The sequence below is a fragment of the Streptomyces sp. NPDC048643 genome (assembly GCF_040650615.1).
Classification (GTDB): domain Bacteria; phylum Actinomycetota; class Actinomycetes; order Streptomycetales; family Streptomycetaceae; genus Streptomyces.
This window is the reverse complement of the sequence record NZ_JBEZHO010000060.1, coordinates 1-55,856: the sequence shown is the minus strand read 5'-3', so window position 1 is coordinate 55,856 and position 55,856 is coordinate 1. Positions and strand designations below refer to the sequence as shown.

Here is a 55,856-nt window from a genome sequence, read left to right as displayed (position 1 = left end):
CGCGGCCACGGCGCTGCTTCCGGAGGCGGCGAGGAGCAGCGCGGCGGCGACGGCGGGTACGGCGAGGACGGGTCGGATACGCATCGGTGGTGTTCCCCCTGCTGTGGTCACGTGCGGGTGCGGGTGCGCCCCGACCGGCCGGTGGGCCGGTCGGGGCGGTGCCTGCCCAGTGTGACCTTCGGCGGGTACGAGAGGTTGTACCCGATGCGTCCGTGTCGGGCCCGGTGTCCGAGTGGGTCGGTCGTCAAGTCCAGGGGAGGCGTCTGGGCCGTTCGGGGCGTCGCGGACCGTGCGAGGGGGCCGCCGGCGCCGTCCCCGCCCGCACGGCGCCGCCGGGCGTCAGTCGTCCGTGTCCTCCGGGCCGCAGGAACTGCCGCTGTCCGGCAGCGAGCCGTACAGCAGGTAGTCGTCGACCTTCTGGTGCACGCACTTCGAGGAGGCGTATCCGGTGTGCCCCTCGCCCTTGTTGTCGAGCACGACCGCCGCCGAGCCGAGCCGCTTGGCGGTCTCCTCCGTCCAGCGGTACGGGGTCGCCGGGTCCCCGCGGGTGCCGACGAGCAGCATCTTCGAGGTGTTCACGTCGCGGACGTCGTCGCGGATGTAGTCGGTGCCCTTGGCCCGGCCGTAACACATCAGCACCTGGGTGAGGCGGTACTGCCCGAAGACCGGGGACGCCTCCTCGTAGGCCGCGCGCAGCTTGCCCATGTCGCGGGTGATCTCGTCGGCGCCGGGGCGGTCGGGGTCGTCGGCGCAGTTGATCGCCATCAGGGCGGCCGGGAGGTTGTCGAGCGGGACTTCCTCGTCGTCCACGAGTCCGCCGTGCTTCTGCTTGTCCCGGGCGTTCTCCCTGCGGCCGTCCTTCTCCCGCTTCCCGTCCTTCTCCCGCTTCCCGTCCTTCTCCCGAACGGGCGCCGACACGTCGGGCAGCGAGGCGCCCCCGGAGAGCTGCGTGAGTCCGTGCGTGTCGCCGTCCTGGACCAGCAGGCTCAGTGCCTGTTCGAGGGAGGGCCACATCTCCTTGCTGTACAGGGCCTGGCTGATCGACCCCACCAGGTCCTGCCCGGAGAACTCCTGGCCGTAGTCCGACGGTACGGGCTCGTCGTCGAGCGAGTCGACGAGCTGGACCACCTGCTCGCGGGCGCTGCGCGCGTCCTGTCCGAAGGGGCAGGCCATGTTCTGCGTGCACCAGGTGATGAAGTCGTCGAGCGCCGTCTGCTGTCCCTCGGCGCCGGTCAGTCCCTGCTCGGCGATCGGCTCGGTGAGGGTGTCGACGCCGTCGAGCACCATTCGGCCCGTCTTCTTGGGGAACTGGGCCGCGTACACCGCTCCGAGCCGGGTCCCGTACGAGAAGCCGAGGTAGTTGAGCTTCTTGTCGCCGAGGGCCTGACGCATGATGTCCATGTCCCGGGAGGCGTTGACCGTGCCGATGTGGGGGAGGACCGGACCCGAGTGCTGTGCGCACTCCTCGGCGGCCTTCTTCACCGCCTTGAGCGCCGAGCGCACCGAGGCGCTGTCGGTGCCCTCCGCGCTGTCGTCAGTGGCCTGGGATATGTCGTCGACCCCCTCGCCGCAGCTGACCGGCGAGGACCGGCCGACCCCGCGCGGGTCGAACGTCACCACGTCGTAGCCGTTGGTCAGTCCCATGAACTCCTTGCCGCCCAGTGCGAGTTGGGGGATGCCGGCGCCACCGGGACCGCCGAAGTTCAGCAGCACCGATCCGCGCGAGGAACCCGTCGCCCGGTAGCGGGCCAGTGCCAGGTCCAGGGTCCCGCCGTCCGGCTTGTCGTAGTCGAGGGGCACGGTGACCTTGCCGCACTGCAGATCCTTGGGCATGCCCTCGCCCTCGCAGGCCGCCCAGGTGACCTTCTGCCGGTAGAACCGGGACAGGTCGGGATCCTCGGCGGTCGCCGTCGTCGGCAGACCCGCCGCCAGCAGCGTCAGCGTCGCGGTCGCGGTTCCCACGACCGCGCAGCGTTGGTGCATGGACAGCATGCAAGCCTCCAGGGTCGCCCTGCGGTGGACCGGCGTACCCCCTGGATCACGATAGGCGCGGGTGTGGAGGCACGCCTCCGGGCGGACTCGTCCGGCCCACCGGGCGAGCGGGACCGTTCCCCGTGTCCTACTCTGCGTGACTCGGTAACTCGTACGGGTAACGGTGGCAGTTCGATATGTCTGACGCTCGATGGGGTGAAAGACCGTTTAGCCATAACTCGGATGGGTCTTGTGCGTTTTAGGCAGTGCGGGTGAGTGCCCGTGACCTTGTCTGGAAGGCAGTGAACCTATGAAACGGGTGACCCGAAATGGTTTGATCGCCGCGGCCGCCGCCTCGGGCGCGCTGGCCGCGACCATGCCGGCCCACGCCGACTCGGCGGCGGACGGCACCTCGGCGGGATCGCCCGGGGTGATCTCCGGCAACACCGTCCAGCTCCCGGTCCACGTTCCGGTGAACGTGTGCGGGAACACGGTGAACGTCGTCGGTCTGCTCAACCCGGCCGCCGGCAACCGCTGCGCCAACCAGAGTGACGGCGGGGCGGCGACCCGCTCCTCCGGCAGTCGGCGGAGCGTCCCACCGGTCGCGCACGGTGACGTCGACGGGCGCCACGCGGGTGGGGCCGTCGGTGGGAACCAGGGCGGCGCGGTCGCCCACGGCGGTGCGAAGGACTCGCCGGGCCTGCTCTCCGGCAACGGTCTGCAGCTGCCGGTGCAGCTCCCCGTGAACGTGAGTGGCAACTCCGTGACGGTGGTCGGCCTCGGCAACGCCTCCGTGGGGAACGAGTCCACCAACACCTCGGGCGAGCGGCCCGAGCCCTCGCGGCCCGTGAACCCGGCTCCGAGGCCGTCCGTCGCCCCGCCCGTCGAGCACCCCGGGCACCCCGAGCGCGCCGTGCCCGGCGAGCTGCGGACGATGGGTGACTCCGAGGCCACCCTCGCCCACACCGGTGCGGACGGGACGCTGCCCGCCATCGCGGCGAGCGCGGCCATGCTGCTGGGCGGCGCGGTCATGTTCCGCCGGTTCCGCCCCGCCGCGGTGCGCTGACCCGGGGGATCACGGACAGGAGGCCCCACCGGACGGGTGACCGGCGGGGCCTCTCCCTTGTCTCCGTCCGTCTTCTCCACCGATTGCTCCGTCCGCGTCCTCCCCCGGGTGCTCCGCCGCCGTCCCGGCGGCGCCTTCCCGCACGTCCTTCGGGCTGGCCGAATCCCGTCCCGTGCGAGCGGCTCGTCGCTGCCATCGGCACGGAGATCGGCAAGGATGCTGCGCGTGCGTCCGGCGGGCGTACTCCGTGACCCCCACGCATTGGAGCGCCTCCATGACCTCTCCGGGACCCGACGGCCTCGTCGTCGCCCAGGCCTCACCCGCCGACTGGACGGTGGTCACCGGCTGGGCGGCGGACGAGGGATGGAATCCGGGGCTGTCCGACAGTGCGAGCTTCTTCGCCCAGGACCCCGAGGGGTTCTTCGTCGGGCGGGTCGACGGGGAGACGGTCTCGGCCATCTCGGTCGTCAACTACGGCGCGGACTACGCCTTCCTGGGCTTCTACCTCGTCCGCCCCGATCTGCGCGGCCGCGGCTACGGCCTCGCGACCTGGAAGGCCGCCCTCGCGCACGCCGGCGGACGCACCGTCGGCCTCGACGGAGTGGTCGCACAGCAGGAGAACTACCGCAGGTCCGGTTTCGAACTCGCCCACCGCACCGTCCGGTTCGGCGGTGTGGTGCCGGCCGGTGAGGAGTCGCCGGGAGTACGGCCGGCCGGGCCCGCCGACCACGCCGCGATCGTCGCGTACGACCGGGCGTGCACCCCCGCCGACCGGCCGGCGTTCCTGGGGTCGTGGCTGACCACACCCGGTCACCGCACCTTCGTCCGGCGCGCCGACGACGGCCGGCCGACCGGCTACGCCGTGCTCCGTCCGGCACGTGACGCGCTGCGCGTCGGCCCCTTGTTCGCGGACACCGCCGACGACGCCCGAGCCCTCTTCGCCGCGCTGGCCGCCGACGCCGACGGCAGGACGCTCGCCATCGACGTGCCCGAGACCAACGCCCCGGCCGTCGCCCTCGTGGAGAAGCTCGGCCTCGCCCTCTCGTTCGAGACGGCCCGCATGTACACCGGCCCGGTGCGGCCCTTCGCGGCGGAACGCGTCCACGGGGTCACCACGTTGGAACTCGGATAGCGGCCCCTCGCTCGGAACGGACCCCGACAGAACGCGGAGTCGCGGGGCCGGGTCGGGCGCGGCCGGTCAGCCGGCGAGTTCCCGCGCGCGCCGGGCCGCCTCACCGACCGGGCCGCGGTGCACGGGCCCGTGCCCCGGCAGCAGGACGTCGGCGTCCAGTCGCTCGATGTGCCGCAGCGAGTCGAGTGCGGCGGCGCGTTCGGTGTCGAACATCTCGTGCAGCAACTGCGGTCCCGGGGTCCGCGACGTCGGATGACCGCTGACCAGCGCGTCGCCGGAGATCAGGACACCCGCGTCCGGCAGGTGGTAGACGCAGTGGCCGGCGGTGTGTCCGGGCGTGTGCACCGGAACGGGGCGGCCGGGCAGATCGAGCGGCCCCGTCCCGGGGAACGCCTCCGGCTTCGCCATGCGGACGTCCGCCTTCCCGCCGGAGCGCAGCGCGCGCACCGCCCAGGGCAGTACACCGGGACGCCACGCCTGCCGCATCACCTCGCCGATGCTCACCTGATGGAGGAAATCGCGCCGCGCGTGCGGCACTTCCTCCTCGTGCAGCAGGACGGGTGTCCCGAACGTGCCGCTCAGGAACTCGGCGGAACCGAGGTGGTCGGTGTGCGCGTGCGTGACGAGGACGGCGGTCACGGCCTCCGGCCGGTGACCGAGGGCCGCCAGCGACGCCAGCAGCTCCTGGCGGTCGCCGGGGTACCCCGTGTCGATCAGGGTGACCGACTCTCCCTCGCTCAGCACCACCCAGTTCGTGTCGCTGCCGTGCACCAGATGCACTCCGGCGGCTGCCTCGACGATCGCTTCCTCGCGCATGACCATCCCGACGTTGACGACGTGCCGCCCGACCGGAGGGCCGGGCCGGGTCGAACGTATCGCGAGGCCCCGGACCCGAGCGGACCCGGCCCGACGGGTCGAGCATGAACGAGGGCTCCGCGCGCCGCACTTGAGGCGGCACGCCGGAGACCGGTGACGGTGGAGTGCGGGCGGACACGAGGCCCGGTGCGCCGGCCGGCGATCCGGACAGGCAGGGCCGTACCAGGAAATCGTGGTGCGTGGCGGTGTCCCAACTCCCTACACTCGCCACGGAATCACGCGCCGCCCTGCTGGCGCCGCGTGTCGTGACCGACGAGGGGAGACGGGCCATGCGTTACCGCACCGCTGTCGTCGTTCCCCGGTCACAGTTCGAGGTGATCCTCGTGTCTCCGGGAGCCCGGAACCGGCTGCGCGGCCGGGACCGGACGCCCGTGACGACCTTCTGACCTCCGCCCGCACGGCGGCGACCGCACGCGCAGTCGCCGCACCGCTGCCGGCCGGGGGCCCTCAACCGCCTGGTCACAGGCATGTCGTACGGGAATCGCGCCGACCCGCTCCGGATCGTCCGAAAGGCCAAGGGCCGTGCGTACCCAGCAGCACCGACACCTCACCGACTCCCTGACCGCCGTCCGCAACCTGGGCATCCTCGCCCACGTCGACGCCGGGAAGACCACCGTCACCGAACGGATCCTCTATGCCACCGGGACCACCCACCAACGCGGCGAGGTCCACGACGGCACCACCGTCACCGACTTCGACCCCCAGGAACGCGACCGCGGCATCACCATCTTCGCCGCGGCCGTCAGCTGTGCCTGGAACGGCCACCGGATCAACCTGATCGACACCCCGGGCCACGTCGACTTCTCCGACGAGGTGGAGCGCTCGCTCCGCGTCCTCGACGGCGCCGTCGCGGTGTTCGACGCCGTCGCCGGTGTGGAACCGCAGAGCGAGTCGGTGTGGCGGCGGGCCGACCGGCACGGCGTTCCGAGGATCGCCTTCGTGAACAAGCTGGACCGTGCCGGGGCCGACCTCGACACGGCGGTCGCGTCGATCCGCGAACGGCTCCACCCGGCGCCGCTGGTCGTCCAGTTGCCGATCGGCACCGAGGACGCCTTCACCGGCGTGGTGGACCTGCTGCGGATGCGGGCCCACGTGTGGGCCGACGGCGCCGAGACGGCCGAGGAGGGGCCGGTGCCCGGGGCGCTGACCGAGGAGGCGCACCGACGCCGCCGGCTCCTGGAGGAGGCCGTGGCGGACCTCCACCCGGCGGCTCTGGAGGAGTTCTGCACCCGGTCCACGGTCTCCGCCGCGACCCTGGCCGCCGCGCTGCGCGACCTGACCCGGACCGGTGAGGGTGTCGTCGTGCTGTGCGGCTCGGCGTACCGCAACCGGGGGATCGAACCCCTGCTGGAAGCGGTGGTGGCGTACCTGCCCTCGCCGCTCGACGTGCCGGCCGTACGCGGCACGCACGGCGGCGTGGAGCAGGAACGGGCGGCGGACCCCGAAGCCCCGTTCGCCGGGCTGGTGTTCAAGGTGAACGCCACGGCGACCGGACGGATGACGTACCTGCGGGTCTACGCGGGCACGGTGGAGAAGGGACAGGCGGTGACGGACGTGGGCACGGGACGCACCGAGCGCGTCGGACGGATCCTGCGGGTCCGCGCCGACCGCTACGCGGAACTGGAGCGCGCGGTGGCCGGTGACATCGTCGCGGTGATCGGGCCGAAGTCCGCCCGCGCCGGGGCGACACTCTGCGATCCGGCGGCGCCGCTGCTCCTCGAACCGCCCGCGGTCGCGGAACCCGTCGTGTCCGTGGCGGTCGAGGCGCGCAGGAACACCGAGACCGGCCGTCTGGTGGCGGCCCTGACCCGGCTGGTCGAGGAGGACCCCTCGCTGGTCGTCCGCACCGACGCGGAAACCGGTCAGACACTGCTGTCGGGCATGGGCGAACTGCACCTGGAGGTCGCGGTGGAGAAGGTCCGGCGCTCTCACGGGCTGGACGTCGCCGTCGGGCGGCCGCGCGTCTCCTACCGCGAGACGGTGGCCCGAGGGGTGTCCGGTCTGGTGTACCGGCACGTCAAACAGGACGGCGGCGCGGGGCAGTTCGCCCAGGTCGTGCTCGATGTCGAGCCGCTCGGGACCACTGCCGCGGACGGCGCCGAAGGGAGCGGGGCGTGCTTCGTGTTCCGTTCCGCCGTGGTCGGTGGACGGGTGCCGCAGGAGTACGTCCGTGCGGTGGAGGCCGGCTGCCGGGACGCGCTCGCCGAGGGTCCCCTCGGCGGTCACCCGGTGACCGGACTGCGCGTCACGCTCACCGACGGGGCGACCCATGCCAAGGACTCGTCGGAGATGGCGTTCCGTACGGCAGGCCGGCTCGGACTCCGTGAGGCACTGCGCGCCTGTGCAATGCAGCTGCTGGAACCGGTGGTCGAGGTCACGGTCACCGTGCCCGAGGACGCGGTCGGCGGAGTTCTCGGCGACCTCGCAGCGCGCCGCGGCCGGGTCACGGGCTCGCTCACCCGCGGAGGCACGGCGGTGCTCACCGCCACCGTGCCGCTGGCCGAACTCTTCGGCTACGCGACCCGGTTGCGCAGCCGGACCCAGGGCCGGGGGGTCTTCACGACCCGGCCCACGGGTCTGGCGCCGGCGCCGGGTCCGGTGCCCTCGACGGGGGTCGCGGCCCGGTGAGTGAAAGCGGGGGCGTCGCGCAGGCGACGCCCCCGCCCTGAAGAGCAGTTCGCCCATGACTGGCTCATGCCAACCGAACGACAGATGAAGGGGGTTGAGGGCCGGAGCCCGTCGCGCATCCGCGGGCGGACAACCGCTCAGCGCCGCCTGCGGGTTCGCTCGGCGCGTGGAGCGCTGACGAACTGCAGCTCCAGCGCGGCCGGCGGCTCGGCCATCCCGGGTCCGCCCGCGGCCGCCCAGGCCAGCAGGTCGTCCGTACAGCCGTCGTCCGTGGCGAAGCCCACCCAGGTCGGGCGGCCACCGCCACGACGTCCCGCCGACGAGGGCTGCACCACGACGACGTTCGCCTGGTCGCAGGGGCCGAGGCAGTCCGTCGTGCGCACGGTGAACCGCCCACCCGAGGCCTCCGCTCCGGCCCGCAGCCGTGCGAGCTGCCGGGCGTGGTCGATGTCCGGGAACTTGCGCGGGTCGCCGCAGCAGCACCCCCGGCAGACGACGAGGGTGCACGGCCGTGAGCGGGCGGCACCGACCGCCGTCGTACGAGAGAGTCCGCGCGGGGGGTCGACCGGCACCAGGGGAGGCCTTTCGCGAGAGGGAGCGGACGGTCCCGCCCGTGAACGCTCGCGGGCGGGTGTCCGGCGACCGTCCGGACCTGTCGCCCGAGGCCGCCGACAGCCACCGTACGAGACGTTTGCGCTGCTCAGTGGAGCGGGTCCGGCCGCGGAACGCGCGGCCCATCCGGCCCTCGTCCGAGAGGTGTTCGGCGGTCCGGCCGGTCTCGGTGAACGTGCGGGTCACCTCGCAGTCGACCACCACCTCCGCCTCGCCGTCGAGGAGCATCACGGGCACGGACGGCCGGAGTGCCCGCAGTGCGGGGGCTCCGGCCATCCGCCGTGTCCGGGCGGGACCGTCGGAAGTCGCGGCCCGGGTGCCGGGTGCCGGGTGCCGGGTGCCGGGTGAGGCATGTCGGCAACATGCCGAACAAAATTGTTGACAATCTTGTTGGTCTAGATTTACGTTCGACAGGCACTCACTCAGGGAGGGCGCAATGCAGAAGGAAGCCCGTCCAGGCACCGGCGAGCAGGCCAAGCAGCACGCGTTGGTGCAGCTGCGGCAGGCGATTCTGCGCGGAGAGATGGCACCGGCCCAGCGGCTGGTGGAGAACGAACTCGCCGAGCAGTTCGGCGTCACCCGGGCCAGCACCCGGGCGGCGTTGATCGAGCTGGAGTCGGAGGGACTGGTCGAGCGCATCCGCAACCGCGGATCGCGGGTCCGGGTCGTGACCGTCGAGGAGGCGGTCGCCATCACCGAATGCCGGATGGCACTCGAGGGACTCTGCGCGGCCAAGGCGGCCGTCGCGGCGACCGACGACCAGCTGGCCGAACTGGCCGAGCTGGGCGCGGCGATGTCCAAGGCGGTCGCCGACGGCGAACCCGTGACCTACTCCGAGCTGAACCACGAAGTACACGCCCGGATCAGGGAGTTCTCCGGCCAGCGGACGGCCGTCGAGCTCTTGGAGCGGCTCAACGCCCAACTGGTGCGCCATCGCTTCCAGTTGGCGCTGCGTCCCGGACGCGCGCAGCAGTCCCTGAGTGAGCACCTGGCCATGATCGAGGCGATCAGCGCCAGGGACCCGCAGGCGGCCGAAGCGGCCGTCCGCGCCCACCTCGGCAGCGTGATCGAAGCGCTGCGCGACTGACGTCCCGCGCGGCGACGCGCGGCACGACGGACATCCGAGGCGGGCACGCACCTGTCCACCAAGGAGATCTCTGCCATGACGCACGGCGACGCGCCCGCCTCCCCCGAACCCTCGGCCCCACCCGGTCGCGGGGCACCCCCCGCACGGTCGACCCTGGTCGTCACCGCGCACGCCGGAGACTTCGTCTGGCGGGCCGGCGGCGCCGTCGCGCTGGCCGGCTCCCGGGGCGAGAAGGTCACCATCGCCTGCCTGACCTTCGGCGAGCGCGGTGAGTCCGCCAAGGCGTGGCGCGCCGGCAAGAAGCTCGACGAGATCAAGGCGATACGCCGCGAAGAGGCGGAGAAGGCCGCCGCCACCCTCGGCGCCGAGGTCCGCTTCTTCGACGCGGGCGACTATCCGCTGACCCCGACCGCCGAACTCACCGACCGTCTGGTGGCGGTCTACCGCGCGACCCAGCCGGACGTCGTGCTCACCCACCCCACCGAGGACCCGTACAACGGCGACCACCCGGCGGCCAACCGCATGGCGCTGGAGGCGCGCGTCCTCGCCCAGGCCATCGGGTACCCCGGCGAGGGCGAGATCATCGGCGCACCGCCCGTCTTCTACTTCGAACCCCACCAGCCCGAGATGAGCGGCTTCCGCCCCGAAGTGCTGCTCGACATCACCGAGGTGTGGGAGACCAAGCGGCGGGCGATGGAGTGCCTCGGCGCGCAGCAGCACCTGTGGGAGTACTACACCGACCTCGCGGTACGCCGGGGGGTGCAGCTCAAGCGCAACGCCGGCCCCAACCTGGGCCTCGCCCACCGGACCATGGCCGAGGCGTACATGCGTCCCTACCCGCAGATCGCGAAGGAGCTGGCATGAGCGGCGTGATCGTCACCGGCCCACCGAAGGCGGATCCGAAGGACGTCGGGGCGATCGCCGCGTACGGTACCGCCACCGTGCACGAGGCGATGGGTCGCACCGGCCTGCTCGGCACCCGGCTGCGCCCCGTCCAGCAGGGCACCCGCATCGCCGGCACAGCGGTCACCGTGCTCTCGTGGCCCGGCGACAACCTCATGATCCACGCAGCGGTGGAGCAGTGCGGCGAGGGCGATGTCCTCGTCGTCACCACCACGTCCCCCTCCACGGACGGCATGTTCGGCGAACTGTTCGCCACCGCGCTCCAACGGCGCGGCGTACGCGGCCTGGTCATCGACGCCGGCGTCCGCGACACCGGGGAACTGCGCGCGATGGGCTTCCCCGTCTGGGCCGCCGCGGTCAGCCCGCAGGGCACGGTGAAGGCGACCGGCGGATCCGTCAACGTCCCGGTCGTCCTCGGCGGTCAGGTCGTCAGGCCCGGCGACGTGATCCTCGCCGACGACGACGGCGTGGTGTGCGTACCCCGTGCGGACGCCCGCCGTACCGCCGAGGCCTCCGAGGCCCGCGAACGCAAGGAGGCACTGGCCCGCGCCGCCTTCCAGGAAGGCGAACTCGGCCTGGACCGGTACGGGTTGCGCGACACCCTGGCCCGCCTCGGCGTCACCTACACGTCCTACGACGCGTACGTCCGGGACGGAGCCGCGCCGTGAGCGGACCCGAGGAACTGCGCTGCATGCTCCTGCGCGGCGGCACCTCCAAGGGCGCCTACTTCCTGGCCGGGGACCTCCCCGCGGAACCGGCGGAGCGCGACGACCTGCTGCTGCGCGTGATGGGCAGCCCCGACCCGCGCCAGATCGACGGCCTCGGCGGCGCGCACCCGCTGACCAGCAAGGTGGCCGTCGTCTCGGTGTCCGCCGACCCCGCCGCCGACATCGACTACCTGTTCCTCCAAGTAGGCGTCGAACGGGCGGAGGTGTCGGACCGTCAGAACTGTGGCAACCTCCTCGCGGGCGTCGGACCCTTCGCCGTCGAGCGCGGACTCGTCGAACCGGGGGAGGAGGGGCGCACCTCCGTCCGGATCCGCATGCTCAACTCCGGTGACCTGGCGGTCGTGAGCTTCCCCACCGAGGACGGGCGCGTCCTCTACACGGGCTCGGCCGAGATCTCCGGGGTGCCGGGGACCGCAGCCCCTGTGATCGTCGAATTCCCGCGGGGGAGCGGCCCGTTGCTGCCCACCGGACACGCCCGCGACACCGTCGCCGGGATCGCCGTGACCTGTGTGGACAACGGGATGCCCACCGTGCTGGTCACCGCCTCCTCGCTGGACGTCACCGGGTACGAGACCCCCAAGGACCTGGAGGAGGATCTCGCCCTGGCCGACCGGCTCCGCGAGATCCGCCTGGAGGCGGGCAAGCTGATGGGCCTCGGGGACGTCGAGAACGCCACCGTGCCCAAGGTGACGCTGCTGGCGCCGCCGCGCGCCGGGGGAGCCGTCACCACCCGCACCTTCATCCCGGTGCGCTGCCACACCTCCATCGGCGTCCTCGGTGCCGCGAGCGTCGCCGCGGGCCTGCGCGTGGAGGGCGGGGTCGGCGAAACCGTGGCCCGGCTGCCCGAGCACGGGGACCGGCTGCGGATCGAGCACCCGACCGGATACCTCGACATCGAGTCCGGACTCGCGTACGGCCCCGGAGGTGTCCCCGAGGCCCGGCGCACCGCGGTCGTCCGCACCGCACGCAAGATCTTCGACGGCACGGTCTTCCCCCGGCCTGCCGGAGCCGCACACCAACCCTGAGGAGGCCCCATGGCCCCGCCGCTCGGCGACATCGCCCACCTCGGGCACGTTGAACTGCTCACCCCCGACCTGGACGCCAGCGTCCGGTTCTTCACCGACTACCTCGGCCTGACCGAGAACGGCCGCTCCGGCGACTCCGTCCATCTGCGGACCTGGGACGACTACGAGCACCACAGTCTGACCCTCACCGCCCACTCCACCTCGGGCATCCGCCGCACCGCCCTGCGCGCCTCCAGCGAGGAGGCCCTCCAGCGCCGGGTCAAGGAGATCGAGAGCACCGGGCGCGGGGGCCGCTGGACCGATGACGAACCGGGCATCGGCCCCGTCTACGTCACCACCGACCCCGACGGCCACGAACTCGCCCTGTACTGGGAGAGCGAGTGGTACCGCGCGCCGGACCATCTGAAGCCGGGGCTGAAGAACCAGCCCCAGGCCAAGCCCGGCCACGGGGTCGGCGTGCGACGCCTGGACCACGTCAACTTCCTCGCCGCCGACGTGGCGGCCAGCGGCGACTTCGTGCGGGACGCGCTCGGAGCCCGACCGACCGAACAGATCCAGCTCGACAGCGGCAGGATCGCCGCACAGTGGCTGACGTTCAGCAACAAGTCGTACGACGTCGTCTACACGGAGGACTGGACGGGCTCGAACGGCCGGCTGCACCACATCGCCTTCGCCACCGACACCCGCGAGGACATCCTGCGCGCCGCCGATCTCGCCCTCGACACCGGCGTGTTCATCGAGACGGGCCCGCACAAGCACGCCATCCAGCAGACGTTCTTCCTCTACGTGTACGAACCCGGCGGCAACCGCGTCGAGTTGTGCAACCCGCTCACCCGTCTCGTCCTCGCCCCCGACTGGCCGCTGGTCACCTGGACCGAGAACGAGCGGAAGAAGGGCCAGGCCTGGGGGCTGAAGACCATCGAGTCCTTCCACACCCACGGAACGCCGCCCATCGGCTGATCGCGGCCCGCCCGCACCGGCGGTCGTCCACTGACCGGTGATCACGCGCGGCTCGGTGATCGTCCATGGCCCGGCTCGGGGCAGCCGGGCGCCGACCGATCGTTTGAGCGACCAGAACAAGCCAGTACGGGCGTACGGGCGGCACCGAACCGTGTGCCGCCCGTGCCCTTTTCATCTGCCCCTCAGCTCGTCATGGCACCGTCACGGCGGTGGCCTGATTCCCGCGTGGATTGTTGACAAAAGCGTTGACACTCTGGGGTCCACTCCCTAGCGTCTAGCGCATCGCCGGGTCAGCCGCACGAGCCGCGCCGACCCGCATCCCCGATCCCCTTCCAGGGCCCACACCTCCTGGACGAGAGGAAACAACGATGTCCTCCTCCCTCGCCCTGCCCGCGCGCGGCGGCAGCAGAATGGCCGCACTGGTCGTCGGCCTCTGCTGGCTGGTCGTCCTCTTCGACGGCCTCGACATGTTCATCTACGGCTCCGTGCTGCCGCACATGCTGGAGACGAAGGCGCTCGGCATCGACCCCGGCAAGGCCGGCGACGTCGGCTCCTACGCCACCTTCGGCATGCTGATCGGCGCCCTGTCCTCCGGCACCGTCAGCGACTGGGTCGGCCGCAAGAAGACGATCGTCGCGTCGACCGCGGTGTTCTCCCTGGCCTCCGCCGTCTGCGCCTCGGCGTCCGGCCTGGGCGTCTTCAGCCTGGGCCGCTTCCTCGCCGGTCTCGGCCTCGGCGGCCTGCTGCCCAGCGCGATCACCATGGTCACCGAGTACGCCCCGCGAGGTCACCGCGCCCTGATCGTGGGCTCCCTGATGACGGCCCACCAGGCAGGCGGCATCGTCGCCGGATTCGTCGCGCTCGGGACGGGCGACTGGCGGGTCTCGTTCTGGATCTGTGTGATACCGCTGTTCGTCGGCGTCCCGTTGGCCGTCAGGTTCCTGCCCGAGTCGATGGCCTTCCTCCAGGCCAAGGGCCGCACCGAGGAGGCCCGCGCGCTCGCCGACCGCTACGGCGTCGACCTCGCCGCCCGCGACAGCCAACGCCAGGCCACCGCCGACCGCTTCAGCGCCCTCACCGCCCTCTTCCGCGGCGGCCAGTGGGTCGAGACCCTGTTCTTCTGGCTCGCCTCCTTCGGCGGCCTCCTCCTCGTCTACGGCGTCTCGCAGTGGCTGCCCTCCCTGATGAAGGCCAACGGCTACAACCTCGGCTCCTCCATCGGCTTCGTCATCGTCATCAACCTCGGCGGCATCGTCGGCATGCTGATCGGCGGCCGGCTCACCGACCGCTTCGGCGGCTCGCTCATCTCCGCCATCTGGTTCGGCGCCACCGCCGTCGGCATCTACTCGCTGAGCGTCAAGATGCCGCTGCCCCTCACTTACACCGTCGTCTTCCTGACCGGCCTGTTCCTCTTCAGCGCCCAGGCGATGATCTACGCGACGGTGGCGCACCGCTCCGAGGACGACAACCGTGCCACCGCGGTCGGCTGGACCTCCGGCATGGGCCGCTTCGGCGCCGTCTTCGGCCCCTGGCTCGGCGGCCAACTCCTCGCCAGCGGCTCGACGACCGCCGGCTTCACCGCCTTCGCCGCCGCCGGCGTCTTCTCCCTCGTGTTCGTCAGCCTGACCGGCCTGCGCCGCGTGAGGACGACACCCCCGAGCACCGCACCGCACCAGGAACTGACCGCCACCGGCTGATCCCGGCCCACGCGGGCCGGCGCCCGGGCGGAACCCGACGAGGGGTCCGGCCGGGCGCCGACGTATCCGTCCCGAACCACGCGGCGGAGGCCGGGCTTCCCGCCACGGCCCCGCAATCTCCGTTGCCCCGGACGTCCCGGGGTGCTGGAGTGAGCCCATGGATCACGTAGCGGTACTTGCCCTGTTCGACCGGGACATGCGGGAGACGGCACGCCCCGACGCGCCGGGCGCCCGGATCGAGCGCGCCGGGCGCGTGGTGCGCCAGGTCGGGGCCGAGGGCGGATGGAACGGGGTGATCTGGTCCGACCTCGACGGCCCGAACGCCGACGCGGCCATCGCCGAACAGATACGCCACTTCACGGACCTCGGCCGGGAGTTCGAGTGGAAGCTGTACGGACACGACCGGCCGGAGGACCTCGGCCGACGGTTGCAGGCCGCGGGCTTCACCGCCCAGCCCGAGGAGACACTGATGATCGCCGAGCTGGGCGATCTGACCCTCGACGCCGAACCACCTGAGGGCGTAAGGCTGTTGCCCGTCACCGACCGGGCCGGAGTCGACCTCGTGGCCGAGGTCCACCAACAGGCCTTCGGCACGGACGGCACCCGCCTGCGCCACCAGCTGCTCGCCCAGCTCACCGGCGACGCGGACACCGTGGTCGCCGTCGTGGCCCTCGCCGGCGACGTCCCCGTCAGCGCGGCCCGGATGGAACTCCTGCCCGGAGCACGGTTCGCCGGACTGTGGGGCGGCGGCACCGTCGAGGCATGGCGCGGCCGCGGCATCTACCGCGCCCTGGTCGCCCACCGCGCGCGCGTCGCGGCGGACCGCGGCTACCGCTACGTCCAGGTCGACGCCTCCAGCCAGAGCCGCCCCGTTCTCGCCCGGCTCGGCTTCCAGCCACTCACCACGACGACACCGTACGTCTACGAGGGGTGACACCCGGCGCGCTGCGCCGAGCGGCCGGGCGCCGATGTCACATCCCGGCCCCCACGGTCCGTCGCACCGGCATGACCACGAACCAGAACATCCTCCTGGCCGGCGCGAGCGGCGTCCTCGGCCGGCACATCAGGCGCGCCCTGACCGAAGCGGGCCACACGGTCACCGGCCTCGGCCGGGGCCCGGCCAACGATCTCCGCGCCGACGTCCTGGACCGCGAGGCGACGCTGCGCGCCGTCGACGGCCGGCACTACGACACCGTGGTCCTGGCCGCGACCGCCCTGAGCAAGGCGCCCCTGCGCCACCGCGACATGCGAGCCACCGACACCCTGCGCGTCGACGGCACCGCCCACCTCGTCGAGGCCGCCCGGGCCGCCGGCGCCCGCCGGATCATCGCCGAGTCGATGGTCTTCGGCTACGGATACGGCGATCACGGAGACCACGTCCTCACCGAGGACGATCCCTTCGGTCCTCCAGGAACCACCCCCGCGCTGGAACAGCACGTCGCCGCCATGCGCATCAAGGAGCGACTCACCTTCGGTGCGCCCGACATGGAGGGCATCGCCCTCCGCTTCGGCCTCTTCTACGGCGCCGGCGGCACGGACGCCCTGCTGCCCATGCTGCGCCGGCGGCAGCTCCCCGTGGCCGACGACCACGGCCGGGTGCTGCCGTGGGTCGACCTGGCCGACGCGGCACGAGCGGTGGCCGCCGCGGTGGACCACGGCCGCGCGGGGGAGGCGTACAACGTCACCGACCGGACCCCGCTCGGTTTCGCCGCCCATGTCCGGGCCGTGGCCGAGGAGTTCGGCCTGCCGAAACCGATGACCGTACCGCTGTGGACGATGCGGCCCCTGGCGTACGCGCACGTGATGATGCGCACGACGCTGCGGGCCTCCTCGGCGAAGGCGGAGCGTGAGCTGGGCTGGACGCCCCGCCACGCGTCGAGCCGGGACGGCCTCGCCGCACTCAGGGCGGCGGCCTGACCCGGGCAGGTCTCTCACACCGGGGCACGCCACCTCACGGACCCCGAGTCACTCACGCGGCTGGCCCGGGAGCACCTCAGAGATCCCGCTGGTACTCCACGGCCCGGTGCGTCGGCCGGTAACCGAGGGCGTCGTTGATCGCGAGCATGGGCGCGTTGCTGTCGGCCGTGTCCGTGAGCAGGCCCGACAGCTCCGGATACCGCTCACGGGCCAGCCGGATCGACTCCGCCTTCATCCACAGGCCGAGACCGTGGCCCCGGTGCTCGGGCAGGACACCCGTCCCGTAGTGCTGCGCGTCGCCCCGGCCGTCCCCGGGCACCACGAGCTCCGAGAACCCGACGACCGAGCCGTCCGCGCGGTCCAGCACCGCCACCGTCTGCAGCGCCTCGCCGCGCTTGAGGACGGCCTCGGCGACGGCCACGACCCGGTCCACGTCCCAGGCGACGGTCCCGTAGTCGGTCTCCTCCATCGGCATGTCGTCCATGGCCCGCCGCGACCGGGCGAAGCCGGCCGCGAGCGCGGGCGGCACCACACCGTCCCAGTGCGTCAACTCGTATCCCGGATGCGGGCGCTCGGCGATCCCGTCGACGTGCGTGAGGTCGAGGTCCGGCAGCGGGAGCCGCGCGTACGTCAGCGCCAGCATCCTGCGGAAGCCCTGTGCGGCGAGGAACAGGTCACCGGGGGAGCCGGTCGTGGCCTGGGCGACCAGTGACCGCCGTCCCTCGGCCCGTGCCGCCGCCGTCACGGCGTCCAGGAGGGCACCGCCCACGCCCTGGCGCCGCTCGGCGGGGTGCACGGCGATCTCCAGCTCGGCGAGGTGCCGCTGGCCCTCCCCGGTGAACAACCGGACGAACGCCGAGCCCAGCGGCACACCTTCGGCGTCCGAGGCCAGCCAGGCGAGCCGCCGGCTCGACGCCGCGGGTTCGGGATCGGTCAACGGGGTGATGCGTGGCGGCAAGGTCGCTCCGGGGTGTCGGGCGTTCGGGTGGGAGGCCCGCAGAACGTAGCCGCACGACGGAGCGCTCCGCAACGGAATTGACGCGAGCCCGCACGAGCGGTCACGGCGGCCGGTCCTCGGTCGGCCGGGACCGCTCGTACGGGCTCCTGTCGTGTCGGTGGCGCCTGTTCAGCGGCGCGCCCGCGTCCGGTCCAGGGCCGCGACGCCCACGGCCGCGAGGCCGATCTGGATGAGCCACTCGATCCAGTCGACGCCCTTGGTGTCGGCGACATCGAACGCGGCGGCCACGCCCGACCCGATGAACGCGGCCACGATGCCGACCACGATCGTCAGCAGGACGCCGATGCGCTGCCGGCCCGGCACGACGAGCCGGCCCGGTATGCCGATGACGATGGCACTGATGATGCCTGAGATCTCCATCTCCGCCCTCCAGCTCGGTCTCTCGCAGTCATGTATCTGCCGTCTGCGAGCGCGCGCCAGTCCGCTCCCGACCGGACGCCGTGTCACAGAGCGGCCGATGCCCCCGGCGACCCATATTTTGGTCATGCACCGTTCAAATTCTTGTCGCGCCAGGAGCGGCCAACTACCGTTCTACGCGCGCAGACTTGGCGCCCGCACGGCCTCTCCCCACCCCGACGGAGGTTTGCAGGATGCTCGGACTCGGAAGATCCCCCCGCATCACCACGGCACTCGCCGTGTTCGGACTGCTCGTCACGGGCGCCGCCGTCCAGGCGGCGACCGTCACCCCCGCCCACGCGGCCACCCCCCACCGCGTCCTGTTCGACAACGGCCACGCCGAGACCGCGGGCAACGCCGACTGGATCATCTCCACCAGCCAGCCCGACCCGCTCGGACAGGACTCCACCCCGTCCGCCGAGACCGACTGGACCGGCGCCCTGTCCTCGTGGGGTGTCGCCCTGCAGAAGACGGGCGACTACAGCCTCAAGACGCTGCCTTCGGGATCGAGCCTCACCTACGGCGGCACGGCCGCGACCGACCTGTCGAACTTCGACGAACTGGTCCTGCCCGAACCCAACACGCTCTTCACCGCCGCCGAGAAGACCGCCATCATGACGTTCGTCAAGAACGGCGGCGGCCTGTTCATGATCTCCGACCACACCGGCGCCGACCGCAACAACGACGGCTACGACGCGGTCGAGGTCCTCAACGACCTGATGAGCGACAACAGCGTCGACAGCACCGATCCGTTCGGCTTCGCCATCGACTCGCTGAGCATCGGCTCGGACCACCCCGCCGCGATCAGCGACAGCACCAACGCGATCCTGCACGGCGCGCACGGCACCGTCACCAAGAGCCTCATCGCGAGCGGGACGACCGTCACCCTCAAGCCCGCCGACAACGCGGCCGTCAAGGGCCTGCTGTACCGCACCGGATATTCCGGGAACACCGGCGCGTTCTTCGCCACCAGTACCTTCGGCAGCGGCAAGGTCGCCTTCTGGGGCGACAGTTCACCGATCGACGACGGCACCGGCCAGTCCGGCAACACGCTGTACGACGGCTGGAACGACACCGGCGCCACCAACGCCGCACTCGCCCTCAACGCCACCGACTGGCTCGCCGGCACCAGCAGCGGTGGCGGCGGTGGAGGCGGCGGGACCTGCACGGCCGCCCAACTGCTCGCCAACCAGGGCTTCGAGTCCGGCGCGACGTCCTGGACCGCGACCAGCGGCGTGATCACCAACAGCTCCGGCGAGGCGGCCCGTACGGGCTCGTACAAGGCCTGGCTGAACGGCTACGGCTCGGCCGACACCGACACGCTCTCCCAGTCGGTCACGATCCCCTCGGGCTGCTCCGCCACCCTGAGCTTCTACCTCCACGTCGACACGGCCGAGACGACCACGAGCACCGCGTACGACACCCTCAAGGCCCAGGTCGTCAACAGCTCCGGCACCGTGCTGGCCACCCTCGCCACGTACTCGAACCTGAACGCGGCCTCGGGCTTCACCCAGCGGACCTTCAACCTCGGCACCACGTACGCCGGCCAGACGGTCGGTGTCAGGTTCACCGGGACGGAGGGCTCCACCCTGCAGACGTCGTTCGTCCTCGACGACACGGCACTCGGCGTGAGTTGAGGGGACACCGGCACTTCCCGGGGGCGGGTCCGGCGCCGTGCCCGCCCCCGGTGCCGAGCACCGCCCGGTCCTTTGCCGGGCCGCGTCTCAGGGGGCGGAGCGGCGCTCGAACACCACGTCGCGGGCCGTGCCCAGTGCCGTGGCCACCGCGCCGAGCAGGACCGCGTCCTCGCCCAGCCGTCCCGGTACGAGCTTCGGGCGCAGCGGGGTGAGGGTGCGCAGGGTTTCGCTGACGGGCGCGAGCAGCAGGTCCACGCTGTGGCCGACGCCGCCGCCGAGCACCACCAGGTCGGGGTCGAGCACGGCCGCCGCGGCGGCCACCGTGTGCGCGATCCGCTCGCCTTCGAGCCGGACCGCCTCCACCGCGGCCGGGTGTCCCTCGCGCGCCGCGTCGAAGACCGCCTTCGCGGTGAGGTGCCCGGTCATGCCGAAGTGCCGTGCCGCCTCGACCACGGCCACGCCGGACACCGCGTCCTCCAGGGTCTCGGGCTTGTGCCGTCCCGGCCAGGGCAGGAAGCCGATCTCGCCGGCCCCGCCGTGCGCTCCCGTGAACAGCCGCCCCTCGCTCACGACCCCCATGCCGAGGCCCGTGCCGATCATGATGTACGCGAAGAGCCGGCTGCCGGCCCCGACCCCGTAGGTGTACTCGCCCAGCGCCGCGAGGTTGGCGTCGTTGTGCACCTCCAGCGGGATGCCCAACTCGTCGCGCATCCGGTCGAAGAGGCCGGCCCGGCCCCATCCCGGAAGGTGCATGGCGTACCGGACGCGGCCCTGTTTCTCGTCGTACACGCCCGGCGTGCCGACCACCGCGTGCGCCACGTCCCGCGCCCCGGACTCCGCGACGACCTGGCGGGCGGTGGCGACCACCAGGTCGGCCATCGCCCCCGAGGTGCGGGCGCGGTTGCGGACGTCGGCGCGGGCGACCACCGAGCCGTCGAGGTCGGCGACCGCGAGACGCAGCCAACTGCGGCCGATGTCGATGCCGAGCGCGTATCCGGCCGCGGGGTCGGGCGCGTACAGCACGGCCACCCGGCCGCGCTCCGGCGCGTGGGTGCCTACCTCGTGGACGAGCCCCGCCTCCTCCAGGGCGGCGAGCGCGCTGGAGACCGTGGGTTTGGACAGGCCGGTCTCCCGGGCGAGCTGGGCGCGGGAGGCGGCCCCGCCGGTGCGCAGCCGGTCGAGGAGCAGGCGTTCGTTGGTGCTGCGCAGCCGCTTGCGGTTCCACGTCGGTTCGGGCTGCTCTGCGGCGTCGCTGGCGGGCATCGCACCATTCTCACGCATTCATGACACCCCCTTGACGCATCTAGTAAGGCTCCTTAACTTTATCGGCCGGTCGACGTTCGCGTTCACCCCGACGCGTGGGGGTGAACGCGCGCCGGCCGGTCACCCGCCGCGCCCGATCCGCCCCGGCGGCCGCCACCCGGGCCGGCCGCCACCGCGTACCGCTCGCCGTGCCTTGTCCCGAGGAGGACCCATGTCCGGTAGCCCGCCACCCGACGGCGGATTCGTCCGCCGCGTCGGCCTGTTCCAGGCCACCGCCATCAACATGAGCCAGATGTGCGGCATCGGGCCGTTCGTGACGATCCCGCTCATGGTCGCCGCGTTCGGCGGCCCGCAGGCGGTCATCGGCTTCGTCGCGGGCGCCGTGCTCGCGCTCGCCGACGGACTCATCTGGGCCGAACTGGGCGCCTCCATGCCCGGCTCCGGCGGCAGTTACGTCTATCTGCGCCAGGCCTTCCAGTACCGCACCGGACGCCTGATGCCGTTCCTGTTCGTGTGGACGGCGATGCTCTTCATCCCGTTGATCATGTCCACCGGTGTGGTCGGGTTCGTCCAGTACCTGGGCTACCTGGCCCCCGGCATGGGGCGGACCACCGGCGACCTCGTCGGGCTCGCCGTCATCCTCCTGGTCGTTCTCCTGCTGTGGCGCGGGATCGAGCACATCGCCCGGATCACCGCCGTCATGTGGGCCGTGATGATCACCTCCGTCCTCCTGGTGATCATCGCCGCGGCCACGAACTTCAGCCCCCACCTGGCGTTCACCTACCCGGCGCACGCCTTCGACCTGTCGGGCAGTCACTTCTGGATCGGCTTCGCCGCGGGCCTGACCATCGGCATCTACGACTATCTCGGCTACAACACCACCGCGTACATGGGCGCCGAGATCAAGGACCCCGGCCGGACCCTGCCCCGCTCGGTCATCTTCTCGATCCTCGGCATCATGGCGATCTACCTGCTGCTCCAGATCGGCACCCTCGGAGTCGTCGACTGGCACCGGATGACCGATCCCGGCGACATCGCCTCCACGTCCGTGGCCTCGGCCGTACTGGAGGAGACCTGGGGCAGGGGCGCGGCGGACACGGTCACGGTCCTCATCCTGATCACCGCGTTCGCCTCGGTCTTCACGGGGCTGCTGGGCGGCTCGCGCGTGCCCTACGACGCCGCCCGCGACCGCGTCTTCTTCCGTCCCTACGCGAAGCTGCACCCCGAGCACCGCTTCCCGACGCTCGGCCTGGCCACCATGGGCGTGATCACCGCGATCGGGTTCCTCATCGGCCGCCACACCGACCTCGCCACCCTGATCCAACTGCTCACCACCGTCATGGTGATCGTCCAGGCGCTCGCCCAGATCGTCGCCCTGTCGGTGCTGCGCAGGCGCCGGCCGGGACTGCGGCGCCCGTACCGGATATGGCTCTACCCGGTGCCGAGCCTCCTCGCCCTCGTCGGCTGGCTCACCATCTACGGCTACGCCGACAAGAACTCGCCGGGCCGCCACCCCATCGAGTGGTCGCTGGCCTGGGTCCTCCTCGGTCTCGTCGCCTTCGCCGTCTGGGCGCGCCTGGAGAAGGTGTGGCCGTTCGGTCCGAAGGAGATCACCGAGGAGTACCTGACGGCACCCGCCCCGGAGACGGAGCCGGCCGGCGCGTGACGGCACGGACGCCTCCGGACGACGGACACCGGGGGCGTCCGGCCTGTGTCGGCGGGCCCGGTGCGCGGAGTTCCGGGGCCGTCCGGTCGCGGGCGACCGCGTGCGGGGCGGAGGGGCCCGAGACCCCCTGGGTACCGGGCCCCCCGCGGCCGGCCCGGCGTCCGACATGGACGCGAGCGCGACGGAGCCGCTGCCCGCGCGGGCCGTCACCCGTACGGTCCCGCGCCGCGCGCGGAACGGCTCCAGGTCCGCAGGACGACGTCGCGGCCCTTCGCCGTGCGGACCACCGGGTCGTCGTCGGCCAGGACGAAGCCCGCCGACCTGGCGACCCCCTCGCTCGCGGCGTTCCCGTCCTCGATGCACAGGACGATGCGCCGCCCGCCGACGTGCCGGTGCGCGAAGTCCACGGCGAGCCGGACCGCGCGGGTCGCGAGCCCTCGGCCCCGGTGGGCGGCTCCCACCCCGTACGCGAGCTCGACGTCGCGATCGTCGCCCGAACCGGGGAACAGCAGGATCTCCCCCCGGGGCAGCTCACCGTCGGTGGTGATGGCCAGTTGCACGGCCCGCCCCTCGGCGCTCTTCTGTTCGGCGGCCGCGAGATAGGCGAGCGCCGCCGCGGTGTCGAACGGTGAGGCGACCGGAGTCCACCGGTCGATCTCGGGATCGTCGTAGAGGGCGACGAGATCCGCCACGTCGTCGTCGGACCATTCGCGCAGGAGCAGTCCCAGTCCGTCGATGCGCAGTGGCCCGGGGAAGTGGAACGTCGGTCGGCTGTTCATCGGACGATCCTTACGCGTCGGGCGGGGGGCGGCCAAGGGCGCCCCGCGCGGCACACCACCAGGACCGGGGGCCGCCCGGGGCTGTCCGGATGCGCGGAGGCATGCCCAGGATGGACCCTGGACTTGTTCGGATCGTCGGGAGGCCGTGATGTTCGTCCCTTTGGGGGCCCGTGATTTCCTGGACCGCGCCGTCACCGTGTACGGCGACCGTGTCGGCGTCGTCGACGAACCCGACCAGCCCGCCGAGGTCTGGGAGGGACTGACGTACCGCCGCGTCGGGGAGCTGGCCGGAGCCCAGGCCGCCGGGCTCGACGCGCTCGGCGTCCCGCACGGCGCGCGGGTCGCCGTCGTCTCGCCCAACAGCGCCCGGCTGCTCACCTCGTTCTTCGGCGTCAGCGGCCACGGCCGGGTCCTCGTGCCGGTCAACTTCCGTCTGACGGCGGACGAGGTGAGCTACGTCGTCGAGCACTCGGGGGCGAGCGTCCTGCTCGTCGACCCCGAACTCGCCGACCGTTTCGAGGGCGTGGCCTGCAAGCACCGGTTCACCCTCGGCGCCGCGGCGGACGCCGAGCTGTACCGCTTCGACACGGAACCCGCTCCCTGGGAGGCCGACGAGAACGCCACCGCGACGATCAACTACACCAGCGGAACGACCGCCCGCCCCAAGGGTGTCCAGATCACCCACCGGAACATCTGGATCAACGCCACGACCTTCGCCCTGCACGCGGGCGTCACCGACCGCGACGTGTACCTGCACACCCTTCCGATGTTCCACGCGAACGGGTGGGGGATGCCGTTCGCCATGGCGGGCCTGGGCGTTCCCCAGGTCGTCCTGCGCAAGGTCGACGGGGCGGAGATCCTGCGCCGGGTGGCCGAGCACGGCGTGACGGTGATGTGTGCCGCGCCCGCCGTCGTCAACGCGGTGCTCGCCGCCGCCGGTTCCTGGGAGGGCGAGATCCCCGGCCGTGACCGGGTCCGCATCATCGTCGCCGGGGCCCCGCCGCCCACGAAGACCGTCGCACGCGTCGAGTCCGAACTCGGCTGGGAGTTCATCCAGATCTACGGCCTCACCGAGACCTCGCCGCTGCTCACCGTCAACCGCGCGCGGTCCGAGTGGGACGAACTCGCCCCGCAGGCCCGGGCGGAGAAGCTGGTGCGCGCCGGCGCCCCGGCCCTGGGCGTCACCCTGCGGACCTCCGCGGACGACGAGATCCTCGCGCGCTCCAACGTCGTCCTGGAGGGCTACTGGGAGCAGCCCGAGGAGACCGAACGGGCCCTGGCAGACGGCTGGTTCCACACCGGGGACGGTGGATCGATCGGCGACGACGGCTATCTGACGATCAGTGACCGCAAGAAGGACGTGATCATCACCGGCGGAGAGAACGTCTCCTCCATCGAGGTGGAGGACACGCTCTTCAGCCACCCCGCGGTCGCCGAGGTCGCGGTGATCGGCGTGCCGCACGAGAAGTGGGGCGAGACCGTCATGGCCCTGGTGGTGCTCGCGCCCGACGCGGCGGCGACCGAGGACGAACTGATCCAGTACTGCAAGGAGCGCCTCGCCGGATTCAAGGCGCCGACCTCGGTCGAGTTCCGGGACCAACTGGCGCGGACCGCCACCGGCAAACTCCAGAAGTACAAGCTGCGCCGGCCGTACTGGGAGGGACGCGACCGGGGAGTCAACTGACCGTCGCCGCCCGGCCGGTCCACGCTCACGGCGCGGGCCGGCCGGTGATCCCCCTTCGCTGTGGTTCGCTCTTCGGTCGCGCGACCTGACGGGCGCTACCTCCGGCCGCCTCCGGTCGCCGTGAGCGCGCACACCGCGCCGAGGGCGACGGCGATCGCGCCGATGATGATGCTGTTGACCACCACTCCGGTGTCCGGGTTGGTGCCGACGATCCACGGCGAGATGATCATCCACGCGCCCATCGCGCAGATCGCCCAGCTGAGGCCGTACATCCGCTCCGGTGTGACGGTGAACCCGAGGGCCAGCACCGCTATCGCGATGCCCATGATCAGGTTGTGGGTCGCCAGGGCGGGCTGGCTCGACGTGTAGTGCAGGATCCACGGTGACACGGCGCAGTACAGGCCGAGCAGGAACACCGGCCCGTCCACGAGTGCGACGTCGCGGCCGCCCATCACGCGGTCGTACCGGGCACGCATCTCCGATGCGTCGGGGTGGCCGGTGATGTCGCCGGTGTGATGCGAGACGTTGGCCATGACTCGTCTCCTCCGATCTGGTTCGATCCGATCTCCACGACCCGACCGTGCCCGAGAGGGTGTGCGGTCAGGACCGCATACTTCAGTCTGCTCTTATTTCTCCCTTATGTGTAGGGATGTCGGCTTCGAAATGAGGCGGGGCCGGCGGGCGCGCGTTTCGCCGGCCGGATCGGTTCGGCGCGTGCCGCATGGTCGGAGCGCAGCGTCAGACGGCGATCAGCAGACGGGCGATCGCGCGGCGCGCTCGCGCCGGCGCCTGGGGGTCGCGGTGCAGCTGAATCGCCTGATCGGCCGCCAGGATCACACCGCCCAGCTCGAAGACGAGCTGGGTCACGTCGGTGCGCGCGGGGAGTTGTCCGGTCCCGATCGCGGTGTCCAGTTCCGCCGTGACGTACGCCGTCCACGCGGTCAGCGCGTCGAGGACCGCGTCCCTGACCGGCCCGGGGCGGCCGTCGAACTCGCTCGCCACCGAGGTGAGGAAACACCCTCCGTGGCCCTCGTCCTCGGCCATGTAGGAGATCCACTCGTCGAAGGCGCGCGCCAGTCGCTCCGTGCCGGGCCGCGCGCCGACGGCCCGCCCCGGCACCCGCAGCCGGAACCGCTCGACCGCCGCGTCCAGCGTGGCGAGCTGGAGCGCCTCCTTGCTGCCGAAGTGGCCGATCACGCCCGCCTTGCTCATGCCCAGGCCGGTGGCGAGGCGTCCGATCGTGAGCCCTTCGAGGCCCTCGGTCGAGGCCAGGGTCAAGGCGCTCCCGAGGATCCGGTCGCGGGTGGCGGCGGTTTCGGCGACGGACTTGCGCGGGCTCATACGGACAGCTTAACCTCACGACCGTTCGCTTTTAGCGTACGAGCGTTCGTTATGTAACCGGGAAGAGCGGGCGGTCGGCACGCCTCGTCGCCCGTCGCCCGTGCCGGGGCTCTTCCCGCCCGGGCACCGCTCCACCGACAGCATCAGCGGCCCCCGAAGGGACTCATCGTGAAGATCCACCATCTCAACTGCGGCTCCCTGCGCACGATCGACAGTGAGGAGGGAAGCCTGCCCGCCGTCTGTCACTGCCTGCTGGTCGAGACCGACCGCGACGGGCTCGTCCTCGTCGAGAGCGGGATCGGTACGGCCGACGTGGCGCGCCCCGAGCAGAACCTCGGAGCCGACTTCCTCGGCCGCGCCCAGCCGGTCCTGGACCTCGCGGAGACCGCGCTGCACCAGGTCACCGCTCTGGGCTTCCGTCCCGAGGACGTCCGGCACGTCGTGCTCACTCATCTCGACCTCGACCACGCCGGCGGACTCCCCGACTTCCCCTGGACCAAGGTCCACCTGAGCGAGGCGGAGCACCGCGCGGCGATGGCGGCACCGGGGGTCCACCCCGAGGACCGCGCCCGCTACCGCCCGGCCCAGTGGGCCCACCGCCCGAACTGGGTCACGTACGCGGGGTCCGCGGGGGACCCCTGGTTCGGGTTCGACGCGGTCCGTCCGCTGGAGGGGATGGACGCCGAGATCCTGCTCGTCCCGCTCGGCGGGCACACCCGCGGCCACAGCGCGATAGCCGTCCAGGACGGCGGGCGCCGGCTCCTGCACTGCGGGGACGCCTACTACTTCCACCGCGAGATCGACCCCGACCGTCCCGAGGGCCACCCCGGGACGGACCTGCTCCAGCAGCTCACCGAGGTGGACCGGCCCCTGCGGCTCGCCAACCACGCCCGGCTGCGGGAACTCGTCCGCCTGCACGGCGACACGGTCGAGGTCTTCAGCGCGCACGACCCCTGGGAGCTGGCCAGGTACACCGGCTGAGCCAGGACCCGGGGCGGCACCCCGACGCGCTTGTGTCCGCCGCCCTCGGCATCCCGCGACCACTCCAGCAGGCGATCCTCCCCGCTCCTCCCCGCCCTGCTCCGATGCCCTCCCTACCGCCTTCCGGGGTCCGCTCAGCTGATTTGAGGAAGATCGCGCCCGAGGCAATCCGTGGAGGGCCCAGCTTCGGAATACCACCGAGAGCTCTGACGAGGAGCCGGGCGGGAGGAAACGACGATGGACAGGTCCGCAGACGCTTCGGACGGCGACGCGGGGCGCGCCGGACGGCGAGAGGCGGGACGTACGGCCGTGATCGGCGGGGGAGTGGCCGGCCTCACCGCCGCGCACGTGCTGGGCCGGACGCGGTCCGTGACGGTCTACGAGGCGGACGACCGGCTCGGCGGTCACGCGCACACCCACGACCTGGCCTCGTCCGACGGGCGGGTGCACCGCGTCGACTCGGGCTTCATCGTGCACAACCACCGCACCTACCCCCATCTCCTGCGGCTGTTCGCCGAACTGGGCGTCGCCACCCAGGAGTCCGAGATGAGCATGTCCGTACGCTGCGAGGGATGCGGCCTCGAGTACGCGGGCGCCCGTGGGCCCGCGGGTCTCTTCCCCCGGCCCGGCAACGCCCTGCGCGGCCCGTACCTGCGCATGCTCACCGAGGTGCCGGCCTTCCACCGGGCCGCCCGCCGCCTGCTCGCCGAGGGGACCGAGGACGGCGAGGACTCCCTCACCCTGGGCGAGTTCCTGGTCCGGCAGCGCTTCTCCGCCTACTTCACCCGGCACTTCATGACCCCGCTCGTCTCCGCGGTCTGGTCCTGCGACGCCGCCACCGCCCGCCGCTACCCGGCCGCCTACCTGTTCCGTTTCATGGACCACCACGGCATGCTCTCCGTGGGCGACTCACCGGTCTGGCGCACGGTGACCGGCGGTTCCCGCTCCTACGTCGACCTGCTGGCCAAGCAGCTCGACGCCGTGCACACCTCCGCCCCCGTCCGGGCCGTCCGCCGGCACAGCGACGGAGTGGACATCACCACCGAGGACGGCACCACCGCCTCGTACGACTCCGTGGTGGTCGCCGTCCACCCCGACCAGGCGCTGCGGCTGCTCGCCGACCCCAGCGAGATGGAGCGTGAGGTGCTCGGCGCGTTCCGCTACTCGCGCAACGCCACGCTCCTGCACACCGACACCACCTTGCTGCCCCGAGCCCGCGGAGCGCGCGCCTCCTGGAACTACCTGATGCCCGACTGCGACGCCGGCGCGGACCGGGTCCGGGTGAGCTACGACATGAACCGTCTCCAGCGGCTCGACGCCCCCGAGACCTATGTCGTCACCCTCGGCGGCGGCGACCGTGTCGACCCGACCCGGGTGCTGGCCCGCATGGAGTACGAACACCCCGTGTACACCCCCGAGTCGGTCGCCGCACAGCGACAACTCCCCGCTCTCAACAGCCCCGTGACCGCCTACGCCGGCGCCTACCACGGCTGGGGCTTCCATGAGGACGGCTGCCGCTCCGGTGTAGAGGCCGCGGCCGCACTGGGGGTGACCTGGTGACCGCGGCCCCCGCCCTCTACCCCTGCACGGTCGCCCACATACGGACCGCGCCCAGCCGGTACGCGCTGCGCCACCGCACCTACATGTGGCTGACCGACCCCGACCGGCCGCCGGAACTGCCCCTGCTGCTGCGCCCGTTGGCTCGGTTCGATGCCCGCGACCACTTCGACGGCGCCCAACCGACCATCCGCGCCGGCCTGGACCGGTACCTCGCGTCGCACGGCATCGACCTGCTCGGCGGCGACGTGCTGATGCTCGCCCACGCCCGCGTCCTAGGCCACGTCTTCAACCCGCTGACCCTGTACTGGTGCCACGACCCGGACGGCACCCAGCGCTGCGTCGTCGCCGAGGTGCACAACACCTACGGCGAACGGCACACCTACCTGCTGCACCCCGACGGCAGCGACACCGCGCGGACCCGCAAGGAGTTCTACGTCTCGCCGTTCTTCCCCGTCGACGGCGCGTACCGGATGCGGCTGCCCGAGCCCGACAGCCGACTGAACCTGACGGTACATCTGGAACGCGCGGGAACCCGTCCCTTCACCGCGACCGTACGCGGAACGCGCCGGACGGCCACCGTCGGCGCGCTGCTGCGTCAGGCGCTGCGCCACCCCTGGTCCACCGTCGCCGTGTCCGCCGCCATCCGGCTGCACGGCGTCCGCCTGTATCTGCGGGGACTGCCCGTGCAGCCCCGCACCCCTCGTCGAACCCAGGAGAACGTGAAATGAGGACAGCCGAGTCCTGCCCCGTCGAGACGCCACGACTGGACACCGACCCGGACAGCTGGCCGGACGTGGTGACGCGACCGGACGCCTCGCGCGCCCGCACCGCCGTCACCCGCGCCGTCCTGCGCCGAGCACTCGAACGCCTGCCCCTGCAGGCCCGGTTCGCCGACGGAACCCGCGTCGGCCTCGGCGGCCCGGTCATCGACATCCACGATCCGGCAGCCTTCCACGCCCGCATCGGCACCACCGGACTCATCGGCTTCGGCGAGTCCTACATGGCGGGGGAGTGGGACGCGCCCGACCTGGTCGCCGCGCTCACCGTGCTCGCCGGGAACGCGGCCGGACTGATCCCCGCCCCCCTTCAGAAACTGCGGGGACTCTGGGCGCTGCGCCGGCCCGACATGCAGCGCAACACCCCCACTGGCGCCCGCGACAACATCAGCCGCCACTACGACCTGTCCAACGACCTGTTCGCGCTCTTCCTGGACGACACCCTCAGCTACTCCGCGGCGCTCTTCCGCGGCTTCCCCGCCACCTGGGACCTGCTCCCCGCCGCCCAACACCGCAAGATCGACCGCCTCCTCGACCTCGCCGAGGTCGGCCCCGGCACCCGCCTGCTCGAAATCGGCACCGGATGGGGCGAGTTGGCGATACGAGGCGCCGCGCGCGGAGCGCACGTCACCTCGCTCACCCTGTCCCGCGAACAACGCGACCTGGCCCGCCGACGCGTCCGCGAGGCCGGACTCGACGACCGCGTCGACATCGAACTGTGCGACTACCGCGAGGCCGTGGGGACCTACGAGGCCGTGGTCAGCGTCGAGATGATCGAGGCCGTGGGCGAGGAGTTCTGGCCCACCTACTTCGCGACCCTCGACGCCCTGCTCGTCCCCGGCGGCCGCGTCGCGCTCCAGGCGATCACCATGCCGCACGACCGGATGCGTGCCTCACGCGACACCTTCACCTGGATCCAGAAGTACATCTTCCCCGGCGGACTGCTGCCCTCGGTGGAAGCCGTGGAGGACGTGACCCGCGAGCACACCAGGCTGCGCACCACCCGCAGGGACGCCTTCGGACACCACTACGCGGAGACCCTGCGCCTGTGGCGCGAGCGGTTCACGGAGCGGGCCGACGAGGTCGCGTCCCTCGGATTCGACGAGACCTTCCGCCGTATGTGGACCTTCTACCTCGCCTACTCCGAGGCCGGGTTCCGCTCCGGCTATCTCGACGTCCAGCAGTACCTGTTCACCAAGGAGGTCACCATCCCATGAGCACCGCGCCCGTCGCCCGCGCCGTCCGACGCGGCGCCGCCCAACGGCTCGCCGCCCTGGCCGAGGAGGCGCTCGGCGGCCCCCTCCCGCTGCGGGTGCGCGCCTGGGACGGCAGCGAGGCCGGACCGCCGGACACCCCCGTCGTCGTGGTGCGTTCGCGGCGCGCCCTGCGGCGGCTGCTCTGGCAGCCCGGCGAACTCGGCCTCGCACAGGCCTACGTCACCCGCGAACTCGACGTCGAGGGCGACCTCGCCGAGGCCCTGCGCGTGATGTGGGGAGCCGCCCGCGAACGCGGTCTGCACGCCCCCCGGATCGGCCTCGCCGACCGGGTCCAGGCCGTCGGAGCCGCCCTACGCCTCGGAGCCGTCGGCCCCCGACCCCCGACACCCGCCTCCCAGGCCCGCCTGCGCGGCGGTCTGCACAGCAGGTCCCGGGACCGGGCCGCCATCAGCCACCACTACGACCTGTCGAACGCGTTCTACCGCCTCCTCCTCGACGAGACGATGGCCTACTCCAGCGGCTACTGGACGAGCGAGGACCCCGGCTTCGGGCCCGCCGACGCCCAGCGCTCCAAGCTGGAGCTGATCTGCCGCAAGCTCGCCCTGGTGCCGGGAGCCCGGCTCCTGGACATCGGGTGCGGCTGGGGTTCCCTCACCCTGTACGCGGCGGAGGAGTACAAGACCCAGGTCACCGCCGTCACGCTGGCCGCCGAGCAGGCCGCGTACGTCCGCGAGCAGGTCCGGGAGCGGGGGCTGGAGCACCTCGTCGACGTGGTGTGCCAGGACTACCGGGACATCGAGGGCGGCGCCTACGACGCGGTCGCCACGGTGGAGATGGGCGAGCACGTCGGCGACGCCGAGTACCCGGCGTTCGCCGCTGCCCTGCGCCGGCTGGTCCGCCCCCAGGGGCGGGTGCTCGTGCAGCAGATGTCCCGCGGGTCGGTCGCCCCCGGCGGCGGCGCGTTCATCGAGGCGTACATCGCCCCCGACATGCACATGAGGCCGCTGGGGGAGACCGTCGGACTCCTGGAGGGCGCCGGACTCGAAGTGCGCTCCGTGGAATCGCTGCGCGAGCACTACGTCCGCACGGTCGCCGCCTGGCACCGCACCCTGGAGGAGCGGTGGGACGACTTCGTGCGGCTCGTCGGTGAGGAGACCGCCCGCGTGTGGCGGCTCTACCTGGTCGGCGGGGCGCTCGCCTTCGAGGAGCGCCGCATGGGCGTCGACCAGATCCTGAGTGTGCGGCCCACACCGGACGGGTCCGCCGGGATGCCCGCCGTTCCGCACACCTGGTACGCGGGCACGGACGAGCGATGAGCGGCTTCCCCTGGGCCGCGTTCGCCCAGAACCTCGGGTTCGCGGCCGCCGCCGCGTTCGCCGTCATGCTGGTCACGTTCGCGGTCGCCGTGCGCAAGGGACTGCACCGCATCGTGGACGTCGCCTGGGGGATCGGGTTCGCCGCGGTGGCCCTGGTCTCCTTCGCGGCGTCCGCCGGCGAGGGCGACGACGTACGACGTGTGCTGGTCACGGCCCTCACCGCCGTGTGGGGGCTGCGGCTGGCCGCGCACATCGCACGCCGCGGCCGGGGACACGGCGAGGACCCGCGCTACGAAGCGATGCTCGCGAAGGCCCCCGGCAACCGTGACCTCTACGCCCTGCGCATGGTGTACCTCCTGCAGGGCGCGCTGGTGTGGCTGGTGTCCCTGCCGGTCCAGGCGGCGCAGTACGTACCCGGGCCATTGACGGGATTCGCCTGGGCGGGCGTGGTGCTCTGGGCGTGCGGTCTGTTCTTCGAGGCGGTGGGCGACGCCCAGCTCGCCCGCTTCAAGAGGGACCCGGCCAACAAGGGCAAGGTCATGGACCGAGGCCTGTGGAGCTGGACCCGGCACCCCAACTACTTCGGCGACTTCTGCGTCTGGTGGGGCCTGTTCCTGTTCACCTGCGACAGCGGCGCCGCGGCCGCCGTGTCCGTGGTGTCCCCGCTGGTGATGAGCTACCTGCTCACCAAGGGCAGCGGCAAGCCCATGCTGGAACGGCACATGGCGCGGCGTCCCGGATTCGCCGAGTACGTGGCCCGGACCAGCGGCTTCTTCCCCCTGCCGCCGAAGCCGCGCCGCTGACCCCGGATGCCGGAAACACGTCGCCCCGCCGGGTTGGACCCGGCGGGGCGACGCGTCTCAGCCGTTCGTCCCCTCCCCCGAAAGCCTGGGGGGACGACCGCTCAGGCGGGGAAGTTCAGCAGGGCGACCGGATCGGAGGTGGGCTCGGCCGAGCCACCGGCCGGCTCCACCGTGATCCCCATCCCGGACGCCTCGTCCACGGAGCCCTTCATCAGCACCGCCTCCGTCGTCCAGGCCGGGTCCATCAGACCGGCGGACCGCATGGTCCCCGCGTCGTTGAACCACAGCTGGTAGACCTTGCCGGCCGGCGGCTTCGCCATCCCCGCGGCGACGAACACCGCCTGGTCCCGGCTCTGGGACACGACGACCGTGCCCCGTGCCCCGTCCGCCAGCGTCGCCGTACGCGACTTCGCGTCGGGCGCGGCGAGCACCGCGGCCACCTCGTTCGTCCGCCGCTCGGCCTGGCGCGCCTGCTGCCGCGCGTCCTCCGCGCGCTCGTGCTGCCACACCGCCGTGCCGCCGAGCCCGGCCGCCGCGGCCAGGCAGGCGGCGAGCGCCCACCGTGCGGGCCGCCTGCCGCGACCGGCCGGCCGACGGGGCGCGGTGACCGGAACGGTCCGCGGCGCCTCCTGCCGGACGGTGGTGATGGTCCGCAGCACGCTCTCCTTGAGCGCCGGGGCCGGTGTCTCGGTGACGGCCATACCGAGCCGTGCGGCGGCCTCCGTCAGCTCACGTACCTCCTGCGCGCAGGCCTCGCAGGCCTCGGCGTGCCGCTCGAACAGCTCGCGCTCGTCGTCGGCCAGGGCGTGCAGGGCGTACGCGCCGGTCAGCGTATGCAGGTCGACAGTGGTCACGCGGTCACCCCCAGGCAGTCACGGAGCCGGATCAGGCCGTCGCGCAGGCGCGTCTTGACCGTCCCGAGCGGAAGCGACAGCAGTTCGGCCACCTCCCGGTAGGTCAGACCGCGGTAGTACGCCAGGGTCACCGACTGGCGCTGGAGCTCGGTCAGCGTGCGCAGACAGCGCCGCACCTGCTCCCGCTCCAGGCGGGCCTCGACCTGCTCGGTCACCTCGTCGTACTCGCGCGTCCTGTCGAGCAGCGCGGCCTTGTGCTCGCGGGCCGCCGACGCCTCGACCGACCGGACCCGGTCCACGGCCCGCTGGTGGGCGAGGGTGAGGACCCAGTTCATCACCGAGCCCCGTTCGGGCCGGTAGCGGGCGGCCGTACGCCACGCCTCCACCAGAACCTCCTGGGCGACCTCCTCGGACTGGGCCCGGTCGCGCAGCACCCGGCGCACGATGCCGAGGACGGGGCCCGCCACGACGTCGTACAGCGAGGCGAACGCCTGCTGGTCGCCCCGGGCGACCCGGGCCATCAGTTCCGGCAGATCCGGCTCCGCAGACGGGTTTCTCCCGATCTCCACGGCTTCCTTCACGGTGTGGTCCTCCAGGACGCGCTGTTGATTCGCATGTGATCCGAAGCCGGTCGGCCGACGGATTGCCCCGCGGCCGGGAAAGTTCCGGACGGGTCGGTGGCCGGCGCGACGCGGAGCGGCCCGCCCGCGGGACCACGGGCCGGAGCGAGCGTCGCACGGGACCGGTGGTCAGACCTCCGCCGGCGACGGCAGACAGCGCCGCAGCTGGTGCAGACCCCGCCGCGCGTGGCTCTTGACCGTGCCCAGCGGCCAGCCGGTGCGCTGGGCGATCTGCGTCTGCGTGAGGTCCTCGTAGAACGCGAGCTGCAGCACCTCCCGCTGGGGCGGGGGCAGCTTGGACAGCTCGTGCCGCACCAGCACCCGGTCCAGCACCGCCTCGGGACGGGCTCGTCCCTCGTCGGACAGCGCCAGCAGGGCACCGGCCACGCCCACCAGCTCGGTGCGCCGGGTCCGTGCGGACAGGGCGTCGGCGATCTTCCGCCGGGTGATGCCGACGAGCCAGCCGGCCAGCGTGCCGCGGTCCGGACGAAAGCCCCGGCCGCCCCGCCACACGGCGAGGAACACCTGCTGTGTGACGTCCTCCGCCTCGCGCGGGTCGCCCAGCGAGCGGCGGGCGAGGGTGTGGACCAGCGGCGACCAGCGCCGGTAGACGGTGGCGAGGGCGGTCTCGTCGCCCTCGACGATGGCGCGCGCCAGGTCCGCGTCCGTGCCCGGGCCCGCAGGCCCGGTGGACCGCTGTGCGGCGGTCGCATCTGCGCTCATGGCACGCTCCTCGCTCCGGGCACCTCCTGCTCCGGGCCCCGACACCCCATCGTGTGAACCGTTGGACAGAAGCGACAACTCGCATCGTTTCTGCGTCGTATAGTCGGCCGTATGGGTGAGAGTGGGTCGGATCAGGAGCGGGGAGCGGGGGCCGTGTCCGTCGACGCGGGCGTCACCACGGGAGCGCTCGCCCGCCGGCTCGGCGTGTCACCCACCACTCTGCGGTCCTGGGACCGCCGGTACGGCGTGGGGCCCGCGGTCCGCTCCGACGGACGGCACCGCCGCTGGACGCCGCACGACGTCGCGATGCTGGAGGAGATGTGCCGGCTGACCTCCGCCGGCGTGCCGCCCGCCGAGGCGGCCAGGGCGGCGAAGGAGGGGGCCGACCCGACCCCGGCCGAGGCGAGGCCGCCGGCGGACGCGTACCGGTCCCGCTCGAAGGCGGCGGGCCCGCTTCCCCTCGGTGACGCCCGGCAGGAGTGCAAGGGACTGGCGCGCGCTGCCGTACGCCTCGACGCGCCCTCCGTGGACGACCAGCTGACCTCGCTCGTCGAGCGGCACGGCGTGGTCGTCGGCTGGGAGGAGGTGATGGTGCCGACCCTGCACGCGGTGGGACGCAAGTGGGAGTCCGCCGGTGACCGTTACGTCGAGGTGGAGCACCTGCTGTCCTGGCACATCTCCCGGGTGCTGCACCGTGCGTCCGGGCCGACGGACCCGTCCGGTCCGGACACGCCCCCGGTCGGACCGGTCGTGCTGGCGTGCGTCCCGGGCGAACAGCACTGCCTGCCCCTGGAAGCACTGCACGCCGGCCTGGTCGAACAGGGCCTGCCCACCCGGATGTTCGGGCCGGCCGTACCCCCGGAGGCGCTGACCGCGGCCGTACGGAGGCTCGGCCCGCTGGCCGTCGTGCTGTGGTCGCAGACGCGCTCCACCGCCGACCGCCCACTGGCCCGGCACATCGCCGCGACCAGTTGGGGCGTGAAAGGCGCCCGCCGCAACCCCGTCGTACTCCTGGGCGGGCCGGGCTGGGCCGGTCGGCCGGAGCAGGGAATGCTCCGGCCACCGGGACTGCGGGACGCGCTCACCACACTGGCGAGCCTGGCCGCGGGCTGAGCCGACCGGTCACCCGCGCGTGCGAGCCCCCGAAAGGCGCCCTCACGCGCCTCGATTCACCCCACCGTCGGCGTCGGCGTCGGCTTCGCGGCGCCCGACGACCCGCTCGCCGGCGGTGTCAGCACGACCATCGGCTCGCCGGGCTGCGGCGGGGGAGGGGTCAGGTTGTTCTTCGGCAGCTTCGGGTCCGTCGTCTCCTGGACGATCACCTGCTCGAAGTTCACCAGGCCGGTCTTCTCCATCACCGTGATGTGGTCCAGCACCGTGGAGTTGGCCTGGTTGGCGAGCTGGCGCACCAGCGTGTTCTCGGTCGTGGCGCGGACCTTCGCGATGACCGAGAAGATCTGACCGTGCGTCACCCGCAGGATGTTGGCGAGGTCGGTGTCGAACTTCTTGCCGCTGTCGCCGCTCAACGTCGCGACGAATCCCTGCTGTTGGGGCGACGGTTTGTTGGGCAGGGTGATGCCCAGCTGCTGGGCGATCTTGCGGCAGGCCGCGTCGAGCCCCGCGTGGCCCGAGACCAGATGCTGGCCCGCCGTGCGCACCGACGGAATGGTCCCCTTCTCCAGGGCCAGTTGACCCACGGGGTACTCCCACAGGCCGGCCGCGCGCACCTTGACGACGAAGTCGCGGTCGGCTTCGGTCAGCGGACCCGACGGCGGGTTCGCGATGATCCGTGTCGTGGCGCTGGACGTGGTCTGCACGCCCAGCATGGCCGGGTAGGCGAGCGCGGCGAGGGTCAGGGTCAACGCGCCGGTCACGAAGAGTGTTCCCGCGTTCCGTGCGATGCGCATCGAGCCTCCTGGCGGCCGGGGGCGGCGTCCGGAGCGGGTGCCCCGGCCCGCCGCGCGATGGATCCGGTGCTGACGGATCCGGTACGAGTGGTTCGGACGCCCACCAGTACGGCCGCACACCCGGGAGAAATCTCTACGGAGAGTAAAATTCTCGCCGTTCGCCGGATCGCCCGTCGACGCCGCGAGGAGCCGGCGGTCAGGTGCGTCAGTCGGTCAGGCCGCGGCCTTCCCTGAACCGCGCCAGCCCCTCGGGTAGTTCGACGATCGGGTCCGGATAGTCGAAGGCCGCCCGGTCCAGACCCTGGAGCTTCCACGGCTCGTGCACGGCACGCCCCTCCAGGCCCGCCAACTCCGGTACCCAGCGCCGCACGTACTCCCCGTCCGGGTCGTAGCGCTTGGCCTGGGTCACCGGGTTCAGGACGCGGTTGGGACGGCTGTCCGTGCCCGTGCCCGCCATCCACTGCCAGTTGAGCTGGTTGTTGGCGACGTCGCCGTCCACCAGCAGGTCCAGGAAATGCCGGGCGCCCACCCGCCAGTCCACGTACAGCGTCTTGACCAGGAAGCTCGCGGTGAGGAGGCGGCCCCGGTTGTGCATCCAGCCCTCGTGGCGCAACTGGCGCATCGCGGCGTCCACCACCGGATAGCCGGTGCGGCCCTCCCGCCACGCCTCGATGTCCTCGCGCGCCACCTCCTCCGAGCGCCAACGGTCGTGCCGTGTGCGGTAGTCGGCGGTGGACGCGTCGGGCCGGACGGCGAGCACCTGGTAGTGGAAGTCGCGCCACGCGAGCTGTCGTACGAACGCCTCGGCTCCCGGGCCGCCCGCCGCGGCCGAGCGGTGGACCAGTTCGACCGGCGAGAGCGTGCCGAAGTGCAGGTGCGGGGAGAGCCGGGAGGTCGCGTCGCCCGGCAGATCGTCGTGACGGTCCTCGTACGCCCCGATCCCGCCCCGCAGCCAGGCCGCGACCCGCTTCCTGCCCTCCGTCTCACCGCCGGCGGCGAGATCCGGGGACAGACCGGACACGTCCGAGCGGGCGGGGATCGCCTCCGAGCCGACGCCGTCCGGCACCCGGACGGCACGTGGAGCGGCGAGCGCGTCCCGGAGCGGCTGCCGCGCCCACTGGCGGTGGTACGGCGTGAAGACGGCGAAGTGGTCCGAGGACGCCGGAGTGACCGCGCCGGGCGCGACCGCGGTGACGACCGTCTCGTGGACGTGCAGGCGGCAGCCCTCGGCCTCCAGCGCCGCACGCAGGCGTTCCTCCCGGCGGTGCGCGTAGGCGCTGACGCCCGCCGCCATGTGCACCTCGTCCGCGTCGGCCTCGGCCACCACCTTGCACACCTCGGCCACCACGTCACCGGACCGCACCACCAGCCGCCCGCCGCGCTCGCGCAGCCCGGCGTCCAGATCGGTCAGGCAGTCGGCGAGGAACGCCATCCGGTTGGGGGCGGTGAACCCGGCCTCCGCGACGGCCTCGTCCCGCACGAACAGCGGCACCACCGCGTCGGAACCGTCGAGCGCGGCCCGCAGCGGCGGGTGGTCGTGCAGGCGCAGGTCCGAGGTGAACAGGACGATCGAGAGGGTCATGGCGTTGCTCCGGTGCAGGGCTGCGAGGGTACGGCGTCGGTCTGCTTCTGCTCGGCCGGCTCCGCCGGATGCGTGCTCAGCGGGTGAGCGCGGGTTCCTTCACCCCGCCGGGCGCGTTCTTGGCGGCGGCCTTGGCGATGTTGCGGGCCATGCCGCCGAACACGACGGAGTGGAACGGCGAGACACTCCACCAGTACATGTGGCCGAGCAGGCCGTGCGGGTGGAACAGGGCCCGCTGGTGGTAGCGGGTGCGCCCGTCGTCGTCCTTCTCCGCGTACATCTCCAGCCAGGCGAGGCCCGGCAGCCTCATCTCGGCGCGCAGCCGCAGCAGATGGCCGGGTTCGATCTCCTCCACCCGCCAGAAGTCGAGCGAGTCGCCCACCCGCAACCGATTGGCGTCCCGGCGGCCGCGGCGCAGCCCCACCCCGCCCACCGCCCGGTCGAGCCAGCCCCGCACGGCCCAGGCCAGCGGGAAGGAGTACCAGCCGTTGTCGCCCCCGATGCCCTCGATCACCCGCCACAGCGCCTCGGGCGAGGCGTCGACGGTCATCTCCCTGCGGTCGGTGTACAGGCTGCCGCCGGCCCAGTCCGGGTCGGTGGGCAGCGGGTCGCTCGACGTACCGGGGTAGGAGGCCGACGACCAGCGCGTGGTGACCTGCGCGTCCCGTACCCGCTGGAGCGCGAGGGCCACCGACGCGTCGAAGCCGATCGGCCGGCCGGGAGGGTCGGGCACGTAGCGGGCGATGTCGTGCTCGTGGCACACGACCTCGTGGCGCAGCGACTCGGTGAGCGGCTTCGCGATGGACGCGGGCACCGGGGTGACCAGTCCGACCCAGTGGCTGGACAGCCGCGGAGTGAGCACCGGCACCGGGAAGATGAGCCTGCGGGGCAGGCCCGCGATCGTCGCGTACCGGCGCATCATCTCCAGGTACGTCAGGACGTCGGGACCCCCGATGTCGAAGGCCCGGTTGACCTCGGCGGGCATGCCGGCGCTGCCGACGAGGGTGCGCAGCACGTCGCGCACGCCCATCGGCTGGATGCGGGTGCTCACCCAGCTCGGCGTGACCATCACCGGCAGCCGCTCGGTGAGATACCGCAGCATCTCGAAGGAGACCGAGCCGGAGCCGATGATCACCGCGGCGCGCAGCACCGTGGTCGGGACGCCCGAGTTCAGCAGGATGCGCCCCACCTCGGCCCGCGACCTGAGATGCGGGGACAGCTCCTCCTCCGGCACGCCCACGGGGGTCAGACCGCCCAGGTAGACGATGCGCGAGACGCCCGCCGCCTTGGCCTGCTCACCGAAGATCCGGGCCGCCCTGCGGTCGGTCTCCTCGAAGTCGTGGCCCGAGCCCAGAGCGTGCACGAGGTAGTACGCGACATCGATCCCCCGCATCGCGGAGGCGACGGACTCGGCATCGGTGACGTCCCCGCGCACCACCTCGGCCTCGCCCGCCCAGGGGTAGTCGCGGAGCTTGTCGGGGGAGCGGGCCAGACAGCGCACCTGGTGCCCTTCGGTCAACAGCTCGGGGACCAACCGTCCGCCGATGTAGCCGGTGGCACCGGTCACCAGACAGCGCAGTCCGGTGGGGGTGTCGTCGTCGCTCATGGGTCCTCCGTCGCTGGCCGCAGTCGCCCCCCGTCCGTTCCCCCTTGCTGATCCCTTCCACGCGGGCACCTCCCACGGATGCGCCGGACGGGCCCTCCCGGCAGGGGACGGCCGTACGCGGGACGCGCCGCCGACTTCTATAGGCTGACCGCGTGGCCAGAGCAGACGACTCCGACGACCGGACGGGTGAGCCGGACCCCGGTGGGGGACCGGAGCGCGAGCGCGGGGCGCCGACGGACCTCCAGGCCTTCGCCGTGCAGCTCCGCCGGATGAACGGCGAGGTCAACCGGGTGGTGCACGGCTTCGCCGGCGAACACGGACTGCACGCCACGGACGTCCAGGCACTCGCCGCGATCCTCGACGCCCCCGAACCGCTCACCCCCGGCCGGCTCAGGGAGCACCTCGGGCTCACCTCGGGTGCCGTCACGGCGTGCCTGGACCGGCTCGAACGCGCGGGGCACATCCGGCGTGTCAGGGAGAGCCCGGACCGCAGAGTGGTCCACCTGCACTGGGTCCCCGACGCCAAGTCCGCGGCCCGCGCCCACTTCCGGCCGCTCGCCGAGGTCACCGCGAGCGTGCGGTCCGGCTTCAGCGAGGACGAACTGTCGGTGGTCCTGCGGTTCCTGACGGCCATGAACGAACAGCTCTCCGTCGTGCGGTCCCCCGGGCGCTGACGCCCCTCGGCCGCTCACGCCGACGCGCGGGAACTGCCGGACGCCCGCCGCATCCGGACGGGCGCCGTCCCGGGAAGCACCTCCGTGGTCTACGATCTGGCCCCGAGATAGCTCAATGATTGAGATTGTTTTTCATTGAGATACCTGGACACCTGTACGCCGAACGCCGTCTGCCGTGACACCTGGAGAGCGATGTCCATCACCCCACGACGGGCCCTGTGGCTGATCCCCGTCGTCCTGCTCGTCGCCTGGCTCGGCATCGGGGGGACCCTCGGCCCCTACGCCGGCAAGCTGGGCGAGGTCGCCACCAACGACCAGGCCGCCTTCCTGCCGCGCAGCGCCGAGTCCACCAAGGTGGTCTCCGAGCAGCGTGCCTTCCAGCAGGACGAGACCCTGCCCGCGATCGTCGTGTGGACGGTGGACGGCGCGGGGTCGGTCCGGGGTGAGCGCCAGGCCGCCGCGACCCGCGCACTCGCCTCTCTCGCCGGCACCCCCGGCGTCGTCGGCCGGGCGTCGCCCGCCCTGCCGTCGGGCGACGGCGAGGCGCTGGAGGGCGTCGTCCAGCTCCGGCCCGATCTCGGTGACAAGCTGCCCGACACCCTCGACCGTGTCCGGGCGGCCACCGACCGCGTCCCGGGAACGACGGCACGCATCGCCGGGCCCGCCGCCAGCCAGGCCGACCTCTCCGACGCCTTCGCCGGCATCGACGGTCTGCTGCTCGGCGTCGCCCTCGCGACCGTCCTGGTCATCCTGCTGCTCGTCTACCGCAGCGTGCTGCTGCCCTTCGTCATCATCCTCGGCGCGGTGTTCGCGCTCGGCCTGGCGTGCGCCGTCGTGTACGTCCTCGCCGACCACGACGTCGTCCGGGTCGACGGCCAGGTGCAGGGCATCCTCTCCATCCTCGTGATCGGCGCGGCGACCGACTACGCCCTCCTTTTCACCGCCCGCTTCCGTGAGGAACTGGCCCTGCACGACGACCGGTTCACCGCCGTCCGGGCCGCGTTGCGGCAGTCGTGGGGCGCGATCGTCGCGAGCGCCGGGACCGTCGCCCTCGGCCTGCTGGCCCTGCTGCTCAGCGACCTGACGAACAACCGGGCGCTCGGCCCGGTCGGCGCCATCGGCGTCGTCTGCGCCGTGCTGAGCACGCTCACCTTCCTGCCGGCCGTCCTGGTCCTCCTCGGCCGTGCCGCCTACTGGCCGGCACGTCCCCGCCCGACCGGGGACGCCGGGGCGGGCAGCGGGGTCTGGCGGCGGGTCGCGGACCTGGTGGACCGCACCCCCCGCAAGGTCTGGGCGATCGCCCTCGCGGGCCTCCTCGCCTGCGCGGCCTTCGCCCCCACCCTCACCGCGAAGGGCGTCCCCCTCGACGAGATCTTCGTCGACGACGCGCCGTCCGTCGCCGCCCAGCGGACCCTCTCGGAGCACTTCCCCGGCGGTTCCGGGAATCCCGCAGTGATCATCGCCGACGCCGACCGCGTCTCCCAGGTGATCACCGCGGCGCGCACCACGGACGGCGTCGCCTCGGCCGCCGCCGTGACGGATTCCGGACGGCCCGGCGGGGGCGACCCCAAGGTCGTCGACGGCCGGGTGCGCGTCGACGTCACCCTGCGGGCCGCCGCCGACAGCGACACGGCCAAGGACACGGTCGCCCGGCTGCGCGACGCCGTCCACGCCGTCCCGGACGCCGACGCGCTCGTGGGCGGCTACACGGCCCAGCAGTACGACACCCGGCAGACCGCCGAACGGGACCGCACCCTCATCGTTCCCGTGGTCCTCGCCATCATCCTGGTCATCCTGGCGGGCCTGCTGCGCTCGCTGCTGATGCCGCTGTTGCTCGTGGCCACCGTGGCGCTCAACTTCGCCGCCACACTGGGTATTTCGTCGCTCGTGTTCCGGCACGTCTTCGGTTTCAGCGGCACCGACGCCTCCGTGCCGCTGTACGGCTTCGTCTTCCTCGTCGCCCTCGGGGTCGACTACAACATCTTCCTGATGTCCCGCGTCCGTGAGGAGTCGCTGCGGCACGGAGTGCGCCAAGGGGTGCTACGCGGACTCGTCGCCACCGGCGGGGTGATCACCTCGGCGGGTGTCGTCCTCGCCGCGACCTTCGCGGCCCTCGGCGTCATCCCGCTGGCCTTCCTGGTGCAGATCGCCTTCATCGTCGCGTTCGGCGTCCTGCTCGACACCCTGGTGGTGCGCTCGCTGCTGGTGCCGGCGCTCGTCCGCGACATCGGTCGCCGCGCGTGGTGGCCGGGGACGCTGAGCCGCGCACCGGCGCCCGTGCCCCACCAGGGCGAGCGCGTCCGGGTGTGACGGGGCCCGCCCCGCGCGGACACGCGCGGGGCGGGCAGGTCCCGCGTTCCGCCCCTACCCCTGTTCACCGCCGCCGAACGGCGTGAACAGACCTGACATGTCTCGGAGAAACGCGGGCAAGCGCATTCCACGGGACCCGTCGCTCCGGGTCCGAGGTCAGAGGTGGAGGTGCCTGCCGCTATGGGGACAAAGGTGCTGGAACGATTTCCCGCGGGGGCTCCTCGCGGATCGTGGTCGGCTGAGGAGTACGCGGCCCGGCGCCGCACCGAGGGACTGCCGGCGACGGTCGTGATGGACCTGCAGTCGGACGCCTTCCTCGTGGTCGTCCCCCTCGGGGAGGAGGACTGACCCCCGCCGTGCGGGGCCGGGCCGGCTCAACGGCTCGCCCCGTCACCGACCGGGGCCAGTGAAGAGCCGTTCTCCAGGCGGGCGGTCAGATGGGGTCGCGCGCCCTCCGGAGCCCGCACCGCGAGAGTACGGCCGTCCTGCCGGGCCCTGACCGCACCGGTCACCTGGATGCCGGTGACGGCCCGGCTGCCCGCGGCGAGCAGGTACCAGTGACCCGCGCGCGACCGCCAGTGGGCGTCCGCCACCACGTGCTGGCCGAACCGGCTGCACGCCGCGGTGGACCGGGCCCGCGCGACCTCCCGGGCCGGAGCGGACGGTGAGGACGCCGGCAGCCGCAGCAGCACCCGGACATCTCCCGGACCGCGCCAGGTGCCGGCCCGCGCACAGGCCCACACCGCGTGCCCGCCGTTCTCCGGCAGATCCTGCTCGGCGAAGTCCCAGGCGTTCACCTCACGCACCCCGCTGCCCCGCAGCTTCTCCAGCCCGCACGCCATGTGCGCCCACGCGACGAGCGCCGGCGTGCCCGTCGCCTCCCGCGGCTGACGCGCCGGAGGCGTTCCGTGACCGGGCAGCGGCGTGTACGTCAGATGCACCGGCGACAGCTCGCCCAGGTCGGTCAGCAGGAACGCGTGCTTCTCCACGATGCGCTCGGAGGACCGCAGTTGGAGCACCGGCCGCCGGTCGCATGCCGCACCTCCGGACGGGGCGGAGAGCGGCTCGGTCACCCCGTCCCGCGCGACGTCCACCGGGCGGGCGGGGGAGTCCGGACGCGTCAGGTCGCGGGTCTGCGCCTCGGCGATCCAGGGGGCCAGCAGGAACCTGGTCCCCCGCGGGCCGCGCCCGACGACCAGGGCGGCGGCGGTCGTCACGTCCGCGTCGTCGGTCCGCGCGAGTGCCAGCGCGTCGCGCCCGCGGCCGTCGACGGGTTCGCTGTACCGCACCACCCGCTGTCCGTCGTGCAGCAGGACCACGGCGTCGCCGTCCACGTTCCCCGCGTACAGGAGCCTGGGCGCCCGGGGCGGCGGGTCCATGGACGTGGTCGCCGTCGCCGTGACCTGTACGGCGCGGGCGGGCCGGGCCCAGGCCGACAGCGCCCGGCGCAGCAGGTCCTGGTCGTCGGCGCGGGCCCCGCGCGCGGGCCACGCGGTGAAGTCGACCCGGGAGGTGTCGGCCCAGGAGTCCGAGGGCGTACGGACGAGGTCCGCGGGGCCGGGCAGCGACGCGCCCGCCGGGACGCGGCCTGCGGACGACGGGCCGGAGCCGGGCAGCGACACCGCCAGCAGCACCCCGGTGAGCACGACGACGGACAGCGCGCCCCACAGGACCCGGAAGCGGCGCCGGCGGCGGAGCAGGTCGGTGGGCGCGGTCTGCACGGTGCAGGCGTCGAACTCCCGTGACCTCAGCAGCGTCCGCGCCGCCTCGCCGGCCGTCTCACCGAGCCGTGCGGCGGACCGCAGGGCCCCTTCGGGATCGGCGACACCGGCGGCCCGCAGCAGGGTCCTGATCGCCGATTCGGTCCGTCCGTCCACGCTGCGCAGGACGAAGGCGGCGCGCCCGGCGGCCGTCGAACCCGACAGGGCCTGGCCCAGCGCGATCTCCTCCGCACCGCCCGCGCGGGGGAACAGCCGCAGCCCCCACACGACCGGCAGCGCGGGGATCAGCGTGCGCGGCGGCGGCAGCCGTCGGGGCCAGCCGCGCGGTGAGCGCCCGTACGCGATCGCCGAGCGCAGGACGGCGGCGCGCAACCGGTCGTTCTCGGCGATCGACCGGCGGGCCGTGCCGCGGGGCGTCGGCACGTGCGGCCCGGGAAACCGGTCCCGGGGACCCGGCAGCGAGCGCTGCACCAGCGAGTGGGCGACGAGGATGCGGCGATGCCGGTTCAGCGAGGGAGGCAGCGTGAGGTACGCGAGACGCACCAGGTCGCTGTAGTCCTCGACGAGGGCGGTCTCGGCCCGGTCGAGTGCTGTCCTGCCGCGGAGGACCGCACGGGGTAGCGAGGGGATGGGCATGGAACGAATGCCTTCCGAAGGAGCTGACGTCGTGTCACGCCGCTCCGTCAAACGAGTGACTCTTCGGATGGTCACAGGACAGCGGTCCGGGGACGGCCTCCGGAGCTGCTCCCGCCGAGGCGGGGGAGCTTCCGGCGGGGAGGCCGGGCACGGCGCCGCGCCGACCGGGCCGCGGGGGAGGTGTCGGCGCTGAAGGCGGCGAAGGGGCCGAAGGGGAGCGCCCTTCGGTCCCGTCCGTGATCCCCCGTGAGACGGTACGAGCCGTCCTGGCGTCCGGGTCGGCGCAGCTCACGCGGCACGAGGGGCGGACGTCGCGCGACCACCCGCGGAACCGGTCCGGGATGCGAGACCCGTCCGCCGTTCCTTGACTGGTCCGAGCCGGGGCTGCGACGATCGGCGGCATGATGATGCGACTGGACCTCACGCGGCGACGCCATGTCGACCTTGCGCGTGTCTCCAGCTCCTTCTGTCGTCGCGACGTCTGACGGTCCCGACGGCAGGGTCTCCTTCGCACGGACCGTTTCCCCCGCGCCGGCCTTCCCGCCGTGCCCCAGGACGTCCCCTGCCCGTCCCCGCCGTGCCCCGACCGCACTCCCGCCGAACTCCCGGGCCTTCGTCCGACACGGCCCGTCCGGCAGGACCACAGGCCCGACCGTGCGACCGGAACAACGGAGTCTCCCGTCGTGTCCGCCCGGCACACGGCCATGCCCGCCCCCTGCCCGTCACTCCCGGTCGCCCGCCACCGCGAACTCCCCTTGGAATGAGGACCCATGGCCACCGTCCTGTCCGTCTCCGGCAGCCCCTCCGTCTCCTCCCGTACCGCCAAGCTCCTGCGTCACCTCGACGCCCGGCTCACCGCACAGGGACACGAGGTGATCCCCCTCGACGTCCGCACGATCCCGGCCGAGGCCCTGCTCGGCGCGGACTTCCGGCACCCCGCCGTCGTGGAGGCGGCCGCGCTGTTCGACCGCGCCGACGGCGTGGTCATCGGGACCCCCGTCTACAAGGCCGCCTACTCCGGCGTCCTCAAGGCCCTGCTCGACCTCCTGCCGCAGTACGCCCTGGCCGGCAAGACCGTCCTGCCGCTGGTCACCGGTGGCAGCACGGCCCACGTGCTCGCCCTGGACTACGCCCTGCGCCCGGTCCTCAACTCCATGGGCGCGACCCACATAGTCCAGGGCTGGTTCACGCTCGACAAGGACATCACCACGGCGCCGGACGGGAGCGTCACCGTGGCGCCCGGCACCGCCGAGGCACTGGCGCAGGTGGTGGACCAGTTCTCGGTGGCCCTCGGCCGCACCCCGCTGCTCGCCGCGGCCGGATGACGTCCGTGACCGCCCACGTGATCGCCGACGACGCCGAAGCCCTCGCCGTCGCCGCGGATCTCGCGGACGCGTTCCGGGCCGAGGCCTCGGTACGCGACGCCGAACGGCGCCTTCCGCACGCCGAGTTGGAGCAGCTGTCCGCCTCCGGCCTGCTCGCCGTCACCGTGCCCGCCGAGCACGGCGGCGCGGACGTACGGCAGGAGACCCTCGCCGAGGTCTTCCGGCTGCTGGGCTCGGCCGACGCCAGCCTCGCCCAGATCCCGCAGAACCACTTCGTGTACGTGAACGTGCTGCGCCGACAGGGCACCACCGAGCAGCAGAAGTTCTTCTTCGGCGAGGTCCTGGCGGGACGGCGCTTCGGCAACGCGCAGTCCGAGGCCGGCACCCGGCACGTCCAGGACATCCGCACGCGGCTCGTACCGCTCCCGGACGGCTCCTACGAACTGACCGGCGTCAAGCACTACTCGACCGGAGCGCTCTTCGCCGACTGGATCCCCGTGCTGGCCCGCGCCGAGGACGACAACCTGCACGTCGCCTACGTCCCCCGGGACGCCGACGGGCTCACGGTCGTCGACGACTGGGACGGCATGGGGCAGCGCACCACGGCCAGCGGCACCGTCCGCCTCGACGCCGTGACCGTCCCCGCCGACCGCGTGGTGCCCCACCACCTCACCTTCCACGGCCCACAACTGCACGGCGCCGTGGCCCAGTTGCTGCACGCCGCCATCGACGCGGGGATCGCCGGAGGCGCCCTCGCCGAGGCCGCGGAGTTCGTGCGCACCAAGAGCCGACCGTGGTTCGAGAGCGGCGTCGACACGGCGGCCGAGGACCCGTTGCTCATCCAGCGCTTCGGTGAACTCGCCCTTCAGGTAAGGGCGTCCGAGGCGCTGCTGGGCGTCGCGGCCCGCGCGCTCGACGCGGCCCGCGACGAGCTGACGGACGCCTCGGCCGCGGAGGCGTCCCTCGCCGTGGCCGCCGCGAAGGCCCACACCTCCGCCACCGCCGTCCTGGTGGCCGACGCGCTCTTCGAGGTCTCCGGCACCCGCGCCGCCCTGGCCTCCCTCAACCTGCACCGGTACTGGCGCGACGCCCGCACCCACACGCTCCACGACCCCGCCCGCTGGAAGATCCAGCACCTCGGCCGCTGGGTCCTGAACGGCACCCGACCCCCGCGGCACGGCCTGCTCTGACGCACCTCGCCCCCCACGCGCACCGCCGCCCGCACCACCCCCACGATCGGAGAACACCCGCCGTGTCCCTCACCTTCCACTGGTTCCTGCCCACCAACGGAGACAGCCGCCATGTCGTCGGCGGCGGCCACGGCACACCCGCCACCGTCTCCGGCCAGGACCGCCCGCCGACGGTCGCCTATCTGAGCCAGATCGCCCGCGCGGCCGAGGACCTCGGGTTCGTCGGTGCCCTCACCCCGACCGGGGCCTGGTGCGAGGACGCCTGGCTCACCACCGCGATGGTCAGCCAGAACACCGAGCGCCTGAAGTTCCTCGTGGCGTTCCGGCCGGGCTTCGTGTCGCCCACGCTCGCCGCGCAGATGGCCTCCACCTACCAGCGCCAGACCGGCGGACGTCTGCTGCTGAACGTGGTCACCGGCGGAGAGAGCCACGAGCAGCGCGCCTACGGCGACTTCCTCGACAAGGACGGCCGCTACCGCCGTACCGGCGAGTTCCTCTCGATCGTCCGGGACCTGTGGGACGGCAAGACCGTCGACCTGGCCGGCGAGCACCTCCGCGTCGAGGACGCACGGCTCGCCCGGGTCCCCGACCCCGTGCCCGAGGTCTACTTCGGCGGCTCCTCACCCGTCGCCGGTGAGGTCGCCGCCCGGTACGCGGACGTCTACCTCACCTGGGGCGAACCACCCGCCCAGGTCGCCGAGAAGATCGCCTGGATCCGCGGGCTCGCCGCGCGGGAGGGCCGGACCCTGCGCTTCGGCATCCGCCTGCACGTGATCACCCGCGACACCTCCGAGCAGGCCTGGGCCGAGGCGGGGCGGCTCCTCGACGGCTTCGACCCGGCGACCGTACGGTCCGTCCAGGAGGGCCTCGCCCGCAGCGAGTCGGAGGGCCAGCGGCGCATGCTCGCCTTGCACGGCGGCGGCCGCGACGGCCTGGAGATCCACCCCAACCTGTGGGCCGGCATCGGCCTGGTGCGCGGCGGGGCCGGCACCGCCCTGGTCGGCAGCCACGACGAGGTCGCCGACCGCATCGAGGAGTACCACGCCCTGGGCATCGACGAGTTCGTGCTCTCCGGCTACCCGCACCTGGAGGAGGCCTACTGGTTCGGCGAGGGGGTACTGCCCCGCCTCGCCGCGCGGGGCCGCTGGCGCCATCCGTTCGCGACCGCCCCGGCCCCGGCCACGCAGGTGCCCTTCACGAGCTGAGCGAACCGGGAGCACGGGTCGAGCGGGGGAGCCGCAAGAGCCGGGAAGGCGAGGCGATCAGGGCGAACCCAGCGAGCCGAGGTGTGAGTTGCGCACCTCGGCCGTCTGCCCCTGCACCAGCAGGAACATCCCCTCGCGCGCCAGTCGCTGTGCGGGGCTGCGCAGGTCCATCGCCCGCCCGCCCCCGGCCACGACCGCCGCCGTGGTCGCCGCCCGCATCACGTCGTACGCCCGCGTCTTGCACACCAGCCGCTCGTCGATCCGTTCCGTCGGCACCGGGTGGTCGGCGAGCGCGTAGGCCTGCCGCCGCACCTCGTCCATACGCGCCCGCAGCACCTCCGCGGTCTCCTTCGCCGCCCGGTCGCCCTCCAGCAGGCCGATCGCCGCCGCCGTCACCCCGAACACGGCCGGCGAGGCGTTCGTGTTCTTCGGCCGGTCGCCGGCCGCCCAGGACGCGTACGGGAGGCGCAGCGCCACCGCATCGTCGGGCAGCCACAGCCCGTCCAGCTCCAGGGAGACCGTGCGGGACGCGGAGAGCGCGGCGAGCCGCATCGGCGGCGACGGGCGCATCCCCCGCTGCTCTCCCGCCTCGGTGAACGCGAACAGGGCCTCGTCCGCGTCCGTCACCCCCGCCAGCAGCATGACGTCGTTGAGCCCCCAGCCCGAGTACCAGGGGACCGTCCCGTCGAAGCGCCAGCCACCGCGCTCCGGGGTGACCCGCACCGGCACCCGCGGATGGGCGCGCAGCTGCGCGTACGCCACACCGGACAGCAGCTCGCCGCGCGCGAGCGGGCCGAGCAGCCGTTCCCGCACGGGGAGGCCGAGGTCGGCCTTCGCCAGGGTCGCCACCGGTGTGTGGTGCTGGGTCTGCACGAACCACGTCGAGCAGCACGCCCCGGCCAGGATCTCCGCGGTCTCCCGCACCACCGCGGCCGGCGCCGCCGACCCGCCGTACGCCACGGGGGCGCTCACCCCGAGAAGCCCGGACGCCTTGACCGCCTCGATGCTGCTCACGGGCACGCCGTCCTGGTCCACGCGCTCCGCGCGGGGCGCCAGCACGTCGGCCGCGAGCCGGCGGGCGGCGGTGACCAGCGGATGCGGTGTGGCGGTCATCGAAGAAATCTCCCGCTGTCGTCGTGGCGTGTGTCGATCCGGCGCCCTCCCGTTCGTGTAGTCAGTGAGACACCGACCGAGCGAGCGTCGAGGAGGACACATCATGAAGTACTACCTGCTGAGCGTGATGCAGCCGCAGGGCGAGCCGCCCGCGCCCGAGATCATGCAGGAGATCATGCACAACCTGGAGGTGTTCCACACGGAGCTGCGCGAGGCCGGGGCCTGGGTGTTCGCCGGAGGACTGCACGGCCCGGAGACCGCGACCGTGCTGCGGGCCCGGGACGGCGACGTGCTGGTCACCGACGGGCCCTACACCGAGAGCAAGGAGTACCTGGGCGGGATCTGCCTGATCAAGGCGCCCGACCTGGACGCCGCGCTCACCTGGGGACGCAAGGCGACGCTCGCGACCACCCTGCCCATCGAGGTGCGCCCGTTCATGCACGAGGCCGACGACCGATGACCGTCGACGCCGCCGGGATCGAGGCCGTCTTCCGCGCCGAGTACGGCCGGGCGGTCTCCGTCCTCATCCGCCTCCTCGGCGACATCGACCTCGCCGAGGAGGCGGTCCAGGACGCGTTCACCACGGCAGTCGCGAAGTGGCCGGAGACCGGCACACCGCCGAGCCCGGCCGGCTGGATCATCACCACCGCGCGCAACCGCGCCGTCGACCGGCTCCGCCGTGAGTCCTCGCGAGAGGCCCGGCAGGCCGAGGCGGTGCGGCTGCACGCCCCGGACGAACCCGCGGAGGAGGGTCCCGTGCGCGACGACCGGCTCCGTCTGATCTTCACCTGCTGCCACCCGGCGCTCGCCCCCCAGGCCCAGGTCGCCCTCACCCTGCGGCTCCTGGGCGGCCTCACCACGGCGCAGATCGCGCGCGCCTTCCTGGTCCCCGAACCGACGATGGCCCAGCGGATCGTCCGAGCCAAGGCCAAGATCCGCGACGCGGGCATCCCCTACCGCATCCCCCGCGACGCCGACCTCCCGGACCGCGTCGACGGGGTCCTCGCCGTCGTCTACCTCGTCTTCAACGAGGGGTACGCAGGCCGCGCCGATCTCTGCGCCGAGGCGGTGCGGCTCGGGCGCCTCCTCGTCGAGCTCATGCCGGACGAGCCGGAGGCACTCGGCCTGCTCGCCCTGATGCTGCTCATCGAGGCCCGCCGCCCCGCCCGCACGAGCGCCGACGGCGACCTGGTCCTGCTCGCCGACCAGGACCGCTCCCGCTGGGACCGCGGCCTGATCGCCGAGGGACAGGACCTGGTGCGCCGCTGTCTGCGCCGGAACCGGCCCGGGCCATATCAGATCCAGGCCGCCGTCAACGCCGTGCACAGCGACGCGCCGACCGCGGCCGCCACGGACTGGGACCAGATCCGCCGCCTCTACGACCAGCTCATGGCCCTCGCGCCCAGCCCCGTCGTCGCCCTCAACCGCGCCGTCGCCGTGGCCGAGACCGAGGGACCCGGGACCGCCCTCGCCCTCGTCGAGGATCTCGACCTCGCCGGCTACCCCGCCTTCCACGCCGTACGGGCGGATCTGCTGCGCCGGCTCGGCCGCACCGGCGAGGCCGTCGATGCGTACGACGCCGCCGTCGCGTCGACCGAGAGCGCGCCGGAGCGCGCACACCTCGAACGGATCCGGGCCGCCCTCGCGAAGAGCTGACCGCGACGGCACCCGGGGCCCGGCCGCACGCCGGGCGGGCGCCTCCCGCACGGGCGGCCCGGACGCTCACACGCTGAGCGCCTCCCGCACCGACCGCTCCGCGTCCTGACCACCCTCTCCGGAGGAGGTGACCCGGCCCGCCTCCAGGACGTAGTAGCGCTGCGCCGCCCGCATCGCGAAGCCCACGTGCTGCTCGACCAGCAGCACCGACAGACCGCCCCGGGCCGCCAGGGAGAGGATCGTCTGCTCGATCTCGGTGACCACCGAGGGCTGGATGCCCTCGGTCGGCTCGTCGAGGAGCAGGACCCGAGGCTCCGTCACCAGCGCCCGGGCGATCGCCAGTTGCTGCCGCTGGCCGCCGGACAGCAGCCCCGCGCGGCGGCCCGAGAGGGTGCGCAGCGCGGGGAACAGGTCCAGCGCCTCGGCGACGGCCTCCCTGCCGCGCCGCCGTCCGTCCGCGACGAGCTGGAGGTTCTCCGCGGTGGTGAGATGCGGGAAGACCTGCTGGCCCTGGGGGACGTACGCCATCCCGCGGGCCACCCGCTCATGCGGCGTGCGGCGGGTGATGTCCTCGCCGTCGAGGCGGACGGTGCCGCTCTGCGGGCTCAGCAGTCCGACGGCGGCCCGCAGCAGCGTGCTCTTCCCCGCCCCGTTGTGGCCGAGCACGGCGGCCACCCCGTCCCGCGGCACCTGGACGGAGACACCGTGCAGCACGAGGCTGCGGTGGTATCCGACGTGGACGGTGTCGATCTCCAGCATCACGCCTCCTGTACGGCGGTCGGTGCGGGCACGGTCGCCGCGGGAGCCTCCGTCACCGGGGCGGCTCCGGTGGCCGGGTGTCCGAGGTAGACCTCCTGCACCTTCGGGTCCGCCTGGACCTGGGCGACGGTGCCCTCGCTCAGCACCCGGCCCGCGTGCAGCACGCTGACGCTGCGCGCGAAGGAGCGCATGAAGTCCATGTCGTGCTCGATGACGACGACGGTGCGTTCCTCGCTGATACGCCGCAACAGCTCACCCGTGGCCTGCCGTTCGTCGTGGCTCATGCCCGCGACGGGTTCGTCGAGCAACAGCAGCCGTACGTCCTGGACCAGCAGCATGCCGATCTCCAGCCACTGTTTCTGGCCGTGCGCGAGCGTCCCCGCCGTGCTGCCGGCGAGACCGGTCAGGCCCACCGTCTCCAGCGCGCGGGCGACCGGCTCCGGCACACCCCTGCGGCGGCGCAGCATGGTCAGGGCGCTCCGGCCCGCGCCCGCCGCGATGTCCAGGTTCTGCAGGACGGTCAGCTCCTCGAACACGGTGGCCGTCTGGAAGGTGCGGCCGATGCCCGAGCGGGCGATCCGGTGCACGCTGCGCCCAACTATGTCGGTGCCCCCGAAGCGCACCGAGCCCGAGGCGCGCACCAGCCCGGTGACCGCGTCGACCAGTGTCGTCTTGCCGGCGCCGTTCGGCCCGATCAGGAAGCGCAGATCGCCGGGCCGGACGTCCAGGTCCACCCCGTCGACGGCGGTGAACCCGTCGAAGCTCACGCGCAGTTGCCGGATCTCCAGTCCCGCGGGCTCGTTGTCCCTGATCTCGGTCATGCCGTGTCTCCAGCGAGTCGTCGGCCCGCGCGGCGCCGCCTGACGACGGCGGCCAGCGAGGCGAGCCCGCCCGGCAGGAACGCCAGGGCGACGATGAACAGCAGTCCCTGGAAGTAGGTCCAGGCTGCGGGGAACTCCTCCGACAGGGCAGTCTTCGCCCAGGCGACGCCGATCGCGCCGAGGACCGCACCCGTGAGGCTGGCCCGTCCGCCGACCGCCGCGCCGATGACCAGCTCGATGGACGGCACGATGCCGACGAGCGCGGGGGAGATGATGCCGACGGCGGGGACGAACAGCGCCCCCGCGAGACCGGCCATGCCCGCGGCGACGACGTACGCCACGAGTTTGACGTTGGCCGGGTTGTAGCCGAGGAAGCGCACCCGCTCCTCGGAGTCCCTTACGGCGACCAGGAGTTCGCCGTAGCGGCTGTGCATCAGCTGACGGGCCAGGGCGATCAGCAGGAGCAGCACCGCGGCGATGACGAAGTACACCAGCCGCTGGTTGACCGGGTCGTTGAGGTCGTAGCCGAAGAAGCCCTGGATGTCGGTCAGTCCGTTGGTGCCTCCGGTCGTGGCCTGCTGGCCGACCAGCCAGATCGCGAAGGCCGCGGCGAGCGCCTGGCTGAGGATGGCGAAGTAGGCCCCCTTGACGCGCCGCCGGAAGATGAACGAGCCGAGGATCGCGGCGACCGCCATGGGCAGCAGGACCGTCGCCGCGACGGCGAACACCGGGTTCGCGAACGGCCGCCACCACCAGGGGAGTTCGGTGGCGCTGCCGTACAGCTGCATGAAGTCGGGCAGGTTGCCGGGGCCGGCGTCCGCGATCTTCAGGTGCATGGCCATGGCGTAGCCGCCCAGCCCGAAGAAGACCCCCTGGCCGAGCGTCAGCAGTCCGCCGCGCCCCCAGGCCAGACAGATGCCGACCGCGACGATCGCGGTGCACAGGTATTTGGCGAGCAGCCCGAGCCGGAAGTCGGACAGCGCGAGCGGGGCGCAGGCGAAGAGAGCCAGGGCCGCCACGGCGAACCCCGCCGCCGGACGGGCGGCGGCGAAACGGCTCCGGACAGGCGGCGGTTGCTCCGCCTTCGGAGGGAGGGGAGCGGTGGTGGTCATACGAGACTCCTCGTGCGCAGCGTGTACAGGCCCTGCGGCCGCCACTGGAGGAACGCGACGATGGCCACGAGGACCAGCACCTTCGCGACGCTGACGGTCGTCGAGTACTCGAGGACCGACTGCAGCGCGCCCAGCGCGAAGGCGACGATCACGCTGCCCCGCAGCTGCCCGATGCCGCCGACCACGATCACCAGGAAGGCGTCGATGATGACGTTGGTGCCCATCGTCGGCCCGATCGGACCGACCAGGGTCAGCGCGACCCCGGCGACCCCGGCGAGGCCCGAGCCGATGAAGAAGGCGGTGCGGTCCACCCGGGCGGTGGAGATGCCGGACACCTCCGCCAGGTCCCGGTTCTGCACCACCGCGCGGATCCGCCGCCCGAGCGGGGTCAGCCGCAGCGTCAGGGACAGGGCCACGACCGCCGCCACCGCCAGCGCGAGGATGAACAGCCGGCTGTTGGCGAAGGTGAGCGGGTCGTCGCCGCCGACGACCGTGATGTGCCCGGTGAGGACGTCGGGCGCCCGGGTCTGCACATTGGGCGCCCCGAAAATGTCACGGGCGAGTTGCTGGAGCATCAGGGAGACGCCCCAGGTGACGAGAAGGGTGTCGAGAGGCCGCAGATAGAGGCGCCGGATCAACAGCCATTCCAGCAGCGCGCCGAGTGCGCCCGACACGACAAATGCGACGGGCAACGCGACGAGGAGCGACATTCCCGCGCTCGAAATGGACTTCTGCAGGACATAGGTGGTGTAGGCGCCGGCCATGATGAACTCGCCGTGGGCCATGTTGATGACATTCATCTGGCCGAAGGTGAGTGAGAGGCCGAGCGCGATGAGGAGCAGGACGGCACCGATGCTGACGCCGGTGAACAACTGCCCGAGGATCACGGTCATACGGCGGCTCCGGGGCCTGGACCTCGACGCCCCGGTGGCCGCGTACTGGCCGGAGTTCGCGGCGGCGGGCAAGCAGGGCGTCCTCGTGCGGCATCTGCTGTCGCACCGGG

At 72.7% G+C, this 55,856-nt stretch carries 52 protein-coding genes and 1 pseudogene (1 of these 53 running past the window's edge); 31 read left to right on the top strand and 22 right to left on the bottom strand.

The genetic code is table 11. From position 1 onward, the window contains the following. Together AB0C62_RS36970 and AB0C62_RS36965 are read right to left on the bottom strand one after the other, a co-directional pair. A protein-coding gene (locus AB0C62_RS36970) for a DUF4232 domain-containing protein (protein WP_362980870.1) crosses the window boundary here: on the bottom strand, positions 1–84 show its beginning. Its footprint begins 462 nt before the window's first position; 84 of the gene's 546 nt are visible here — the first part of the coding sequence; it begins with the start codon at positions 82–84; its stop codon lies off the left edge, out of view. Between the two features lie 255 nt (positions 85–339). Beyond that, positions 340–1,992 (bottom strand): alpha/beta hydrolase, encoded by a 1,653-nt coding sequence (locus tag AB0C62_RS36965; protein ID WP_362980868.1) that lies wholly within the window; start codon positions 1,990–1,992, stop codon positions 340–342. A 289-nt stretch (positions 1,993–2,281) separates the two neighbouring features. Here AB0C62_RS36965 and AB0C62_RS36960 point away from each other — a divergent pair, with 289 nt between their 5' ends. Both AB0C62_RS36960 and AB0C62_RS36955 read left to right on the top strand, forming a co-directional pair. After that, positions 2,282–3,037 (top strand): chaplin, encoded by a 756-nt coding sequence (locus AB0C62_RS36960; protein ID WP_362980866.1) that lies wholly within the window; start codon positions 2,282–2,284, stop codon positions 3,035–3,037. A 274-nt stretch (positions 3,038–3,311) separates the two neighbouring features. Then, entirely contained in the window at positions 3,312–4,169 is an 858-nt protein-coding gene (locus AB0C62_RS36955; RefSeq protein ID WP_362980864.1) for a GNAT family N-acetyltransferase, read from the top strand. A gap of 66 nt (positions 4,170–4,235) precedes the next feature. Here the strand turns inward: AB0C62_RS36955 and AB0C62_RS36950 are convergent, their stop codons facing one another. After that, a complete protein-coding gene (locus AB0C62_RS36950; RefSeq protein ID WP_362980862.1) occupies positions 4,236–4,985 on the bottom strand; it encodes an MBL fold metallo-hydrolase in 750 nt (249 codons plus the stop codon). Between the two features lie 582 nt (positions 4,986–5,567). Between AB0C62_RS36950 and fusA the strand changes: the two genes are divergently transcribed. After that, positions 5,568–7,673, top strand: coding sequence for an elongation factor G (gene fusA, locus AB0C62_RS36945; RefSeq protein ID WP_362980860.1), 2,106 nt, complete (start codon positions 5,568–5,570; stop codon positions 7,671–7,673). A gap of 137 nt (positions 7,674–7,810) precedes the next feature. Here the strand turns inward: fusA and AB0C62_RS36940 are convergent, their stop codons facing one another. After that, a complete protein-coding gene (locus AB0C62_RS36940; RefSeq protein ID WP_362980858.1) occupies positions 7,811–8,245 on the bottom strand; it encodes a (2Fe-2S) ferredoxin domain-containing protein in 435 nt (144 codons plus the stop codon). 476 nt (positions 8,246–8,721) lie between these two features. Between AB0C62_RS36940 and AB0C62_RS36935 the strand changes: the two genes are divergently transcribed. From AB0C62_RS36935 to AB0C62_RS36900, 8 genes are all read left to right on the top strand, one after another. Then, positions 8,722–9,372 (top strand): GntR family transcriptional regulator, encoded by a 651-nt coding sequence (locus tag AB0C62_RS36935; RefSeq protein WP_362980856.1) that lies wholly within the window; start codon positions 8,722–8,724, stop codon positions 9,370–9,372. 75 nt (positions 9,373–9,447) lie between these two features. Further along, entirely contained in the window at positions 9,448–10,236 is a 789-nt protein-coding gene (locus AB0C62_RS36930; RefSeq protein ID WP_362980854.1) for a PIG-L deacetylase family protein, read from the top strand. Beyond that, a complete protein-coding gene (locus AB0C62_RS36925; protein ID WP_362980852.1) occupies positions 10,233–10,943 on the top strand; it encodes a 4-carboxy-4-hydroxy-2-oxoadipate aldolase/oxaloacetate decarboxylase in 711 nt (236 codons plus the stop codon). Before AB0C62_RS36930 ends, AB0C62_RS36925 begins: the two co-directional genes overlap by 4 nt. Further along, a complete protein-coding gene (locus AB0C62_RS36920) occupies positions 10,940–12,028 on the top strand; it encodes a 4-oxalomesaconate tautomerase (protein ID WP_362980850.1) in 1,089 nt (362 codons plus the stop codon). Before AB0C62_RS36925 ends, AB0C62_RS36920 begins: the two co-directional genes overlap by 4 nt. Positions 12,029–12,037: 9 nt before the next feature. Then, positions 12,038–12,988 carry a catechol 2,3-dioxygenase gene (locus AB0C62_RS36915; protein WP_362980848.1) on the top strand — a complete coding sequence of 317 codons (951 nt, stop codon included), beginning with the start codon at positions 12,038–12,040 and terminating at the stop codon, positions 12,986–12,988. 368 nt (positions 12,989–13,356) lie between these two features. Beyond that, positions 13,357–14,685: an MFS transporter gene (locus AB0C62_RS36910; protein WP_362980846.1), complete on the top strand. Its 1,329-nt coding sequence runs from the start codon at positions 13,357–13,359 to the stop codon at positions 14,683–14,685. A gap of 157 nt (positions 14,686–14,842) precedes the next feature. After that, complete coding sequence (locus AB0C62_RS36905) at positions 14,843–15,619, top strand: GNAT family N-acetyltransferase (RefSeq protein WP_362980844.1); 777 nt, start codon at positions 14,843–14,845, stop codon at positions 15,617–15,619. Positions 15,620–15,690: 71 nt separating this feature from the next. After that, complete coding sequence (locus AB0C62_RS36900; protein WP_362980842.1) at positions 15,691–16,602, top strand: NAD(P)-dependent oxidoreductase; 912 nt, start codon at positions 15,691–15,693, stop codon at positions 16,600–16,602. A gap of 76 nt (positions 16,603–16,678) precedes the next feature. On the opposite strand, the gene AB0C62_RS36895 is transcribed toward AB0C62_RS36900, so the two are convergent. Both AB0C62_RS36895 and AB0C62_RS36890 read right to left on the bottom strand, forming a co-directional pair. Continuing rightward, positions 16,679–17,560, bottom strand: a complete 882-nt coding sequence (locus AB0C62_RS36895; RefSeq protein ID WP_362980840.1) for a GNAT family N-acetyltransferase — start codon at positions 17,558–17,560, stop codon at positions 16,679–16,681. Between the two features lie 168 nt (positions 17,561–17,728). After that, a complete protein-coding gene (locus AB0C62_RS36890) occupies positions 17,729–17,980 on the bottom strand; it encodes a GlsB/YeaQ/YmgE family stress response membrane protein (protein WP_362980839.1) in 252 nt (83 codons plus the stop codon). A gap of 230 nt (positions 17,981–18,210) precedes the next feature. Between AB0C62_RS36890 and AB0C62_RS36885 the strand changes: the two genes are divergently transcribed. Continuing rightward, positions 18,211–19,653: a hydrolase gene (locus AB0C62_RS36885; RefSeq protein WP_362980837.1), complete on the top strand. Its 1,443-nt coding sequence runs from the start codon at positions 18,211–18,213 to the stop codon at positions 19,651–19,653. An 87-nt stretch (positions 19,654–19,740) separates the two neighbouring features. On the opposite strand, the gene AB0C62_RS36880 is transcribed toward AB0C62_RS36885, so the two are convergent. Continuing rightward, positions 19,741–20,916 (bottom strand): ROK family transcriptional regulator, encoded by a 1,176-nt coding sequence (locus tag AB0C62_RS36880; protein ID WP_362980835.1) that lies wholly within the window; start codon positions 20,914–20,916, stop codon positions 19,741–19,743. Positions 20,917–21,127: 211 nt separating this feature from the next. Here AB0C62_RS36880 and AB0C62_RS36875 point away from each other — a divergent pair, with 211 nt between their 5' ends. Next, complete coding sequence (locus tag AB0C62_RS36875) at positions 21,128–22,582, top strand: APC family permease (RefSeq protein ID WP_362980833.1); 1,455 nt, start codon at positions 21,128–21,130, stop codon at positions 22,580–22,582. Positions 22,583–22,788: 206 nt separating this feature from the next. On the opposite strand, the gene AB0C62_RS36870 is transcribed toward AB0C62_RS36875, so the two are convergent. Then, entirely contained in the window at positions 22,789–23,361 is a 573-nt protein-coding gene (locus AB0C62_RS36870) for a GNAT family N-acetyltransferase (RefSeq protein WP_362980831.1), read from the bottom strand. 148 nt (positions 23,362–23,509) lie between these two features. On the opposite strand from AB0C62_RS36870, the gene AB0C62_RS36865 reads away from it, so the two are divergent. Then, on the top strand, positions 23,510–25,045 hold the full coding sequence (locus tag AB0C62_RS36865) for an AMP-binding protein (protein ID WP_362980829.1): 1,536 nt from the start codon (positions 23,510–23,512) through the stop codon (positions 25,043–25,045). Positions 25,046–25,140: 95 nt separating this feature from the next. Here AB0C62_RS36865 and AB0C62_RS36860 read toward each other — a convergent pair whose 3' ends face one another. Next, positions 25,141–25,578: an SPW repeat protein gene (locus tag AB0C62_RS36860; RefSeq protein ID WP_362980827.1), complete on the bottom strand. Its 438-nt coding sequence runs from the start codon at positions 25,576–25,578 to the stop codon at positions 25,141–25,143. Positions 25,579–25,783: 205 nt separating this feature from the next. Then, positions 25,784–26,386, bottom strand: coding sequence for a TetR/AcrR family transcriptional regulator (locus tag AB0C62_RS36855; RefSeq protein WP_362980825.1), 603 nt, complete (start codon positions 26,384–26,386; stop codon positions 25,784–25,786). Between the two features lie 168 nt (positions 26,387–26,554). Between AB0C62_RS36855 and AB0C62_RS36850 the strand changes: the two genes are divergently transcribed. From AB0C62_RS36850 to AB0C62_RS36825, 6 genes are all read left to right on the top strand, one after another. Continuing rightward, complete coding sequence (locus tag AB0C62_RS36850; protein ID WP_362980823.1) at positions 26,555–27,367, top strand: MBL fold metallo-hydrolase; 813 nt, start codon at positions 26,555–26,557, stop codon at positions 27,365–27,367. 237 nt (positions 27,368–27,604) lie between these two features. Then, positions 27,605–28,927: an FAD-dependent oxidoreductase gene (locus AB0C62_RS36845; protein ID WP_362980821.1), complete on the top strand. Its 1,323-nt coding sequence runs from the start codon at positions 27,605–27,607 to the stop codon at positions 28,925–28,927. Next, positions 28,924–29,655 carry a DUF1365 domain-containing protein gene (locus AB0C62_RS36840; RefSeq protein WP_362980820.1) on the top strand — a complete coding sequence of 244 codons (732 nt, stop codon included), beginning with the start codon at positions 28,924–28,926 and terminating at the stop codon, positions 29,653–29,655. The genes AB0C62_RS36845 and AB0C62_RS36840 overlap by 4 nt, the downstream gene beginning before the upstream one ends. Further along, entirely contained in the window at positions 29,652–30,920 is a 1,269-nt protein-coding gene (locus AB0C62_RS36835) for a cyclopropane-fatty-acyl-phospholipid synthase family protein (RefSeq protein WP_362980818.1), read from the top strand. Before AB0C62_RS36840 ends, AB0C62_RS36835 begins: the two co-directional genes overlap by 4 nt. Then, a complete protein-coding gene (locus tag AB0C62_RS36830; RefSeq protein ID WP_362980816.1) occupies positions 30,917–32,236 on the top strand; it encodes a cyclopropane-fatty-acyl-phospholipid synthase family protein in 1,320 nt (439 codons plus the stop codon). Before AB0C62_RS36835 ends, AB0C62_RS36830 begins: the two co-directional genes overlap by 4 nt. Further along, positions 32,233–33,039 carry a DUF1295 domain-containing protein gene (locus AB0C62_RS36825; RefSeq protein WP_362980814.1) on the top strand — a complete coding sequence of 269 codons (807 nt, stop codon included), beginning with the start codon at positions 32,233–32,235 and terminating at the stop codon, positions 33,037–33,039. The genes AB0C62_RS36830 and AB0C62_RS36825 overlap by 4 nt, the downstream gene beginning before the upstream one ends. Positions 33,040–33,140: 101 nt before the next feature. Here the strand turns inward: AB0C62_RS36825 and AB0C62_RS36820 are convergent, their stop codons facing one another. The 3 genes from AB0C62_RS36820 to AB0C62_RS36810 all read right to left on the bottom strand — a co-directional run bounded on the left by AB0C62_RS36820 (position 33,141) and on the right by AB0C62_RS36810 (position 35,236). Beyond that, on the bottom strand, positions 33,141–33,893 hold the full coding sequence (locus tag AB0C62_RS36820; RefSeq protein ID WP_362980812.1) for an anti-sigma factor: 753 nt from the start codon (positions 33,891–33,893) through the stop codon (positions 33,141–33,143). Beyond that, positions 33,890–34,474 (bottom strand): sigma-70 family RNA polymerase sigma factor, encoded by a 585-nt coding sequence (locus AB0C62_RS36815; protein WP_362980810.1) that lies wholly within the window; start codon positions 34,472–34,474, stop codon positions 33,890–33,892. Before AB0C62_RS36815 ends, AB0C62_RS36820 begins: the two co-directional genes overlap by 4 nt. Before the next feature lie 168 nt (positions 34,475–34,642). Next, positions 34,643–35,236 (bottom strand): sigma-70 family RNA polymerase sigma factor, encoded by a 594-nt coding sequence (locus AB0C62_RS36810; RefSeq protein ID WP_362980808.1) that lies wholly within the window; start codon positions 35,234–35,236, stop codon positions 34,643–34,645. A 111-nt stretch (positions 35,237–35,347) separates the two neighbouring features. On the opposite strand from AB0C62_RS36810, the gene AB0C62_RS36805 reads away from it, so the two are divergent. Beyond that, a complete protein-coding gene (locus tag AB0C62_RS36805; protein ID WP_362980807.1) occupies positions 35,348–36,349 on the top strand; it encodes a MerR family transcriptional regulator in 1,002 nt (333 codons plus the stop codon). Positions 36,350–36,405: 56 nt separating this feature from the next. Here the strand turns inward: AB0C62_RS36805 and AB0C62_RS36800 are convergent, their stop codons facing one another. The 3 genes from AB0C62_RS36800 to AB0C62_RS36790 all read right to left on the bottom strand — a co-directional run bounded on the left by AB0C62_RS36800 (position 36,406) and on the right by AB0C62_RS36790 (position 40,331). Next, a complete protein-coding gene (locus AB0C62_RS36800) occupies positions 36,406–37,143 on the bottom strand; it encodes a DUF4142 domain-containing protein (protein WP_362980805.1) in 738 nt (245 codons plus the stop codon). Between the two features lie 205 nt (positions 37,144–37,348). Continuing rightward, positions 37,349–38,725, bottom strand: a complete 1,377-nt coding sequence (locus AB0C62_RS36795; protein ID WP_362980803.1) for a deoxyribodipyrimidine photo-lyase — start codon at positions 38,723–38,725, stop codon at positions 37,349–37,351. Positions 38,726–38,801: 76 nt separating this feature from the next. Continuing rightward, positions 38,802–40,331 carry an SDR family oxidoreductase gene (locus AB0C62_RS36790; RefSeq protein ID WP_362980801.1) on the bottom strand — a complete coding sequence of 510 codons (1,530 nt, stop codon included), beginning with the start codon at positions 40,329–40,331 and terminating at the stop codon, positions 38,802–38,804. Between the two features lie 152 nt (positions 40,332–40,483). Between AB0C62_RS36790 and AB0C62_RS36785 the strand changes: the two genes are divergently transcribed. From AB0C62_RS36785 to AB0C62_RS36775, 3 genes are all read left to right on the top strand, one after another. After that, positions 40,484–41,005: a MarR family winged helix-turn-helix transcriptional regulator gene (locus AB0C62_RS36785; protein WP_362980799.1), complete on the top strand. Its 522-nt coding sequence runs from the start codon at positions 40,484–40,486 to the stop codon at positions 41,003–41,005. A gap of 192 nt (positions 41,006–41,197) precedes the next feature. After that, positions 41,198–43,315 carry an MMPL family transporter gene (locus tag AB0C62_RS36780; protein ID WP_362980797.1) on the top strand — a complete coding sequence of 706 codons (2,118 nt, stop codon included), beginning with the start codon at positions 41,198–41,200 and terminating at the stop codon, positions 43,313–43,315. A 180-nt stretch (positions 43,316–43,495) separates the two neighbouring features. Next, a complete protein-coding gene (locus AB0C62_RS36775) occupies positions 43,496–43,663 on the top strand; it encodes a hypothetical protein (protein WP_362980795.1) in 168 nt (55 codons plus the stop codon). Between the two features lie 26 nt (positions 43,664–43,689). Here the strand turns inward: AB0C62_RS36775 and AB0C62_RS36770 are convergent, their stop codons facing one another. Next, entirely contained in the window at positions 43,690–45,672 is a 1,983-nt protein-coding gene (locus AB0C62_RS36770) for a hypothetical protein (protein ID WP_362980793.1), read from the bottom strand. Between the two features lie 401 nt (positions 45,673–46,073). Between AB0C62_RS36770 and AB0C62_RS36765 the strand changes: the two genes are divergently transcribed. The 4 genes from AB0C62_RS36765 to AB0C62_RS36750 all read left to right on the top strand — a co-directional run bounded on the left by AB0C62_RS36765 (position 46,074) and on the right by AB0C62_RS36750 (position 49,392). Beyond that, the gene (locus AB0C62_RS36765) at positions 46,074–46,157 is read left to right on the top strand and encodes a putative leader peptide (protein WP_351421473.1); all 84 of its coding nucleotides are present in this window, start codon (positions 46,074–46,076) and stop codon (positions 46,155–46,157) included. A 285-nt stretch (positions 46,158–46,442) separates the two neighbouring features. Then, entirely contained in the window at positions 46,443–46,997 is a 555-nt protein-coding gene (ssuE, locus tag AB0C62_RS36760; protein ID WP_362980791.1) for an NADPH-dependent FMN reductase, read from the top strand. Further along, positions 46,994–48,187 (top strand): SfnB family sulfur acquisition oxidoreductase, encoded by a 1,194-nt coding sequence (locus tag AB0C62_RS36755; RefSeq protein WP_362980789.1) that lies wholly within the window; start codon positions 46,994–46,996, stop codon positions 48,185–48,187. The genes ssuE and AB0C62_RS36755 overlap by 4 nt, the downstream gene beginning before the upstream one ends. Positions 48,188–48,249: 62 nt before the next feature. Then, on the top strand, positions 48,250–49,392 hold the full coding sequence (locus AB0C62_RS36750; protein ID WP_362980787.1) for an LLM class flavin-dependent oxidoreductase: 1,143 nt from the start codon (positions 48,250–48,252) through the stop codon (positions 49,390–49,392). A 57-nt stretch (positions 49,393–49,449) separates the two neighbouring features. Here the strand turns inward: AB0C62_RS36750 and AB0C62_RS36745 are convergent, their stop codons facing one another. Continuing rightward, positions 49,450–50,505 carry an acyl-CoA dehydrogenase family protein gene (locus tag AB0C62_RS36745; RefSeq protein ID WP_362980785.1) on the bottom strand — a complete coding sequence of 352 codons (1,056 nt, stop codon included), beginning with the start codon at positions 50,503–50,505 and terminating at the stop codon, positions 49,450–49,452. A gap of 103 nt (positions 50,506–50,608) precedes the next feature. On the opposite strand from AB0C62_RS36745, the gene AB0C62_RS36740 reads away from it, so the two are divergent. Further along, positions 50,609–50,965, top strand: a complete 357-nt coding sequence (locus AB0C62_RS36740; RefSeq protein ID WP_081222761.1) for a YciI family protein — start codon at positions 50,609–50,611, stop codon at positions 50,963–50,965. After that, on the top strand, positions 50,962–52,161 hold the full coding sequence (locus AB0C62_RS36735; RefSeq protein ID WP_362980783.1) for a sigma-70 family RNA polymerase sigma factor: 1,200 nt from the start codon (positions 50,962–50,964) through the stop codon (positions 52,159–52,161). The genes AB0C62_RS36740 and AB0C62_RS36735 overlap by 4 nt, the downstream gene beginning before the upstream one ends. Before the next feature lie 66 nt (positions 52,162–52,227). Here the strand turns inward: AB0C62_RS36735 and urtE are convergent, their stop codons facing one another. From urtE to urtB, 4 genes are read right to left on the bottom strand one after another with little or no spacing between them, the layout of a single operon-like run. Next, positions 52,228–52,920 (bottom strand): urea ABC transporter ATP-binding subunit UrtE, encoded by a 693-nt coding sequence (urtE, locus tag AB0C62_RS36730; protein ID WP_362980781.1) that lies wholly within the window; start codon positions 52,918–52,920, stop codon positions 52,228–52,230. Beyond that, entirely contained in the window at positions 52,920–53,741 is an 822-nt protein-coding gene (gene urtD, locus AB0C62_RS36725) for an urea ABC transporter ATP-binding protein UrtD (protein WP_362980779.1), read from the bottom strand. Before urtD ends, urtE begins: the two co-directional genes overlap by 1 nt. Then, positions 53,738–54,853 carry an urea ABC transporter permease subunit UrtC gene (gene urtC, locus AB0C62_RS36720; protein ID WP_362980777.1) on the bottom strand — a complete coding sequence of 372 codons (1,116 nt, stop codon included), beginning with the start codon at positions 54,851–54,853 and terminating at the stop codon, positions 53,738–53,740. Before urtC ends, urtD begins: the two co-directional genes overlap by 4 nt. Further along, positions 54,850–55,746, bottom strand: a complete 897-nt coding sequence (urtB, locus tag AB0C62_RS36715) for an urea ABC transporter permease subunit UrtB (protein WP_362980775.1) — start codon at positions 55,744–55,746, stop codon at positions 54,850–54,852. The genes urtC and urtB overlap by 4 nt, the downstream gene beginning before the upstream one ends. Before the next feature lie 16 nt (positions 55,747–55,762). Here urtB and AB0C62_RS36710 point away from each other — a divergent pair. Further along, a pseudogene (locus tag AB0C62_RS36710) lies at positions 55,763–55,856 on the top strand (serine hydrolase); the annotation flags it as partial.

Coding starts and splice junctions, on each gene's coding strand:
- AB0C62_RS36955 (WP_362980864.1), top strand. CDS start 3,312: ATGACCTCTCCGGGACCCGACGGCCTCGTCGTCGCCCAGGCCTCACCC.
- AB0C62_RS36930 (WP_362980854.1), top strand. CDS start 9,448: ATGACGCACGGCGACGCGCCCGCCTCCCCCGAACCCTCGGCCCCACCC.
- AB0C62_RS36875 (WP_362980833.1), top strand. CDS start 21,128: ATGTCCGGTAGCCCGCCACCCGACGGCGGATTCGTCCGCCGCGTCGGC.
- AB0C62_RS36900 (WP_362980842.1), top strand. CDS start 15,691: ATGACCACGAACCAGAACATCCTCCTGGCCGGCGCGAGCGGCGTCCTC.
- AB0C62_RS36890 (WP_362980839.1), bottom strand. CDS start 17,980: ATGGAGATCTCAGGCATCATCAGTGCCATCGTCATCGGCATACCGGGC.
- ssuE (WP_362980791.1), top strand. CDS start 46,443: ATGGCCACCGTCCTGTCCGTCTCCGGCAGCCCCTCCGTCTCCTCCCGT.
- AB0C62_RS36965 (WP_362980868.1), bottom strand. CDS start 1,992: ATGCTGTCCATGCACCAACGCTGCGCGGTCGTGGGAACCGCGACCGCG.
- AB0C62_RS36830 (WP_362980816.1), top strand. CDS start 30,917: ATGAGCACCGCGCCCGTCGCCCGCGCCGTCCGACGCGGCGCCGCCCAA.
- AB0C62_RS36925 (WP_362980852.1), top strand. CDS start 10,233: ATGAGCGGCGTGATCGTCACCGGCCCACCGAAGGCGGATCCGAAGGAC.
- AB0C62_RS36790 (WP_362980801.1), bottom strand. CDS start 40,331: ATGAGCGACGACGACACCCCCACCGGACTGCGCTGTCTGGTGACCGGT.
- AB0C62_RS36765 (WP_351421473.1), top strand. CDS start 46,074: ATGATGATGCGACTGGACCTCACGCGGCGACGCCATGTCGACCTTGCG.
- AB0C62_RS36880 (WP_362980835.1), bottom strand. CDS start 20,916: ATGCCCGCCAGCGACGCCGCAGAGCAGCCCGAACCGACGTGGAACCGC.
- AB0C62_RS36770 (WP_362980793.1), bottom strand. CDS start 45,672: ATGCCCATCCCCTCGCTACCCCGTGCGGTCCTCCGCGGCAGGACAGCA.
- AB0C62_RS36855 (WP_362980825.1), bottom strand. CDS start 26,386: ATGAGCCCGCGCAAGTCCGTCGCCGAAACCGCCGCCACCCGCGACCGG.
- AB0C62_RS36755 (WP_362980789.1), top strand. CDS start 46,994: ATGACGTCCGTGACCGCCCACGTGATCGCCGACGACGCCGAAGCCCTC.
- AB0C62_RS36835 (WP_362980818.1), top strand. CDS start 29,652: ATGAGGACAGCCGAGTCCTGCCCCGTCGAGACGCCACGACTGGACACC.
- AB0C62_RS36780 (WP_362980797.1), top strand. CDS start 41,198: ATGTCCATCACCCCACGACGGGCCCTGTGGCTGATCCCCGTCGTCCTG.
- AB0C62_RS36845 (WP_362980821.1), top strand. CDS start 27,605: ATGGACAGGTCCGCAGACGCTTCGGACGGCGACGCGGGGCGCGCCGGA.
- urtD (WP_362980779.1), bottom strand. CDS start 53,741: ATGACCGAGATCAGGGACAACGAGCCCGCGGGACTGGAGATCCGGCAA.
- AB0C62_RS36935 (WP_362980856.1), top strand. CDS start 8,722: ATGCAGAAGGAAGCCCGTCCAGGCACCGGCGAGCAGGCCAAGCAGCAC.
- AB0C62_RS36915 (WP_362980848.1), top strand. CDS start 12,038: ATGGCCCCGCCGCTCGGCGACATCGCCCACCTCGGGCACGTTGAACTG.
- AB0C62_RS36910 (WP_362980846.1), top strand. CDS start 13,357: ATGTCCTCCTCCCTCGCCCTGCCCGCGCGCGGCGGCAGCAGAATGGCC.
- AB0C62_RS36865 (WP_362980829.1), top strand. CDS start 23,510: ATGTTCGTCCCTTTGGGGGCCCGTGATTTCCTGGACCGCGCCGTCACC.
- urtC (WP_362980777.1), bottom strand. CDS start 54,853: ATGACCACCACCGCTCCCCTCCCTCCGAAGGCGGAGCAACCGCCGCCT.
- AB0C62_RS36740 (WP_081222761.1), top strand. CDS start 50,609: ATGAAGTACTACCTGCTGAGCGTGATGCAGCCGCAGGGCGAGCCGCCC.
- AB0C62_RS36860 (WP_362980827.1), bottom strand. CDS start 25,578: ATGGCCAACGTCTCGCATCACACCGGCGACATCACCGGCCACCCCGAC.
- urtE (WP_362980781.1), bottom strand. CDS start 52,920: ATGCTGGAGATCGACACCGTCCACGTCGGATACCACCGCAGCCTCGTG.
- AB0C62_RS36775 (WP_362980795.1), top strand. CDS start 43,496: ATGGGGACAAAGGTGCTGGAACGATTTCCCGCGGGGGCTCCTCGCGGA.
- AB0C62_RS36870 (WP_362980831.1), bottom strand. CDS start 23,361: ATGAACAGCCGACCGACGTTCCACTTCCCCGGGCCACTGCGCATCGAC.
- AB0C62_RS36960 (WP_362980866.1), top strand. CDS start 2,282: ATGAAACGGGTGACCCGAAATGGTTTGATCGCCGCGGCCGCCGCCTCG.
- AB0C62_RS36810 (WP_362980808.1), bottom strand. CDS start 35,236: ATGAGCGCAGATGCGACCGCCGCACAGCGGTCCACCGGGCCTGCGGGC.
- AB0C62_RS36905 (WP_362980844.1), top strand. CDS start 14,843: ATGGATCACGTAGCGGTACTTGCCCTGTTCGACCGGGACATGCGGGAG.
- AB0C62_RS36885 (WP_362980837.1), top strand. CDS start 18,211: ATGCTCGGACTCGGAAGATCCCCCCGCATCACCACGGCACTCGCCGTG.
- AB0C62_RS36805 (WP_362980807.1), top strand. CDS start 35,348: ATGGGTGAGAGTGGGTCGGATCAGGAGCGGGGAGCGGGGGCCGTGTCC.
- AB0C62_RS36825 (WP_362980814.1), top strand. CDS start 32,233: ATGAGCGGCTTCCCCTGGGCCGCGTTCGCCCAGAACCTCGGGTTCGCG.
- AB0C62_RS36795 (WP_362980803.1), bottom strand. CDS start 38,725: ATGACCCTCTCGATCGTCCTGTTCACCTCGGACCTGCGCCTGCACGAC.
- AB0C62_RS36745 (WP_362980785.1), bottom strand. CDS start 50,505: ATGACCGCCACACCGCATCCGCTGGTCACCGCCGCCCGCCGGCTCGCG.
- AB0C62_RS36800 (WP_362980805.1), bottom strand. CDS start 37,143: ATGCGCATCGCACGGAACGCGGGAACACTCTTCGTGACCGGCGCGTTG.
- AB0C62_RS36950 (WP_362980862.1), bottom strand. CDS start 4,985: ATGCGCGAGGAAGCGATCGTCGAGGCAGCCGCCGGAGTGCATCTGGTG.
- AB0C62_RS36735 (WP_362980783.1), top strand. CDS start 50,962: ATGACCGTCGACGCCGCCGGGATCGAGGCCGTCTTCCGCGCCGAGTAC.
- urtB (WP_362980775.1), bottom strand. CDS start 55,746: ATGACCGTGATCCTCGGGCAGTTGTTCACCGGCGTCAGCATCGGTGCC.